Annotated in this window: 58 protein-coding genes and 2 pseudogenes (1 of these 60 running past the window's edge); 44 read left to right on the top strand and 16 right to left on the bottom strand. The window is 38.0% G+C overall.

Annotation, left to right across the window (positions count from 1 at the left end; translation table 11 throughout):
• Positions 1 to 608, top strand: the 3' portion of a protein-coding gene (locus tag GQY27_RS13840) for an SDR family NAD(P)-dependent oxidoreductase (protein ID WP_160035359.1). Its footprint begins 193 nt before the window's first position; only the last 608 of its 801 coding nucleotides appear in the window; its start codon lies beyond the left edge, outside the window; the stop codon is at positions 606 to 608.
• A 264-nt stretch (positions 609 to 872) separates the two neighbouring features.
• Here the strand turns inward: GQY27_RS13840 and GQY27_RS13835 are convergent, their stop codons facing one another.
• Both GQY27_RS13835 and GQY27_RS13830 read right to left on the bottom strand, forming a co-directional pair.
• On the bottom strand, positions 873 to 2,117 hold the full coding sequence (locus GQY27_RS13835; protein ID WP_160035357.1) for an L-lactate MFS transporter: 1,245 nt from the start codon (positions 2,115 to 2,117) through the stop codon (positions 873 to 875).
• Positions 2,118 to 2,255: 138 nt separating this feature from the next.
• A complete protein-coding gene (locus tag GQY27_RS13830) occupies positions 2,256 to 2,993 on the bottom strand; it encodes an SDR family NAD(P)-dependent oxidoreductase (protein WP_160035355.1) in 738 nt (245 codons plus the stop codon).
• 347 nt (positions 2,994 to 3,340) lie between these two features.
• Between GQY27_RS13830 and GQY27_RS13825 the strand changes: the two genes are divergently transcribed.
• Entirely contained in the window at positions 3,341 to 4,237 is an 897-nt protein-coding gene (locus GQY27_RS13825; protein WP_160035353.1) for a LysR family transcriptional regulator, read from the top strand.
• A 44-nt stretch (positions 4,238 to 4,281) separates the two neighbouring features.
• Here GQY27_RS13825 and GQY27_RS13820 read toward each other — a convergent pair whose 3' ends face one another.
• Positions 4,282 to 5,175 carry a LysR family transcriptional regulator gene (locus tag GQY27_RS13820; protein WP_160035351.1) on the bottom strand — a complete coding sequence of 298 codons (894 nt, stop codon included), beginning with the start codon at positions 5,173 to 5,175 and terminating at the stop codon, positions 4,282 to 4,284.
• A 122-nt stretch (positions 5,176 to 5,297) separates the two neighbouring features.
• On the opposite strand from GQY27_RS13820, the gene GQY27_RS13815 reads away from it, so the two are divergent.
• Complete coding sequence (locus tag GQY27_RS13815) at positions 5,298 to 6,374, top strand: branched-chain amino acid aminotransferase (protein WP_160035459.1); 1,077 nt, start codon at positions 5,298 to 5,300, stop codon at positions 6,372 to 6,374.
• Positions 6,375 to 6,456: 82 nt separating this feature from the next.
• Here the strand turns inward: GQY27_RS13815 and GQY27_RS13810 are convergent, their stop codons facing one another.
• Entirely contained in the window at positions 6,457 to 7,443 is a 987-nt protein-coding gene (locus tag GQY27_RS13810; RefSeq protein ID WP_160035349.1) for a diaminopimelate dehydrogenase, read from the bottom strand.
• Between the two features lie 349 nt (positions 7,444 to 7,792).
• Here GQY27_RS13810 and GQY27_RS13805 point away from each other — a divergent pair, with 349 nt between their 5' ends.
• A complete protein-coding gene (locus tag GQY27_RS13805; RefSeq protein ID WP_160035347.1) occupies positions 7,793 to 8,695 on the top strand; it encodes an SDR family oxidoreductase in 903 nt (300 codons plus the stop codon).
• A gap of 151 nt (positions 8,696 to 8,846) precedes the next feature.
• Here GQY27_RS13805 and GQY27_RS13800 read toward each other — a convergent pair whose 3' ends face one another.
• Both GQY27_RS13800 and GQY27_RS13795 read right to left on the bottom strand, forming a co-directional pair.
• The gene (locus GQY27_RS13800) at positions 8,847 to 9,836 is read right to left on the bottom strand and encodes a ketoacyl-ACP synthase III (protein ID WP_160035344.1); all 990 of its coding nucleotides are present in this window, start codon (positions 9,834 to 9,836) and stop codon (positions 8,847 to 8,849) included.
• Between the two features lie 18 nt (positions 9,837 to 9,854).
• Positions 9,855 to 10,229 (bottom strand): hypothetical protein, encoded by a 375-nt coding sequence (locus GQY27_RS13795; protein ID WP_160035342.1) that lies wholly within the window; start codon positions 10,227 to 10,229, stop codon positions 9,855 to 9,857.
• 189 nt (positions 10,230 to 10,418) lie between these two features.
• Between GQY27_RS13795 and GQY27_RS13790 the strand changes: the two genes are divergently transcribed.
• The 5 genes from GQY27_RS13790 to GQY27_RS13770 all read left to right on the top strand — a co-directional run bounded on the left by GQY27_RS13790 (position 10,419) and on the right by GQY27_RS13770 (position 15,430).
• A complete protein-coding gene (locus GQY27_RS13790; RefSeq protein ID WP_160035340.1) occupies positions 10,419 to 11,432 on the top strand; it encodes a phosphotransferase enzyme family protein in 1,014 nt (337 codons plus the stop codon).
• Between the two features lie 5 nt (positions 11,433 to 11,437).
• Positions 11,438 to 11,866: an NUDIX domain-containing protein gene (locus tag GQY27_RS13785; protein ID WP_160035338.1), complete on the top strand. Its 429-nt coding sequence runs from the start codon at positions 11,438 to 11,440 to the stop codon at positions 11,864 to 11,866.
• A 254-nt stretch (positions 11,867 to 12,120) separates the two neighbouring features.
• Positions 12,121 to 14,505, top strand: coding sequence for a polyprenyl synthetase family protein (locus GQY27_RS13780; protein WP_160035336.1), 2,385 nt, complete (start codon positions 12,121 to 12,123; stop codon positions 14,503 to 14,505).
• A 189-nt stretch (positions 14,506 to 14,694) separates the two neighbouring features.
• Positions 14,695 to 15,012 carry a hypothetical protein gene (locus tag GQY27_RS13775; protein WP_160035334.1) on the top strand — a complete coding sequence of 106 codons (318 nt, stop codon included), beginning with the start codon at positions 14,695 to 14,697 and terminating at the stop codon, positions 15,010 to 15,012.
• A 220-nt stretch (positions 15,013 to 15,232) separates the two neighbouring features.
• Positions 15,233 to 15,430 (top strand): hypothetical protein, encoded by a 198-nt coding sequence (locus GQY27_RS13770; RefSeq protein WP_160035332.1) that lies wholly within the window; start codon positions 15,233 to 15,235, stop codon positions 15,428 to 15,430.
• A gap of 397 nt (positions 15,431 to 15,827) precedes the next feature.
• Here the strand turns inward: GQY27_RS13770 and GQY27_RS13765 are convergent, their stop codons facing one another.
• Positions 15,828 to 16,373, bottom strand: coding sequence for an NADPH-dependent FMN reductase (locus GQY27_RS13765; protein WP_160035330.1), 546 nt, complete (start codon positions 16,371 to 16,373; stop codon positions 15,828 to 15,830).
• 396 nt (positions 16,374 to 16,769) lie between these two features.
• Between GQY27_RS13765 and nhaC the strand changes: the two genes are divergently transcribed.
• The 8 genes from nhaC (at position 16,770) to GQY27_RS13725 (ending at position 24,027) form a co-directional block, all read left to right on the top strand.
• Positions 16,770 to 18,137, top strand: a complete 1,368-nt coding sequence (gene nhaC, locus GQY27_RS13760) for a Na+/H+ antiporter NhaC (RefSeq protein WP_160035328.1) — start codon at positions 16,770 to 16,772, stop codon at positions 18,135 to 18,137.
• A 314-nt stretch (positions 18,138 to 18,451) separates the two neighbouring features.
• Positions 18,452 to 19,033, top strand: a complete 582-nt coding sequence (locus tag GQY27_RS13755; RefSeq protein ID WP_160035326.1) for a GNAT family N-acetyltransferase — start codon at positions 18,452 to 18,454, stop codon at positions 19,031 to 19,033.
• 23 nt (positions 19,034 to 19,056) lie between these two features.
• Positions 19,057 to 20,037, top strand: a complete 981-nt coding sequence (locus GQY27_RS13750; protein WP_160035324.1) for a phosphotransferase — start codon at positions 19,057 to 19,059, stop codon at positions 20,035 to 20,037.
• Positions 20,038 to 20,175: 138 nt separating this feature from the next.
• Positions 20,176 to 20,643, top strand: a complete 468-nt coding sequence (locus GQY27_RS13745; RefSeq protein ID WP_160035322.1) for an NUDIX hydrolase — start codon at positions 20,176 to 20,178, stop codon at positions 20,641 to 20,643.
• Between the two features lie 82 nt (positions 20,644 to 20,725).
• On the top strand, positions 20,726 to 21,583 hold the full coding sequence (locus GQY27_RS13740) for a GNAT family N-acetyltransferase (protein ID WP_160035320.1): 858 nt from the start codon (positions 20,726 to 20,728) through the stop codon (positions 21,581 to 21,583).
• 58 nt (positions 21,584 to 21,641) lie between these two features.
• The gene (locus GQY27_RS13735; protein WP_160035318.1) at positions 21,642 to 22,145 is read left to right on the top strand and encodes a DUF6886 family protein; all 504 of its coding nucleotides are present in this window, start codon (positions 21,642 to 21,644) and stop codon (positions 22,143 to 22,145) included.
• Positions 22,146 to 22,207: 62 nt separating this feature from the next.
• Positions 22,208 to 22,747: a GNAT family N-acetyltransferase gene (locus tag GQY27_RS13730; RefSeq protein WP_160035316.1), complete on the top strand. Its 540-nt coding sequence runs from the start codon at positions 22,208 to 22,210 to the stop codon at positions 22,745 to 22,747.
• A gap of 380 nt (positions 22,748 to 23,127) precedes the next feature.
• Positions 23,128 to 24,027 carry an alpha/beta hydrolase gene (locus GQY27_RS13725; protein ID WP_160035314.1) on the top strand — a complete coding sequence of 300 codons (900 nt, stop codon included), beginning with the start codon at positions 23,128 to 23,130 and terminating at the stop codon, positions 24,025 to 24,027.
• 89 nt (positions 24,028 to 24,116) lie between these two features.
• On the opposite strand, the gene GQY27_RS13720 is transcribed toward GQY27_RS13725, so the two are convergent.
• A complete protein-coding gene (locus GQY27_RS13720) occupies positions 24,117 to 26,135 on the bottom strand; it encodes an ATP-dependent DNA helicase (RefSeq protein WP_236570598.1) in 2,019 nt (672 codons plus the stop codon).
• Positions 26,136 to 26,254: 119 nt separating this feature from the next.
• Between GQY27_RS13720 and GQY27_RS13715 the strand changes: the two genes are divergently transcribed.
• From GQY27_RS13715 to GQY27_RS13595, 25 genes and pseudogenes are all read left to right on the top strand, one after another.
• Positions 26,255 to 27,019: a creatininase family protein gene (locus GQY27_RS13715; RefSeq protein WP_160035312.1), complete on the top strand. Its 765-nt coding sequence runs from the start codon at positions 26,255 to 26,257 to the stop codon at positions 27,017 to 27,019.
• A 25-nt stretch (positions 27,020 to 27,044) separates the two neighbouring features.
• The gene (locus GQY27_RS13710) at positions 27,045 to 27,314 is read left to right on the top strand and encodes a cupin domain-containing protein (RefSeq protein WP_160035310.1); all 270 of its coding nucleotides are present in this window, start codon (positions 27,045 to 27,047) and stop codon (positions 27,312 to 27,314) included.
• A gap of 96 nt (positions 27,315 to 27,410) precedes the next feature.
• Positions 27,411 to 28,190 (top strand): annotated as a pseudogene (locus GQY27_RS13705) (alpha/beta fold hydrolase).
• A 48-nt stretch (positions 28,191 to 28,238) separates the two neighbouring features.
• Complete coding sequence (locus GQY27_RS13700) at positions 28,239 to 28,505, top strand: hypothetical protein (RefSeq protein WP_160035308.1); 267 nt, start codon at positions 28,239 to 28,241, stop codon at positions 28,503 to 28,505.
• A gap of 148 nt (positions 28,506 to 28,653) precedes the next feature.
• Positions 28,654 to 29,127: a DUF5662 family protein gene (locus GQY27_RS13695; RefSeq protein ID WP_328803003.1), complete on the top strand. Its 474-nt coding sequence runs from the start codon at positions 28,654 to 28,656 to the stop codon at positions 29,125 to 29,127.
• Positions 29,128 to 29,179: 52 nt separating this feature from the next.
• Positions 29,180 to 29,662 carry a putative periplasmic lipoprotein gene (locus tag GQY27_RS13690; protein WP_160035306.1) on the top strand — a complete coding sequence of 161 codons (483 nt, stop codon included), beginning with the start codon at positions 29,180 to 29,182 and terminating at the stop codon, positions 29,660 to 29,662.
• A 33-nt stretch (positions 29,663 to 29,695) separates the two neighbouring features.
• Positions 29,696 to 30,184, top strand: a complete 489-nt coding sequence (locus tag GQY27_RS13685) for a GNAT family N-acetyltransferase (protein WP_160035304.1) — start codon at positions 29,696 to 29,698, stop codon at positions 30,182 to 30,184.
• A 47-nt stretch (positions 30,185 to 30,231) separates the two neighbouring features.
• Positions 30,232 to 30,681, top strand: a complete 450-nt coding sequence (locus tag GQY27_RS13680; protein WP_160035302.1) for an NUDIX hydrolase — start codon at positions 30,232 to 30,234, stop codon at positions 30,679 to 30,681.
• Between the two features lie 46 nt (positions 30,682 to 30,727).
• Complete coding sequence (locus GQY27_RS13675) at positions 30,728 to 31,183, top strand: NUDIX domain-containing protein (RefSeq protein ID WP_160035300.1); 456 nt, start codon at positions 30,728 to 30,730, stop codon at positions 31,181 to 31,183.
• A gap of 82 nt (positions 31,184 to 31,265) precedes the next feature.
• Entirely contained in the window at positions 31,266 to 31,637 is a 372-nt protein-coding gene (locus GQY27_RS13670; RefSeq protein ID WP_160035298.1) for a hypothetical protein, read from the top strand.
• 109 nt (positions 31,638 to 31,746) lie between these two features.
• The gene (locus GQY27_RS13665) at positions 31,747 to 32,304 is read left to right on the top strand and encodes a netrin-like domain-containing protein (RefSeq protein ID WP_160035296.1); all 558 of its coding nucleotides are present in this window, start codon (positions 31,747 to 31,749) and stop codon (positions 32,302 to 32,304) included.
• Between the two features lie 97 nt (positions 32,305 to 32,401).
• Positions 32,402 to 34,180 carry a sensor histidine kinase gene (locus tag GQY27_RS13660; protein ID WP_160035294.1) on the top strand — a complete coding sequence of 593 codons (1,779 nt, stop codon included), beginning with the start codon at positions 32,402 to 32,404 and terminating at the stop codon, positions 34,178 to 34,180.
• A complete protein-coding gene (locus tag GQY27_RS13655) occupies positions 34,155 to 35,792 on the top strand; it encodes a response regulator transcription factor (protein WP_160035292.1) in 1,638 nt (545 codons plus the stop codon). The genes GQY27_RS13660 and GQY27_RS13655 overlap by 26 nt, the downstream gene beginning before the upstream one ends.
• Positions 35,793 to 35,949: 157 nt before the next feature.
• The gene (locus tag GQY27_RS13650) at positions 35,950 to 36,888 is read left to right on the top strand and encodes an ABC transporter permease (RefSeq protein WP_160035290.1); all 939 of its coding nucleotides are present in this window, start codon (positions 35,950 to 35,952) and stop codon (positions 36,886 to 36,888) included.
• A gap of 21 nt (positions 36,889 to 36,909) precedes the next feature.
• Positions 36,910 to 37,821: a carbohydrate ABC transporter permease gene (locus GQY27_RS13645; protein ID WP_160035453.1), complete on the top strand. Its 912-nt coding sequence runs from the start codon at positions 36,910 to 36,912 to the stop codon at positions 37,819 to 37,821.
• Between the two features lie 251 nt (positions 37,822 to 38,072).
• Entirely contained in the window at positions 38,073 to 39,629 is a 1,557-nt protein-coding gene (locus GQY27_RS13640; protein WP_160035288.1) for an ABC transporter substrate-binding protein, read from the top strand.
• Positions 39,630 to 39,956: 327 nt separating this feature from the next.
• Positions 39,957 to 40,790 (top strand): pentapeptide repeat-containing protein, encoded by an 834-nt coding sequence (locus GQY27_RS13635; protein ID WP_160035451.1) that lies wholly within the window; start codon positions 39,957 to 39,959, stop codon positions 40,788 to 40,790.
• A 261-nt stretch (positions 40,791 to 41,051) separates the two neighbouring features.
• Positions 41,052 to 41,735 (top strand): hypothetical protein, encoded by a 684-nt coding sequence (locus GQY27_RS13630; protein ID WP_160035286.1) that lies wholly within the window; start codon positions 41,052 to 41,054, stop codon positions 41,733 to 41,735.
• A 547-nt stretch (positions 41,736 to 42,282) separates the two neighbouring features.
• Positions 42,283 to 43,137 carry a hypothetical protein gene (locus tag GQY27_RS13625; protein WP_160035284.1) on the top strand — a complete coding sequence of 285 codons (855 nt, stop codon included), beginning with the start codon at positions 42,283 to 42,285 and terminating at the stop codon, positions 43,135 to 43,137.
• A 212-nt stretch (positions 43,138 to 43,349) separates the two neighbouring features.
• Positions 43,350 to 43,913: a YdcF family protein gene (locus tag GQY27_RS13620; RefSeq protein ID WP_160035449.1), complete on the top strand. Its 564-nt coding sequence runs from the start codon at positions 43,350 to 43,352 to the stop codon at positions 43,911 to 43,913.
• A gap of 203 nt (positions 43,914 to 44,116) precedes the next feature.
• Entirely contained in the window at positions 44,117 to 44,767 is a 651-nt protein-coding gene (locus GQY27_RS13615; protein ID WP_160035282.1) for a hypothetical protein, read from the top strand.
• Positions 44,768 to 44,930: 163 nt separating this feature from the next.
• Positions 44,931 to 45,836 (top strand): AbiJ-NTD4 domain-containing protein, encoded by a 906-nt coding sequence (locus GQY27_RS13610; RefSeq protein WP_160035280.1) that lies wholly within the window; start codon positions 44,931 to 44,933, stop codon positions 45,834 to 45,836.
• A gap of 353 nt (positions 45,837 to 46,189) precedes the next feature.
• Positions 46,190 to 46,591, top strand: coding sequence for a 3-hydroxyacyl-ACP dehydratase FabZ family protein (locus GQY27_RS13605; RefSeq protein WP_160035447.1), 402 nt, complete (start codon positions 46,190 to 46,192; stop codon positions 46,589 to 46,591).
• A gap of 310 nt (positions 46,592 to 46,901) precedes the next feature.
• The gene (locus GQY27_RS13600; RefSeq protein ID WP_160035278.1) at positions 46,902 to 47,465 is read left to right on the top strand and encodes a class I SAM-dependent methyltransferase; all 564 of its coding nucleotides are present in this window, start codon (positions 46,902 to 46,904) and stop codon (positions 47,463 to 47,465) included.
• A gap of 278 nt (positions 47,466 to 47,743) precedes the next feature.
• The gene (locus GQY27_RS13595) at positions 47,744 to 48,904 is read left to right on the top strand and encodes an HNH endonuclease (protein WP_160035276.1); all 1,161 of its coding nucleotides are present in this window, start codon (positions 47,744 to 47,746) and stop codon (positions 48,902 to 48,904) included.
• A gap of 584 nt (positions 48,905 to 49,488) precedes the next feature.
• On the opposite strand, the gene GQY27_RS13585 is transcribed toward GQY27_RS13595, so the two are convergent.
• The gene (locus GQY27_RS13585) at positions 49,489 to 49,749 is read right to left on the bottom strand and encodes a hypothetical protein (RefSeq protein ID WP_160035274.1); all 261 of its coding nucleotides are present in this window, start codon (positions 49,747 to 49,749) and stop codon (positions 49,489 to 49,491) included.
• Positions 49,750 to 50,592: 843 nt separating this feature from the next.
• Here GQY27_RS13585 and GQY27_RS13580 point away from each other — a divergent pair.
• Together GQY27_RS13580 and GQY27_RS13575 are read left to right on the top strand one after the other, a co-directional pair.
• Positions 50,593 to 51,084 carry a hypothetical protein gene (locus GQY27_RS13580; protein ID WP_160035272.1) on the top strand — a complete coding sequence of 164 codons (492 nt, stop codon included), beginning with the start codon at positions 50,593 to 50,595 and terminating at the stop codon, positions 51,082 to 51,084.
• Between the two features lie 25 nt (positions 51,085 to 51,109).
• The gene (locus tag GQY27_RS13575) at positions 51,110 to 51,430 is read left to right on the top strand and encodes a hypothetical protein (protein ID WP_160035270.1); all 321 of its coding nucleotides are present in this window, start codon (positions 51,110 to 51,112) and stop codon (positions 51,428 to 51,430) included.
• A gap of 164 nt (positions 51,431 to 51,594) precedes the next feature.
• Here GQY27_RS13575 and GQY27_RS22080 read toward each other — a convergent pair.
• The 7 genes and pseudogenes from GQY27_RS22080 to GQY27_RS13540 all read right to left on the bottom strand — a co-directional run.
• Positions 51,595 to 51,863: pseudogene (locus tag GQY27_RS22080) on the bottom strand (IS3 family transposase); the annotation flags it as partial.
• Between the two features lie 259 nt (positions 51,864 to 52,122).
• Positions 52,123 to 52,683, bottom strand: a complete 561-nt coding sequence (locus GQY27_RS13565; RefSeq protein WP_160035266.1) for a Uma2 family endonuclease — start codon at positions 52,681 to 52,683, stop codon at positions 52,123 to 52,125.
• Positions 52,684 to 52,790: 107 nt separating this feature from the next.
• Positions 52,791 to 53,306, bottom strand: coding sequence for a hypothetical protein (locus tag GQY27_RS13560; RefSeq protein WP_160035264.1), 516 nt, complete (start codon positions 53,304 to 53,306; stop codon positions 52,791 to 52,793).
• 453 nt (positions 53,307 to 53,759) lie between these two features.
• On the bottom strand, positions 53,760 to 54,971 hold the full coding sequence (locus GQY27_RS13555) for an S-layer homology domain-containing protein (RefSeq protein ID WP_160035262.1): 1,212 nt from the start codon (positions 54,969 to 54,971) through the stop codon (positions 53,760 to 53,762).
• Between the two features lie 129 nt (positions 54,972 to 55,100).
• A complete protein-coding gene (locus GQY27_RS13550; RefSeq protein WP_160035260.1) occupies positions 55,101 to 55,541 on the bottom strand; it encodes a hypothetical protein in 441 nt (146 codons plus the stop codon).
• A 25-nt stretch (positions 55,542 to 55,566) separates the two neighbouring features.
• Positions 55,567 to 56,730, bottom strand: a complete 1,164-nt coding sequence (locus GQY27_RS13545; RefSeq protein WP_160035258.1) for a hypothetical protein — start codon at positions 56,728 to 56,730, stop codon at positions 55,567 to 55,569.
• Positions 56,731 to 57,007: 277 nt separating this feature from the next.
• Positions 57,008 to 57,391 (bottom strand): winged helix-turn-helix transcriptional regulator, encoded by a 384-nt coding sequence (locus GQY27_RS13540; RefSeq protein WP_160035256.1) that lies wholly within the window; start codon positions 57,389 to 57,391, stop codon positions 57,008 to 57,010.
• Positions 57,392 to 57,671 lie beyond the last annotated feature (280 nt).

Here is a 57,671-nt window from a genome sequence, read left to right as displayed (position 1 = left end):
CTAAACTTGAATCTATCAAAGAAACAGTAGATAAAACCGTTGAAACATACGGAACAATCAACATTCTGTTTAATAACGTTGGTTTGACGAACTTGAAAAAAGATCTGGATGTAGTGAATTTAGATCTTGAAGAGTGGGATCACCTAGTCAACGTTAACCTGAGAAGTGTACTTGCTGGATGTAAATATGCGATTCCTCATATGGTTAAAGCTGGCGGGGGTGCAATTATTAATACTGCTTCAATGGCTGGATTCGCTTCTGATATTATTCGTACAGCATATGGTACAACGAAAGCAGCTGTCGTACATTTGACTAAATATGTTGCTACACAATACGGTAAACAAAATATTCGTTGTAATGGTGTTGCACCAGGTCTTATTCTTACACCAGCAGCTAAAAATAACTTGTCTCCTGAACTATTAGATACATTTATGAAATATAATGCTCTTCCTTATCACGGAGAGCCAGAAGACATCGCTAATACGGTTCTTTTCCTTGCTTCAGACGAATCTAAGTTCATTACAGGGCAAACGATTCAAGTAGAAGGCGGACATTACCTTGCTAATCCAACCGTTCCGGACTTCGTTGCAATGAGTAAAAATCAATAATATATGTACTTTATTTATATTTGATAAAGAGCACTCTTTCACTTCGATATGGGAGAGTGATTCACTCTATATATCTAACAAGAAAGCAAAAAACCAGCCATTTTTAGTGGGCTGGTTTTTTTTACATCTGTCTTAAAGGAACCAAGTTCCATCAAGTTCTTTCCTGTGCTGAGTACAGGATTTGATTCCTTTGGTTATAAAACTTTTTATAAGTGAGCTTGAAACTGTTAATAGTCAATTAACTCTTTCCGGATTAACTAATGATCAATTGTATGCTGGTCTTCGGTTCTTCCTTTTGTTCATGAAGAGAATAAACCCAACGAGAATAATACCGAATGCAGTCAAAGCTGCTGCAGAGATGTAGGCTGTTGTAAACGATCCTGTTGTTTCTTTAAAATAAGCAGCGATCCGCGGTCCAACAAACGCTCCACCTGAGTAGCCTAAGAAGACGATAGCATAGTTCATTCCAAAATGATTGGACCCAAATGTTTGTTTTGTTAACGGTGGGAAAACTACCAATAAGCCACCAAAAGAGAAGCCTAGGATGATGATACAGAATATGAAAAATGCATAACTCGCTGCAACTGTCATCAGAACTAATGCTGTAATTGTCAGCACTAAATTGAATAAAAGAGCAATATATGAGCCGAATTTATCATAAATCACACCGAAGCTAAGACGACCTGCGAAGTTGGATAATGTACTGATGCTCACTACAACTGCTGCTGCAGTTGCTGTTAATCCAATCTGGTCCTGTGCTATTAATGAAGCTGAGCTTACCAACATAGTGCCTGCGGTACTTGCGAATACAAGAGTAAAGAACAAGAGATAGAACAGAGGCGATTTAAGCATCTGCTGCCAATTTAAATCGATCTCTGCTGTATTCTCTTTTCCCTCTGACTGTACAGGAGGAACCCATCCTTTTGGAATGAAGTGATTCGGAGCTGTATTTAAAAGCCATCCTACCGCAAATATACATACAGTAAATACTACGCCAAGAATTCGATAAGCATTTAGTACACCAAAATTCTCGATAATCCTTGCCGTTACGGGAGACATAATAAATGGACCAATAGCAGCACTTGAGAGAAGTAATCCAGAAATTTTCCCGCCCTTATCTGGGAACCACCTCATGGCAGTAACGAGTGCTGAATTGTACATGAGCCCTGCACCGGAGCCTGCTATCAAACTAAACGTAACGTACAGCATTGGGATTGTTGAAACATACCCCGTTAAGAACCAGCCCAACCCAAATAGAAAACCACCAATATACATTAGTAATTTTGCACCATATTTATCTGTTATTCTCCCAGCAAATATCGCCGTGATGGCAAATATAAGTGTGTATAGAGAATAAGCAAGGCTATAATCCGAAATGGACCACCCATGTAAAGTTGTCATAGGCTCAGAAAACACACTGAAGATAGCAATAGAAGCCACTAAGAATATAATCACATATGCAGACATGAACACAAACCAACGATTTGTAGTTTTTGTTTGATTGGTCAAGGTAGATTACCCCCATGTTGTTTTTGCATTAAAAAAAGTCCCATTACATACTGACCACACGATCTTTACCAAAAATGATACTTGTTAAGATGGCGGGAAAGCATTCTTAATGGGACTGTTCCTTTTATTTAACAATTTTTATACGATAGTGTAACCGCCATCGATAGGAACTATGGCTCCGCTCATAAACTGGGAATCATCAGATGCTAAGAATACTGCTAACTCAGCAACTTCATAATCATTACCAAAACGGTCTAGAGGTATCTTATTGGTAGGACGCGTTTTTAGCATTTCTTCCGTGAGTGGAGTTCTGATGGTACCTGGCGCGATTGCATTAATTTTAATTCCTTTAGAAGAATACACTGCAGCAATATGTTTAGTGTAACCAACTACAGCATGTTTGGAGGCTGTGTATGCAGCACCGCCCATTTGAGCAACAAGACCAGCGATGGAAGCTATATTTACAATGGTACCTTTACCGCGTTCAATCATAGCAGGCAGTACCAGATTGGTAAGCTTAAATATCGCCTTTATATTAATATCAAATATTAAATCCCATTGTTCTTCTGTTGTTTCCAAGCTATTCGTATACTTATCAAAAATACCAGCATTGTTCACAACAATGTCAATCGGTCCGAAAGTATCAACAGCAGTCTTTACCATGTTCTCAAGGTCAGTTTCCAGTGTTACATTTACCTTAACGGCAAGAGCTTGTCCACCATCATTTTTAATCTCTTGAACAACCGCCTCTGCACCTTCCAGATTCAAGTCAGCTACTACAACCTTTGCCCCTTCTTTTGCAAAGCGAATCGCTTCTGCTTTCCCCATACCTGATGCAGCCCCTGTAATAATCGCAACTTTATCTTGTAATCTCATCGTGTTATTCCTCCTGTACGGATGTAATGTATTAAATAATGCATGGTCTCAGGGAAGAAACTGTTATCACATGACTACAATTATTGTGATACGATTAAACATGTTTGATAAACTGGGTACCTCAGTTGAGACATGTTCAATCATTAAATGTAATCGCTTTCGGTGAAGCTTCTTACCTAATACGATTACAAAAGTTATTCTTAATCATTCCACAGACGGTTAACATGTGAGTGTTGGTTCCCTTTAACTATTCTTAGTTTATCTCTAATTAATAATAATGTATAATATATTCTTATCTATTAATTAATAACTTGTAGTTTATTAAAAGGAGAGGAGATGAACATGTAGTGGAATTATTGCAGCTTCGCTACTTTCAGGTAACAGCAAAGTTGGAACACATGACAAAAGCAGCAGAACAGCTACAGGTATCTCAACCTGCTTTAAGTGCAACGATTGGTCGGCTTGAAGAAGATCTTGGTATGCCATTGTTTATCCGAAAAGGGCGAAACATCTATTTGAATGAATTTGGCAATGCATTTCTTAAACGTGTGAATCGGATTTTTCAAGAACTAGAGGATGGAGAGCGTGAGATGAAGGCTCTTGCAGACTTGTTGGACCAGTCCATATCGGTCGCGATTGCTCTTCCTCATATTTTGCCTATTTTAATTGTTGAGTTTTTGAAAGAACATCCGAATACAAAGATTAGTCAATACGTGGCTCCCTTCACCGGGAAGAAGCAACAATTAGAGAATGGGGAGGTAGACTTTTGCATCTCAATGAGTCCAATCTATGGGGAAAATATTGAATGGTTAACATTGCTGGAGGAAGAAATCTATTTATCAGTACCGCCGAATCACCATCTTTCTACGAGAAGCTCCATCGATCTTCGTGAAGCAGCAAATGAAAGCTTTATTAATAGAACATCAGGTTATGAGTTTAGAAGACTTACAGAACAGTTTTGCCGGGAAGCCGGCTTTGAGCCGTATACTCCGATTGAGCTTGAAGAAGCTGGAGTTATTCTTCGTCTTGTTGAGATGGGGCTGGGGGTATCCTTTACACCACAGTTATCATTATTACGACAATCACTTCCCAATACCGTCCAACTTCCCATTACCAATCCCGTTTGCAAGCGAACCATCGGTATCGCATGGAATAAAACTCGCTATCTAAATAAGGCTGCGTTAGATTTCAGAGCCTTTATTATTAATTTCTTCAAATATGAGATAGCGCGATATTTTCAATAATGTAACGAAAAGATCGTGAAAAGAATACATATTAGTTGATTTTGCTAATCCTCATTAAACATCGAGATAAAATGACGAGCGCTTTTAGAAAGATACCGGTCTTTTAACCAGACGATCCCTACATCAGATTCAGAGTTTATGTCTGCGATGGGAAGCATTTTGATAACAGACAACGGAAAAGAGGCCATTACCGATCTTGGGAGAATCGTTCCTCCGATTCCTGATGCTACAAGCGCAATAATGATGGCTACACTCGAACACTCGCATATGACAGCAGGTTCAAAGCCGTGCCGTTTACATTCATTCATGACCCGGTTATGCATGGCCGTCGTTTCATCTGTCTTTAATGTTAGAAAGGGGATATCGGCTAGTTCGTGCATTCTTATAGAATGATGAGTTGCAGCGAGTCCCCAATGACTTGGAAGTACAGCAACAAATGGGTCGGAAGGCAGATGTAAAACAGAATAGGGGCTCATTTCGGAAGTTGCTTCAAATGGCAATCGAGCCACAATGAGTTCAATTGTTCTTTGCTCTAATTGTTTCGCTAACAGAAAATGATCGCCTTCACTGATTTTAAAGGTTACCTCGGGATATTGCTCACGAAAACTCTTGATTTTTGGTGGCAGAAGGGAAATACAGGATACAACTGCGCCGATGGAAAGAATTCCAAGAACGCCTTCGTCGACCTCTTTCACTTCCTGAATCGTTTCATGGAACTGTTGTATGAGGAGTTCTGCCTTTTGCCGCAAAATCTCTCCTGCAGGGGTAAGGTTAAGTTTGTGACCGCTGCGATCGAATAAGGTAACCTCTAACTCGTGCTCTATTTGTCTGAGTTGACGACTTAACGGGGGCTGTTCCATATTTAACACTCTAGCAGCGCGGGTAATTTGCCCTTCGTTTGCTATGGCCAGAAAGTAGCGCAATTGCCGAATGTCCATGATTCTCTCTCCCAACAATCATACCTAAAAGGTATGCATAATCTATAAAAAAGATATTTACAATATACTTTAATAGGTGCTACAATTCAACACAATAATAGTTTGGAGAAAGTATGGTGGTAATCGTGTCATTATCAATGGAAATCGAACTTACAAAAACAAAAAAACAGAAGCCGGCTCCAAATGAGCTTGGTTTTGGTAAGTATTATACAGACCATATGTTCATGATGGACTATGATAATCCGGAAGAAGGCTGGCATAACCCGCGGATCATCCCTTATCAACCGATCTCTCTAGATCCTGCGGCTAAAGTATTTCACTACGGACAAACTGTATTCGAAGGAATGAAGGCATATCGTACTGCTGATGAAAAAATCCTTTTGTTCCGTCCAGATAAAAATTTCAAACGTCTTAACTTGTCAAATGATCGTATTGATATTCCGCAAATTGATGAAGAATTTGCTCTGGAAGCATTGAAGCAATTAATTCAAATTGATCAGGATTGGATTCCTACCGAAAAAGGTACATCTTTGTATATCCGTCCATTCATTATTGCAACGGAAGCTTCCCTTGGAGCATCTACTTCTACATCGTACCATTTCATTATCATTCTATCTCCTGTCGGTTCCTATTATCCTGAAGGAATTAAGCCTGTCAGAATCTATGTTGAATCTGAATATGTTCGTGCTGTAAAAGGCGGAACAGGTATGGCGAAAACGGCGGGGAACTATGCTTCTGGATTAAAGGCTCATTCCGGAGTTGCTGGCAGCGGCTTTGCCCAGGTATTGTGGCTAGATGGTATTGAGCGGAAGTATATTGAGGAAGTAGGAAGCATGAACGTTTTCTTCAAGATTGACGGCAAGGTAGTAACACCTGCTTTAACGGGAAGTATCTTGGACGGGGTTACTCGGAACTCTATTCTTCAGTTACTAAAACACTGGAATATCCCGACAGAAGAGCGCCTGATTTCTATTGATGAGTTGTATGAAGCGTACACTAACGGTACTTTGGAAGAATCCTTCGGTACAGGAACAGCAGCGGTGATCTCACCGATTGGTGAACTTCAATGGCAAGATAAGAAGATGGTCATTAACGAAGGAAATACTGGCGAATTATCTGCGAGATTATATAATGCACTTACGGGTATCCAGAATGGTGAGCAAGAAGATGTACTTAATTGGATGGTTGAAGTCAAGTAACTTCGTAAGCTTTTCATTATAACTTGTAATCTAAATAAAAGAACCTTCATCTGTAGATGAAGGTTCTTTTTTGTTTTGTATACTATAGCAATTCACGACGAAGATCTGCTCCTGATTTAGGAGACAAGTAGGACAGTGGAATATCAAGAACGGTTCTTGCTCCGTTTTGCCCTTCACTGCTGAGACGATATGCAGCTCTTGCATAAGCGACAAGTACGCTCGCAGTAAACTCTGGATTGCTCTCGAGTTTTAGACTGAATTCCATGATTTGTTTTGTGCCTTGGCCTGTTACACCGCTGCGAATAACAAACCCGCCATGAGGCATGCCTTGATGCTCAGCTTTCAACTCTTCTTCTGTGATAAAATGCACATTCGTATTGTAGTCAGCGAAGTAGTTCGGCATTGTTACGATTGCTTCTTTAATCGCTTCAAGATCAGCGCCTTCTTCTGGTACAATAAAACATTCACGAAGATGTTTATCTCTTGTCGTAAGTTCTGGTGTTTCACCGGAACGAATGCTCTCAATGACTTCTTCAACAGGAACTGTATATTGTACACCAGCTTTTACACCGGGAACACGGCGTACAGCATCGGAATGACCTTGGCTTACGCCTTTACCCCAAAAAGTAAAATCTTTACCTTCTGGAAGGATAGATTCCGACAGCAAACGGTTTAGTGAGAATAAACCAGGATCCCATCCTGTGGAGATGACACTTAGGTTATTTCCTTTCACTGCTGCTTCGTTCACTTTGTCATAGAACTCAGGAATTTTCGCATGAGTATCATAGCTGTCCACTGTGTTGAACATACTTGCAATAGCAGGGGTTTGTTCAGGAAGATCCGTTGCGGAACCTCCGCACAAGATCATCACATCGATTTTACCTTTATACTGTTCTACGGTAGAAATATGTTCGAATTTTGCACTGCCATTAGCAGATGTTAATTGATCCGGCTGGCGACGAGTGAAGATAGCTACAAGCTCCATGTCTGGATTTTGCTTGATGGCAAGTTCCACACCACGGCCTAGATTTCCGTATCCTACGATACCTATTTGAATAGTTTTACTCAAGAAAAGTCCTCCTCTAGTTGAAAATAGCAAATACATAGTTATAAGTATAAAGATCAGACATCAAATGTAAACTAAAACTTGGAACCCTAATTATATCTTTACGGAAAAGTTACTCAATATAACGATAAATATAACATTTAGTGTAAACTTATGTGCGATTAGTGCAAACCTATGTTGGATTATACAAAGACTTTGAACTTGATAAGTATATACTCATTTAAAGTTATTCGACTTGTTACCCGTTTGAATTTGGTCGATACCGGTTACTAGAAATAGAAGAGTTTATAGAATTAATAGATATCTAAAACGCTTAATGTAACAAACATACGAGAAAATGGAGGGATTAACAATGTCTGAACAAGATCAATACAAAGTGCAGGACCCAACTACTCAGTATCCGAAAGCAACGAGTGAGTGGAAACAAAAGCAACCTGAGCCAGGATTACAGAAGGAAATGAATCCTGTGCCGGATGCAGGGGAGACAAGTTATTGCGGAACGGGACGCTTAGCGGGGCGCAAAGCAGTCGTAACCGGAGCTGACAGCGGAATTGGACGTGCTGCAGCAATTGCTTTTGCTCTTGAGGGTGCCGATGTTGTATTGTCATACTTACCTGAAGAAGAGGCTGATGCCAAAGAGGTTGTTCAGCGGATCGAAGAAGCAGGAAGAAAGGCGATTGCAATTCCGGGTGATTTGAAAGATGAGAAGTACTGCGAACAGTTAATAGAAGATGCAGTCAAAGAACTTGGCGGTATTGATATACTGGCGAACGTTGCCGGTAAGCAGCAATTTGTAGAAGATATCGCGGATCTTACAACAGAACAGTTTGATGCGACTTTTAAAACAAATGTATATTCCACGTTCTGGTTGTGTAAAGTGGCGATTAAACACATGAAGCCGGGAAGTTCGATTATCAATACATCTTCTATCCAGGCCTATACCCCAGCACCGATCTTACTAGATTATGCGACAACGAAAGCGGCCATTAATACGTTCAGTAAAGCTCTTGCACAGCAAGTCGCTAGCAAAGGGATTCGGGTGAACGTGGTGGCTCCAGGTCCGGTATGGACACCGCTTCAAGTGGTAGGGGGACAGCCTACAGAGAAATTGGCAGAGTTCGGTGCGGATGTACCGATGGGTCGTCCTGGTCAACCTGCAGAAATGGCACCAGCCTATGTATTCTTGGCAAGTCAAGAATCAAGTTATGTGACAGGTGAGACCCTTAATGCCAATGGCGGCGTTCCTTCACCATGATTTGATTTATATAAATAATATATAAAAAGGAGCTAGTTTCCAAAGTGGAAATTAGCTCCTTTTTATTCGTTCTAAGGCCGTTTTCTTGTTCTTTTATGTATTATGATGAATTTCTCAATTCTTATTCAATAGATTCAATAGGGAGATGTAACTAATATCGATATAAAGAAGCGATCAACTGCATTCCCGCTCCTACAGACCAAAGAATAATAAGATCTCCACGTGTTAGGCTACCTTCTCTCACTGCTTCATCCAGTGCTATAATGGGACTGCTTGGTCCGGTATAACCGTACTTTTCACCAATGAATTTAAATTGATCCATACCAATATCAAGCTCATTACTTAATAATTTTAAAGATTTAATCGAAAACTGTGACATATAAAAACCCTTAACGTCCTGAAGGGTATAACCATTTGATTCTACAAGATTTTTAATCCCTTTTGCTGTAGGGGGAATGGAATGGCTGTCTGCATCAAAACCGGTCCAATCGACATATAGATCTTTCCTATCTTGAATTGCTGAAATACCGCCTTTTGGAAATAGAATATATTCAATAGGGTCAGTATTTATGTAATGCCAGGAATCAATGTATCCCGTAGTTTCATTTGATACTTCTAAGATAATAGCAGCTGCAGCTTCCCCAAAATTACCGTGTGGAACTTCGTCTTCAGGCCTTGTATAACGTGAAATATGATCCGCTCCGACAATAAGTGCTCGTTTTGCTCCGTTGGTAAATTTCAGGTAATTTACAGCTTGTTCCATAGCCAGTAACATACCGACACAAGTACCATTTACATCTATTGCGGCTGAGTTATGTCCAATACCGAGTTCTTTATGGAGAAGCAGCCCATTCGTTGGCATAAGAAATTCAGGAGTTTGAGTAGCAAAATAAAGTATGTCAATATCTGCTGGATGAAGGCCCGCTGCTGCTAAAGCTCTTTGTGAGGCATGAAATGCCATCGTAATATTATTCTCTTGATCAAGATCTTTGATAAGGTATCGATCTTTACGGCCCATGATGTTTTCATAAAAATGTCTGACATCTTTACCTTGTTTCTCATACATCTCAATGTAACTTTCGTTATTTACTTTATGTTCTGGATGATACACTGCCGTTGAAGCAATTTTAATATTATTCAATGAAAGTGCCTCCCTCCCTTATTCTACAACCATAATTTCCATAGCCGCTATGCCTGCTTTTCTTGACAACCTTCCAAGCTGGCTTTTTACAAGCCCTGCCGATGTTGTTAATGTCTTACTTTCTTTGTCGGGTTCAACAATCATTTTATAAGTCTTAAACTCACATTTTTTATATTCGCTAAATGCTGATTCAAGCGTAGGAAGAGACTCGGCATCAGCAATATTAAGGCCGACACATTTACATACAAAATCATAATCATTTGATTCAATTTCACTTGTTTTTGAACGGAATTCAGTGACAAAATTCATTCCTTCTTCATAAGTAAATTTACCAGTAACCTCAACATATACTTCTTTTCTAACTGATTCTACCTTAATAAGATAACTTCCCATTTGATATTCCTCCTAGAAAATATAGTATCTTTACCATCTCTATTATCGGTCAGTAGTAATTATTTGTTGAGTATAGAAAACTATTCTAAACTTTTTAAGAATAAGAGGTTTATTTTCCTATTTACTAACATTATTTTTGGTAAAATAAGGGTTTGTATAATGAGCTTCATTTGGAGGACAACGATTAATATGGAAATTGAAATCACAGCGGCTTTTGGTCACGTAGATATAGGCGAGGTTGCAAGCCGATATGGTATAAAAGCAGAAGCCTTACGTTATATTGGCGGTTTTCAAAACTTCATTTACGAATGCCAGGCGGAGAACAAAGAGTACATCATGAGATTTACTCCAAGTGCGCATCGTAACCAAAGTGATGTGCAAGCAGAGCTAGAATGGATTCTTTATTTAGCCGAGAAGGGGATATCTGTATCTTCACCAGTACCCTCCACTTACGGAAGGTGGACTGAAACTTTAAAATTAAAAGAGATGTATTTTACAGCTACACTCTTTGACAAAGCCAAGGGAAAGAAAATAGATTACCCCGATTGCCTTAAAGATCAGGAACTGTACGAGAGATTAGGGAGAGTAACGGGTAGAATGCATGCTTTAACGAAATCGTACAAACCTGTAGATCCTAAGATTAGAAGACATGACTGGACGGATAATTATTACTTGAAAAATATCGATATCTTGCCAGATTCCCATACTGGGGTAAGAGAACGTTATTTAGAATTGGTACGTTCGATTCAGAAGCTGCCAATGAGTGAAGATGCTTACGGATTGATTCATGGGGATATTAATAATGCTAATTATTTAGTCGGTGAACAAGGCGAGATCACATTGTTTGATTTTGATGAAGCCCAGTATAGTTGGTTTGTGGAAGACATCGCTATACAGTTGTATTATCTGATGTATGTATATGGCGGGGAGGAAGGCAAGAAACTTAGAGAAGATCAAGCGTGTAGATTTATGGAACCTTTTTTAAAGGGGTACCGCGAAGAGAATCAGCTTGAAGATCGATGGTTACAACAAATGCCTTTATTCTTAAGACTCAGAGAACTTATTGTATACATAGGAGCCTTTCGAAATTTTGAGGGTGATGAAAGCTTCAGTCATTCGGATAACCAGTGGTTTAAAGATTGGATTAGAGAAAGCAAGATCCGTTTAGAAACAGGAGAACCAATAGTGAATATATGGGGGTAATTGAAATGACAACGAAGTATATGGGTGCAGCGGCTGTTATTTTGAATTCGGAAGGACAGATTTTGTTAGTGAAACATAGCTATGGCAAGAACAATTGGGATCTTCCTGGAGGAAAGTCCGAAGAGAAGGAGTCAGCAGAGGAAACAGCCATCAGAGAAGTACGTGAAGAAGTTGGAATTAACGTACATACGGAGCAGTTAACGGGTGTTTATTATGATCCGAACTTTGACATGCATCATTTTGTATTTATAGCAAATAAGTCTTCTGATCAGAAACCTGTGCCATCTTCGCCCGAGATTCTAGAATGCGGGTTTTACGATATTACGGACTTACCTAGACCCATTAGTGATTTTACCTACAGACGTATCCAAGATGCAATTCAAACAGAACGTCAACAATTATTCCATACCATTGGACCGAGACAGTGGACTTAATAATTCTTCGTCTAACAACAGTATAATAAATATAGAGGGCCGCCTTATTCAGGTGGTTTTCTTATGGGGATTTTTGATAAACGAAGATTTATCACATTTCCGTAACCTAAACGCTCTTATTCCGTATTAATGCTATGAACATGTCTTAATGGCAGGACTGTGTATGATGTAGATCTGTTGATGTTTATGGAGAAATCTCTTACAAAGCATACGTAGACATGATGAACAATAAAGAAGTTGAGGTAATCCATTAGATGAATAAAGAAATGACAGTTCGTGCGGATCATTGGTATCAGGAAGCAAAGCAGAAAGCAGCAGCGTATTATGAAACACTTTATAAGCAGTTTATAGATAAAACGTATGTATCTTTTTTAACAGAAGACATTTTGTTTTGGAAAAAAGAACACGTTCGTGAGCATTCCATTATCCAATTTGTAAAGCGAAGAAAGAAAACACCGAATTCAAATGACTATTATCAGTACATGAAATGGTTGCATTATACGGGAAAATTGGATGATTATTTAGATCGCAGCGTCTCCTACATTTATATGAGAGACCTTGGTAAAGCGCTGGATGATCCAAACACGCAGATTCGTATTCAGCGTTTGATTACAGATATTAAAAAGTATCTACTTACTCCTGGAGCAGCGAGTGATCGTGAAGAGCCTGATTTCATTAATTTTGCTTCCTTTTATAGATGGGCACAGAAGGAAAGAGTAGAGAATGCAACCATTTGGGTGATGAACAAACTGAAGCGTGTCTCTGCTCATATCCCCAAAGAGATGGACGCTGAACAAGCACAGCGTAAACTAATGAAGATCATTATTGGGGTTGTAATTCACGTGATGGAAGAGATGGATGATGAGGTATCGCCTGAAGAACGAGCTGAGAGATTAGATGCAGCCATTCGTTTGGGTTATTCGTATGGACTCACTTATCCATTCATAGACGACCTATTAGATTCGGATGTACTGAGTAAAGAGGAGAAAGAGCAGTATTCTGAGATGATACGAATCTCGCTTCTCAGTGGATCTGTTCCCGATCTAGAAGAATGGACCGGTACAAACTTAGAAATGATTCAGTATGTTCATACTGAGCTTCGAGAAGCTTTTGAATTCATTCGGGATTATCAGCGAGCAGATACGCAGGCTACATTCTTAGAACAATCGTATGTTTTTTTTCAATCTCAAGATCAAGATCGTATCAAGGATCTATCCAATGGGAGTTATACAAACGAAGAAATTTATCTGCCGATCATTATCAAATCATCATCGTCACGTCTTATCGTTAGATCCGTGATTAGTGAACCTATGGATGAAGGATTTGAAAATCGAACCTTTGCTTATGGCATCTACAATCAGCTCGCAGATGACTTTGCAGATATGTTTGATGATCTGCGGGACGGAGCAGTCACGCCTTATACTTATTATTTAACATACCGACACCAGCGGCCGGATTTAATCAACCCTTTTGAGCTGTACTGGGCTGTTATCTCCAATCTAATACGTAACGTATACCGTTCGGATGCGAAGACTCGTGAAGTGATCCTCGATCGCGCTATCAATGGATTAAAACGCTATAAAAAACGTGTAGGTTCGAGCAAATACAATGAGATTATGGGTATTTTTACATCCAGCATACCAGAATTTAACCGGCTAATTCAGCAGATGGTTGAAAAAGCGGAAGATGTGGATTTCTTTGATAAACTGCTTCGAGATCAGCTGCTGACCGTGATGAAGAACGAGCGTCTTGAAAAGGAAAAATTCATAAACACGATAAACATAGCGCAAACCGAGATTAACCGCCTGCTGAAAATATCGAAACCGGCTCAGGCTTCGTCGCTGAAAGAACCGCTTACGGAAGCGGCCAACTATAGTCTTGCAGGCGGAGGCAAACGAATTCGTCCCGTCATGGCTTGGGTTATGGCGGTGAAGGAATATGGCTTGCAATCATCCGCTATTGCACCACTGCTGCGTTCTCTCGAATATATGCATACAGCATCACTGATTTTCGATGATCTGCCCACACAGGATAATGCGGCAACTCGCAGAGGACACGCTACTTTACATGAAGTGTATAATAGTGCAACTGCAGAATTAACAGGGCTTTTTCTAATTCAAAAGGCAACGCAGGAACAATCTTCACTAGATGCATTTGACCCAAAATCTGTCCTGGCTTTGATGCAATATTCTTCACAAAAAGCAGGAGAGATGTGCATGGGTCAGGCGATGGATCTAGAGTCAAAGGGAAAAGAACTCACGTTAGATGAACTGAATACCATTTGTTTTTACAAAACGGGAATTGCATTTGAGGCTTCTCTGATCATGCCGGCCATTCTTGCGAGCGTAGAAGATGAGGAAATCACAACTTTGAAGAAATTTGCTTATCATGCGGGTATTGCCTTTCAGATTAAAGATGATCTTCTTGACCTGCAAGGAGATATGCTGTTGCTTGGGAAACCTACAGGGAAAGATGTTCAGAATAATAACTCGACTTTTGTAACCGTCCTTGGGGCAGATGGTGCAGCGCAGGCGATGTGGGAACACTATTGTCATGCTGTAGATGCCTTAAAAGAGATGCCCCGGAATAGTGTTTTTCTTAAGCATATACTGGACTATATCATTCATCGAGACCAGTAGTATGCTCGTGAAAAATATACTATGAACAAAAAGTGGGGCATTCATGTTTACACTTTTTCTCTTTGCAAAAATCATACAATGATAAGTTGTTATAATAATACTTCCTTGTGGTAATAATGTAGAAACAATTATAAGAGGAAGAATCATCAAAGAAGTTTACGGAAATCAAACAACGAAAGGTATGACACCATGGCGCTTGGAGTACTGTATATTATCTTTGTTCTAATATCAATATTGAGTCTTGTTAGTATTGCACTAATGTTTATGGTAAAAGATAGAAAGGTAAATAATATTGCCTTTTCTATTACAGTAATTCTTGGTTTAGTGATTGGTTTTTTAAATGTTACCGCACTCCCAAGCAATGAAACTACAGAGAAAATCACTGTAGGTGCTGTTGGAATATTGGCTTTAGTTGCGGTTATTTGTAAAGTTTTGAAAAAGAACGTCCTTGCCAGGTTTTTAGCTGCTGCTTCTGTTATATTAGGAATATTAATGCTCTTTTGGTAAGACGATAGCATCCATGCTTTTCTTGTTGAAGTAACAAGAAGCACGGGTGTTTTTTTTGTTGTCACATCAAAACCTATTTAAGCAAATACTAATGCGTGATGCGAATATCCAGCAAGCGAAAGCTAAGCTAGTTAAAATTGAAAACATTTACAATTATGATATCTTCTATATAATCAAAACTAAGAAGCATGTGAAAAAAGAGGGAGAAAGGTGGGATTGTATGGCTATGTATATCATTGTGATTGTCGTAGCATTAATTGGGGGAGTCGGTACCGTACTTGTAGGTTTATCGAAAGAGAATGCAAAGCAAAACCATGAATATGAAAGTAAAGCCAAAGAAAATATAGGTAAGATTGTATTATTTTATCTGGTTGCGATTATTGCTTTTATTATTTTGTGGGTGCTGTTAATGGATTAGCAACCAACATTGGCTGGATTTCATAAAATGACATATAGTTGTCAAGATTATCGTGTCATTTAGTGCTCTTTTTACTTTACAATAAAAGCATTAGCAGATGAAAGGAGCAACCACATGGAATTCATTACGATGATGGCTGTAGTTATACTGTTATGTTGTTGGTGGGCATCAGCTTTGTTCTTCAGACTTGCAAAAGATGACCATTAATAAATCAACACTCATGAACGTAATAACAACAAAATATTGGGTCTAACAAATACATAAGGAGCCGCGGAAACGCGGTTTTTTGTTTGGGAAAAAATACAGCCTTTGTTCGTCATTCGAACAAAGGCTGTATTTTTATTAAATAAATCGTATTATTGATGCGTTCCTCTAATTGTGAATCTAATCTTCTTAATTAATTTTGGCGCAGAGGTTTTAGTGCTCCGCTCCATGCAACTACTTGATCAAGCATACCATTCACATTGACAAGATGCAGGTCTGCCGGTTTGAATACCGCTCCATTCTCAAAATCAGTGAAGAGGGAAAGAGCTGGATGTACACGAACATCAGCCACTGATAACTCTCCCAAAATTCCACGTAAATGCTCAGCAGCGCGAGCACCACCAACCGAACCATAACTTACAATACCAGCAGCTTTATTGTTCCAGGCTTCGCGTGCATAATCAAGCGCATTTTTTAATGATGCGGAGATACTGTGGTTGTATTCTTGAACGATAAAGACAAATCCATCTAAACTTGCAAGTTTCGTATTCCAAGCTGTTGCTTGTTCCGCAGCATCTTCTTCTCCGAGTAGTGGGAGTTTGTAATCAGCAATATCGATAATTTCATAATTAGCATCTCCGCGCTGATCAGCGATACTTTTCACCCATTCTCCAACTTGTGGACTTAACCGACCTTGCCGAGTGCTACCTAAAATAATTCCGATGTTTAGCTTTGACATTGTGATTTCCTCCTAATGGTTAATCATATTTTTATTTGTTATATGTAACTCTTTATATATTCATCATAACCTTTTTAATTACTAATGTCAAGGTGATATATAAAAGTAAGTTAATATATCTATAAACAATAATTGATCGACCGAGCAATTTTTGCGGGGAGCTGCGTGATAAAATGTTCATTATGAAGTGATGATTAATTTTATTTACTATATAAACCTTGTATGTATGTTTCTTGCATTGACGTGACATATAAATTTCGTTTATAGTACGATTGTGCTTCACTACACAAAAGCCGAAAAGCTTAAAAGTAAAAAAGCAATATGATTTATATTTTAAAAATTATAAAAATCAGATCATATGAGATCATATCCAAACGTATATAAGGAGCTTCCATCATGGACAGACAGCTTAGTTTTTCAAAAAGTATAACGCTTATTATTTTTATTCTAGCATTATTATTTGTATCCATATTTCTATTAAAAGCAGAGCCGCACATCCCGCTTCTCTTCACTACAGTAGGTGCAGCTGTGTTGCTGCGTATATTCGGAGTTTCTTGGAAAAAAATCGAGTCTGCAATGATCCAGGGGATTCAAACGGCCATTATGCCCATTCTCATCCTATCACTCATTGGTATTCTGATTGCCGTGTGGATGATGAGCGGCACCGTGCCAACTATTTTATACTATGGTATGGATTATATTAAACCTCATTATTTTGCAGTGAGCGCATTATATATCACAATCATTGTCTCGATGTTTACCGGCAGTTCATTTACTACAGTGAGCACGGTAGGTGTCGCTCTGATGGGAATAGCTTTAACGACAGGTATTACACCGACAATCGCTGCAGGAGCTGTTATTTCCGGGGCGTGTTTTGGAGATAAAATGTCACCGCTCTCGGATACGACGAATTTTGCTCCAGCGGTGGCAGGGATTTCTATTTTCACACATATTCGTAATATGCTGTTTACTACACTGCCTGCACTAATTCTTACAACAATCTTTTTCTTATTTTTGTCTATGCCGGCCGCCATTGATTTATCGTCTATTCAAGCAATCAAGTTCGCATTACAAGATGGATTTCATATTCATTGGTTAACCCTGTTGTCCCCGATTGCCGTTATTGTATGCTCAGTCAAGCGGGTGCCGATTCTTCCAACACTTGTGGTTGGGATTGTCAGCGGATTACTCATCACTGCACTTATTCAACAGCACACGTCTGTTAGTTTCTGGTTCAGCGTGATGCAGAGCGGTTACACCAGCTCGATTACGAATGAGACAGTAGCTTCTATTGTGAATAGGGGTGGACTTCAGTCGATGATGGGATCTGTATCCCTGATCTTAATCGCTTTATCGCTCGGTGGATTGTTACAGTATTGCGGTGTAATTGAAGCTTTTTTCCGTAAGTTGATTCAGCCGCTGAAACGTAAGAGCCATATCGTTCTTATGACGGGTGCCTCATCTATCGCCGTGAACGGGATGACTGGAGAGCAGTATTTATCTATACTTTTGCCAGGTCAGATGTTCAAGGATGAATATACTCGCAGGGGGATTCCTGCCAGAACATTGTCACGAACACTTGAGGATTGCGGGACACTTGTTAACCCACTGATTCCTTGGGGAGTTAGCGGGGCCTTTTTCGCAGCAACTTTAGGGGTGCCAGTTATTGAATATGTTCCTTATGCTACATTTTTATGGCTAAGTCCAATGATTACGTTTGCTTATGTTCTAATTCCCAAATTGCAGAAACAATCGTTAGAATAGGAATAGGAATAGGAATAGGAATAGGAATAGGTGTAAGTATTAGTAAAAGTGAAAGTAAAAGTAAATGTAAATGTAAATGTAAATGTGTGTAACTAAATACTTTCTAAGAAGAGTCGCGTAGATCGCGGCTTTTTTTCGTATAACGGGTGGGAAAGAATGTGTTTAAATCAAATATTATTTTGGTAAATATTACATAAAAATAAAGGGTGTAGTATAATTCGATAAGTTCGTTGATCTGATGAAATGCTTTTACGAAGCGTTGAGATAAGATTTGTTAGAGGAATATTTACATACATAAAATCTTGGAGGTTATCATGAGAGAAATAGATTACACGGATTACTTTTGGCAGGATGAAAAGGTGAGACTGCGAGCAATACAGGAAGAAGACTGGGAAAGCTGTTACATCAGTGATTTCGACACGCCTGCTCGTATTTTACTAGAATGTGCTGTGGAGTTACCGCCTACCATTTTAGGAGCGAAAAAATTCGTAGAAGATAACGCAAACTTTACGTCCACAAATGGACGGATTATGTTCACTATTGAAAAACTGGATGGCGATAGTATTGGCGGTATTAATCTAAACAGCATCAACGAGAGGAATGGGACATTTAGTATAGGGATTGTCATTGATAAAGAGTACCGAGGTAAGGGTTATGGAACAAGTGCCATGAAAATTCTTTTAAAATATGCATTCCTAGAACGAAGACTTAATAAATTTAATGATTATGTTCTTGAAGGAAATGTCGGTTCGGCGCAGATGATGAGGAAACTCGGTTGTATTCAAGAAGGGGTCCGACGCCAGGTGGTATACGTTAATGGTAAATACTTAGACCTTATATTGTTCGGCTTAACGAAAGATGAATTTATTGAAAAACAGAAGGAAGATGGAGCATGAATAACAGGAGGGAGCAACCACAGATGTATTTTCCAGTTTCTTATTCAACGTTATCTGATACGGCACTACGAGAATTTATTATAATGACTTATGGTCTGAATGATATTACGGAGTTTCGTTATTTGCTTCGCGGGATGAATGATACCTATCTTATTAAAACGTCAAAAGATAACTATGTGTTTAGAGTTTACAGTGCGGACCGAAGGTCTGAGTATTCTGAAGTTGCTTTTGAGATTAAATTGTTAACCTATTTAGATGAGAAAGAGATCCCGGTATCTCTACCCATAGCTGATCAGAGCGGGAATTTCATTCAAACGCTGAACGCTCCTGAAGGCAACAGATTCGGTGTGCTCTTTTCATTTGCAGAAGGGACCGAGAGGTCTATTGATGATGAAGAAATAAGTCGCATTTTTGGTAAAGCAGTAGCTGATATTCATATGACAACAGATGATTTTCAGTCGGAACTTACAAGACAGCCATTAGACTTGGAGTATCTTATCCACCAATCACTTGTCTCGATCGAACCCCATCTGACTCATCGAAGTGTGGATTTTGAGTGGCTCAGGACGTTTGCAAAACAATTAGAAGAAAGATTGCTTGAATTCCCGCTAGAAGAGTTGGACTGGGGAATCTGTCATGGTGATCTTCACGGAAATACAAATATTAGCTTCAAAGAAGATATGTCATACACTCATTATGATTTCGATCTATGTGGATTTGGATGGAGAGCATACGATATTGCGGAATTTCGACTAGCCAGGGAAGTACGACTTCGTCATGATTCAGACAAATTAGAGCGACTATGGAATGCATTTATTGAAGGCTATGAATCGGTAAGAAGACTCAGCGAAAAGGATTTGCAGGCAGTACCGATCTTTGTGGGAATAAGGCAGCTCTGGTTAATGGGACTATGTCTAGGAGATTCTCATATTCATGGGAGTATTGATTTTGACGATGATTTTATTAGCGAGAAACTAGACTTCTTTAAGAACTTGCAAGTTTAAAATAAAGTTGAATGCGATTACATTGGAGAACGTATTAAGGCAGAAGCCCACTTGTTTCGGTATTTGGCTGATAATGGTGTTCGAGTGTTCATACCTAACCATACGTTAAATGGTGAATTATACGGAGGAGATAAGTTTATGAAGATTAGGTCAGTATCACTAGGGATTATTAGAAAAGAGGAGAATATTTTAGTTGAAGTTATTAATTATCCTGGGATAAGTACAACATTCTATCGACCTATCGGTGGAACAATCGAGTTTGGAGAAAATAGTAAACGAACTTTAATAAGAGAGATTAGGGAAGAACTAAATCAGGAAATTGAAGAGCCGCAATTAATCTTTGTTATAGAGAACATTTTTGGTGTTTTGGATGATAGAGGACATGAAATAGATTTTATTTATGAAGTGAATTTGAAAGATAAGACCTTTTATGATCTTGATGAAATCAATGGAATCGAAGGGGATATTCGTTATAAAGCTCAATGGAAACCACTACATTTTTTCGAATCTGATTCTGACGTAAAGTTGGTTCCAGATGGGCTGCTAGATTTACTCTCACAACGAGATAACAACAATATAAGTGTAATCAAGCATGTGAAAACGTAGGATTAGGTTAGTAAAGCCTAATGCCCTAATCATCTGATTACAACAGTCTTTTATACGTAAGGGATGGGAGTGACAACACAAGGTGAAACAATATAGCTTAGAACAAGCAGATAAAAATAAGTTTGCAGTTCATCAAGTAATCTATTCTAACTCCGATATTGAGATGTGGTATGACTGGGATACTCGCCTAAATGACACAAAATTCACAGGCCAATGTTTTTGGATCATGTACGGCGAGGATAGAATTGGAGGGGTGATAAAAATGAACGATACGGCAATGTATCCGTTTATGATCCCGCCTTTTTCTGATCGACAACAACTGTGGAACATATTATTAACATGTTGCCATGATCTAAGGCATATCAATGGAGTTCTGCAAGAGGATGTAAATATACTGCACTCATATGGTTTTAAAATAAATGTTATAAAACAGGTTATGTGCTGTCCGGCTGGTACGCTTAAGGAGCCAGTACCTCCAAGTGGATTATCCCTGTACTTATTAGATGATTCTTTTGATAGAACAAGATTTACGAATGTAATGAAAGAAGGATACAGTGGTGGAATAGATTACGAGATCTTTGGTGTTCCAAGTGACGAGGAGATCATAGAGGATATCTCGTATCTAATGCAAGTATACAAACATAGGAATCTTTCCATATATGTCGTAGATGAACAAAACAATGAAATTGTTGGAGTTTGTATCGCAGGTATCAGTGAAAAAATGCCCTTAGGTTTTGCAGAAATCGGGGAGTTATGTGTTGTCCCTCAGTATAGGCACCAAGGGATTGCAGAGTACATGCTTAACTACATAAAACAATCAGCTAGTGCGTATACGGAAGTAATAAAATTATGTGTTACTGTGGGGAATAATGCGGAATTGCTATATAAGAAAACAGGATTCCAGGCAGGACCACGATTTGCAAGGATGACAAAAAGATAATGAATCGATCTAAACAAATTATGCGAAACTACTAATCTTTTTAATAGAGAGGTGTGTAATGAAGCTATTTCATTTTAGTGAAAATCCAGATATAAAAATCTTTAACCCTCGAACAATTTATGATCAAACAGATGCAAAAGTCTGGACGATTGATAAGTATCATGCGCCCCATTACTATTTTCCAAGGGACTGTCCAAGAGTCTGCGTTTGGCATAAAGAAGATACAAAAGAACAAGATATTACTCGGTTTTTTGGAATGTCTCAGGTGAACCGGATGATTGCAATTGAAACAGATTGGTATGATCGAGTCAGAAAAGGATCTATTTATCGCTACGTTTTTGATTCAGCAGACTTTGAGTTAGAAGAAGAAAATGCAGGATATTATGTAGCAAGACGCCCGGTAACTCCAATTGATGTTGAAAGAATTGGTGACTTGGTCACGGCTATTTTGGATGAAGGGATAGAACTTAGGATCACTCCTTCTTTGATACCTATGAAAAAACATGTACTAGAGTCTACAATCAACTTCTCCATGATCCGGATGAGAAATGCATCCATTTGATATCTTATGAGAATGTCATCAAGATGACAAAGCCTAACAAATTATATCTAGGGAGCGAATTTATGAATATCAAAGTGCAATTAACCAGTAAAGAGGAATCACACATTATAAAAAATATATATCCTTTATATCTGTATGATCTATCAGAACACTATGTCAGGTACCCAAATGTTCATGGGATTTATGAAGAAAGTGATGATTTTAAAACACTAAGTGATCAATACGAAGTTCAAAATATTTGGTGGGAAAAACCAGACAGTTTGTATCCCTTTTTAATTTTAGCAGATGATTGTCCAGCGGGATTTATGCTCATTTCTACTTCTCCGTATTGTGCAGAGAATGTTGATTATTTTGTACATGAGTTCTTCTTACTACGTCCTTATAGAGGTCGAGGTATCGCTGAGCAGGCTGCTAACAAAGTGTTTGATCAATTCAAGGGGAGATGGGAATTGTTCACCAATCCTTCTGAAAGAAACCAAACAGGACAAAGATTTTGGCGGAAGACGGTTTCTAATTATAGTAAAGGCGATTATGTTGAGTTAAATGACGATACCTTTGACGGACAAAAACTAATATTTTGGTTTAATAATACAGAAAAGTAGGTTTTCAATTTGGAATCTCCAGAGAGGAACTTAAATCATGATTGTATTTGGGTATATCGCTATTTATATAATGCCAATATTAGGTTTTTTCTTCGTAGTGGCACTATTAAGAGCAATCAAGAAAATAGTCAAAAACAAGCCATATACAGTTGAAGTTTTTTGGAGTGGGCTTCTATTTGGACTTATTGTTTGGTGTATTGCAATAGTTGCTATATTTAATAAATGGTGATGACTACTCGAGATTGGACGCTTATCACATCACGGATGTATTATTATTTTAAACTGGGATAAGATGATGGTTTTAAAAGATGGCTGGGTGATAAAGCAATTTATGTTAAGGCAGTTGATATTTTATTAATACATATAAGGAGTTGTTATAAGTGGATCAGAAAGCAGCGAATATTGCAGCCAACGAAACACCAGAAGGAACACAGATTATATATGGGGATTTTGCAGGGGGAGAATCTTACTATTCATGCAGTTACCGTCCAGACGTAGTTTATGCCAAATATGGCGATGTAGAACGAAGACTGCAGATCATAATACCCTCCCGAAGCGGATACAAGTTTCCTCTAATCGTATATATACAAGGATCCGCATGGAGAAAACAGGATATATATTCTTCCATTCCTAATCTCGTTCAGATGGCGGCTAAGGGATATGTGATTGCCAGTGTAGAAATACGGGACACGGATGTTGCACGTTTTCCAGCTGCTGTGGAAGATGTGAAATGTGCGATTCGGTATATGCGTAAGAATGCAGAGGAGTATGGGATAGATCCGGAAAGCGTAGCGGTATGGGGCGATTCGTCGGGCGGACATCTTTCCTTAATGACGGGTCTTACGGTGGGAGAGTATGATAACGGCCTATACAGTGAGGAGTCAGACGAAGTAAGTGCGGTCATCGATTATTATGGAGTTACGGACCTGCTGACCTTAGGGAAGTACAATGATATTCTTGACCATGATGCAGCTGATTCTCCGGAAGGTTTGTTCATTGGTGGTAAGGTACAGGAACATACAGAATTGGCGAAGAAGGCAAGTCCTCTTCATCAAGATCTAGATAAGTCGCTTCCACCGATTCTTATTGTTCATGGAGACAGTGACCATGTTGTACATATAAACCAGAGTATCGAGATGTATAAAGCGTTAAAAGCGCATGGACAGAGAGCATTCCTCTATAAAGTAGTAGGCGCAGATCATGGACCCGGCTTTTGGAATTCACAAGTGCTTGACGTCACCGCGAAATTCTTATCTACTCACTTACATCGTCCTCGATGAAGAGGAAAGATATGAATTAGAAGAGGTGCTCACTGTACATGCTAAAATAAGACATCATATCATGTCGGTAATTTCTCATTATCGAGTGGTTATTTTATCCCTTTTTCTTTTACAAACTGTTCAAGAATTTTATAATCTTCCGTAACCCTTTTAAAGGGTAAGGTTTCTAGTACCTTCTCCCTGTAATCCTTTCTGGCTGCAATGGATAGACGGGAATCGAGTATGCTGAGTATACCAAGGTCAGTCTCGCTGCGAATCAGTCGTCCGGTTCCTTGTCTTAACCGAAGCAGCATGTCCGGTACGAACACTTCTCTCAAGGGATTCTCTACCAGAGAGGCCTTGTATTCATAGACAGGATCCGAAGGAACAGGGAAAGGCAGACGGAAGATAATTAACTGCGACAAATCGGAACCTTCAATATTTACGCCTTCCCAGAACACACCGGTACTTAGAAGGACGCCTTTACTGCTTCGAAATTCAGCAATCACCCCGTCCTGAGACGAGCCTTCTCTTTGTACATGTAACGTCCATGCAAGCTTCTCAGTAAGTAATTTCTTATGAACGTACTTCATATCCTCCTTAGCTGAAAAAAGGACAAGTGTTCGTCCGTTCGTTACATTACAAAGCCTTATGAGTTCCTTGTATGCCGCTTCAAGATAATGTTCTCGGTTCTTATGGTTATAGTAGGGCACATCTTTGGCAATGTACATCATGGAATGGTAGTCATAATTAAACGGTGAAGCTTGGCGCTCCATATAATCTCCCCTGTATCCAAGGGACTGTGTAAGATATGAGTATTGTTCCGCAAGCGTTTCACCACTCTGGCAAAGCGTTGCTGATGTTAAGATAACCGAAGTCTTACCGTTAAATAAGGAGTATTTTAAAAACTCGCTAATGCCTTTTGGACAGATACTTACGGTGGCATCACGCTGAGTTTTACTTGCCCAGATGAGATAGTTGTCCTCCACACCAGCAAGCACCTCAAAGAGATCGATAAGTCCATTCATGGCTTCATAAATATGATCGATTTCCCGTTCATGCCGGGAAGTTAAGACAGAAAGGCTGAGATTAAGCTCTTTCAAGATCTGCACTCCACGTTTTAAGGGAATGCCTGTGATCTCTGACACTTTAATCCGGTCATTGTCCTGCTTGGCTGTCTGAAGCAGGTCTGTCTCTACTTGTTTGAAAATATGACTAACATACTTTTTTAACCACTTAAATTGCGTAAAAAGATTCTTATCTGCAGATTGCTTGTAGAGAAGCTGTAGAGCGTCATCTAAAATACGACACGTTCGCCGGTATGTGAACTCGAGCGTTCTCGCATCTCTAACCTTTGCTTCTAGATTATGAGCTTCATCAATAACGATGAGAGCCGGCCGTTCAGTGATTAATCCCTTGGAACCTTCTTTTTTCTTCATTAAATCACGAATGAGCAGGTCCTGATTTACGATAATAAAATCCATGGCATTCGTGCTGGCATTAATTTTAGCTCGCATCTCGTAAAATGAACATGTGCTTTTATACTGGCAACGTTCAAATGTACAATCATTCACACAGACGTCGGACCATAGTGCGTCACTAACTCCGCCCTTAATATCGGCTCTTTCATCAATATCATAATTCACTATACGCTGAGCTAGCGTAGACAATGGGGAGTTTGAATTACCTGACTTACCTGACATCATCAGGTCTGCTGCTCTAAATCGGCATGCATACTGTCCCATGCCTTTTCCAACCACAGAGCGAACGGATGTGAATCCGAGCCGGCTTCCGATGAATCTTAGATCTTTATGGATCTGTTCTGAGAGCTGTATGGAGGAAGTTGCAATAATGATCGGCTGCTGTGAGATCAGGTTAATGAGCAGACTAGGAATGAGATATGCAAAGGACTTACCAATGCCAACTCCAGCTTCAATCATCGCATTACGGCTATGTATATAAGCATCAGCGATATCCAGAGACATATCTTGCTGACCCATCCGCTCATTAAGGCCTAGTCTTGGGAATTTATCATACATTCGGAAGATGGCATTAATTAAAGGAGTTTCGATATCCTTTTTTGTTCCCTGCTTCTGTAATTTATAGAGATCACTTAACCCGCTAATCACGATCGCCTCTTTTCAAAATCAATCATCTAAATACTACAATTTTTGGTGTGGTTGTAATTATCTTCGATGCTATCTCAGCCGTCAAGTGTTGGTACCAATCTCTGAAAGGTTGTGAATTCATGTTGAATTATACGAATACCACGAAAGAACTCTTTGAAAGCGGTATTGATACAGCAATTATCTCAATTGGCGCTACCGAACAGTTTGGTCCTTATTTGCCTATGCATTTAGATAATTTAATAGCTGAAAGATATGCTGAAGTATATGGCAGAGCGTTAGATGCATATGTACTCCCTACCATACCTTTTAATACTTCTGAGGAACATGCGAACTATAAAGGAACGGTAACCATTAGCCCGAGCTTAATAATGACGATGCTAGAAGAGATTATTAATGCGTTGACGAGACAAGGATTCAAGAAGTTCGTGATATGCTCAGGGCATGGCGGTTCTTACTGGGAAGGGGCATTCATTAAGCACATTAATTATAAATATCCTGAAATAATAGTCATTTATCCGCATCATAATCATGATGCATGGTCAGTTGCCATACAGGCAGCAGAACTGGAAGGATTAGATGAAATGCATGGCGGTTTATTGTCGGTATGTACTGCCATGTGGTTATTCCCGGGTGAGGTCAAATTAGAATCTATGGGATCGAAAATCCCCAGTGAAAACAGAAAGTATGCTGACTTTATGGGGTGGGATAAGTTAACCGCAGACGGGTGTTGGGGTGAATTTGATCCAGCATTATATACTCCGGAAGAGTTAGCCGTTAAGGGAAAGATATTTTGGAATACCTTTATGGAGAGAAAAGCAGAAGGGCTCAAGGAACTTTTAGAGGATGCATATAACAGAAAGATTCATGTCTCGAAAAATCTATAGAAGTCAAAACTTAGGAGCAGAAAATATGAACCAATTAGTTAATGAAGCTGTAATAAAACTAGCAGAAACCATTCAGTTACCTGAAAGGGTATTTCATATTGATGATTTACCTTGGGTTCCTTTTGATGACGGTGATGAAGAGGTCATTACACTATTTATTTTAGGCGGTTCACTTCAATATTTCGATGAAAATAATAGAGTTATTGGTCAGGATGATGTGTATACCGTATTAAAGAAGTATAAGGACTATTGCAATGAAAAGGGAATAGAAATAGTGGATGATCTTATTTATTAAATTGTACTGCATAGGCTATGACATCGTATAACAATGTATTTTCACATTGGATTTGACTGGTTTTGTACTTTTCGAGCATTAAAGGTGGTGTTTCCTCTGAGGTTGTTTTATAAAGAGTCAGGTGCTCCTGAGAATCCTCTCCTTGTTTTCTTACATGGGGGAGGAGTCAGCGGTTGGATGTGGGAGAAGCAATTGGAATACTTTCATGATTCTCATTGTTTAGTTCCGGACTTACCTGGGCATGGTTTCAGTTCAAGAATGAACTTTTCTATTCATAGCAGTGCAGAAGAAATCGGGAGTTTAATTCAAGCAAAAGCGCAAGGTAAACAAGTGATTCTGGTTGGATTCTCTCTAGGTGCCCAGATTGCTATTAAAATACTAAGTTTGTAACCTGATCTCGTAGATTACGCAATAATTAACAGTGCGCTTGTTAGGCCGATTCCATTTGCTAATAAAATTATTAAACCTACGATCCGATTGACTTATAGGTTAACAAAAAATCGTACCTTCTCGAAAATCCAAGCAAAACAGTTATATATCAAATCAGAAATGTTTGAGACGTATTATAAAGAAACAACGGATATGGAGCCTAACACGCTTATTAAGATTCTTGAAGAAAACATGTCTTTTCGTATACCGAAAGATTTCAGCAGGTCTAAAGCGAAGATTCTAATTACGGTTGGGGATCAAGAAAAACAAATAATGAAAAAATCTGTAACAGACTTATTGGATAAAAATATAAATTGTAAAGGGTTGATCATACCGAGTGTTGGTCATGGAGTATCCCTAGCTTTTCCTGATCTATTTAATAAGATGGTTGATGCTTGGATTCATGACAGAGAATTACCGAGTGGTTTGATCCCTGTTATAAAGTAATGGAGTAAAAGATTATTGAGATCCTTTTTGTATGGGGGAATAGCGAAAATGTATTTTGTTCTAGGAATGATCCTGAGTGCGGTTGTTTTTTTGCTTCTTACGTTAACTGGTGGAGAAATGGGAGGGTTTATTTTTCTGCTTATATTAGCTGGTTTAATAGGATCACTATATGGTGAGAATCAAAAATTAAAAGAGAGAATAAATAATTTAGAAAAGTTCCATGGAATAGATGAAACAAGTGAATTTAATATGGATGATGAAGACATTGAAAAAGAATTAGAACAGTATATAGAACCGAGAGACAATAATAAATAATGGAGATGAACATACACCTCCATTCTCATGCTTCCTTCAAGTGGACTTTGGCAATTGGATGCCTGCCTTGGAGGGGAATGTTTTGAAACCATTACTATAAATGTTAAGGATCAGTCATAACGGAAGGAGTCACAAGTGAAAATAACTCATTCCCAAGGAGCGGATTGCTATACTGCTAGTTTACTGGCGATATTTTCTCTATGTCATCGATCATAAGTTAAATGTATTGATTGAATGCTGGAAAGAAGGATTATATATCGAGGGTATCATACATGATATGTCTAAATTTTCACCTAAAGAGTTTGCTCCTTATGCTTGTAAATTCTATTCGAATCAGAAGGATGAGAACACAGAATTAGCGTGGAGATATGCATGGCTCAATCATCAAAACTCTAATAAACACCACTGGGAGTACTGGGTCGTAAATAAACAAACAAAAGAAGCTTTACCCATGCCAAAGAAATATATGATTGAAATGGTTTGTGATTGGAGGTCGTTCTCTAGAAAATGGGGACGTAAGGTTAAAGACTCTAATTTGGTAGAAAGAATGGTGAACTCGAACAACATTCTATTACATCCAGAGACTAGGGAAGAACTCGAAAGATTTATAAGGGGAAAATAACATCAAACAAAGTGCTGCATGTAATCGTTTAAAATATAAAAAGGAGAATTTTATGAAACGAATATGTATCATTTTATTCAGTGTGATTTTACTAGCGGGATGTTCAAAATCGAAAACAGATGTATTAATTGATGAAGTTAAGCACTTGGATAATGACAACTCCGTTGTAGATCTAATGGTAAGTAAGCTGGACCCGTTAGGTAACAATGCTGAGTTTCAATTCTCAGTTAGAAATAAAAATGATGATCTCGTGGGGAATTTAATATTTAAGATAATTGATGATATTTTTGATCTTGAAGAAGTTATTACTACAAAACCAGAAATACCGGAGTATAACACCGGTTTAACTTTCTCGGCACAAAGAAAAGAAGACTTGAAGTTTTATGAAATCCGAATGATGGTCGATTCCGAATTAAAATATGTAAAGTTGTTTAGTGTTCAGTCTGAGAATACAAAAGTAGATTACAACAAATTTTATTATTTAACTGATACGCTCAAAGCGGATATTCAAGAGATTATAAATTTTGAAAAATAACTTATAGATCCTGTTCAAAAGGAAGGTCAACAGATGCAACAGATGAACGTCGCCATTATGAAAGCTGCTCTAAGCGATAGAACATTGATAGAGAATTTATTGCAGTTATATGTCTATGATTTTACGGAATATACCGCTGCTTCGATTGGTGAAAATGGCGTATATCAAATTATGCCGGATTTTGAATCTTACTGGTCGGATGAAAGTAGTCAACAATCGTATGTTATTAAAGCAAATGTTGAAATCGCAGGGTTTATAATGACAAAGGAAAAAGATGAGACTGCGAAAGATCATGTTCTGTCTCATTTTTTTATACTTCGTAAGTTTCGAAGAATGGGAGTAGGCAGAAAAGCAACTATATCCTTATTCAAAGGAACGAAAGGAGTATGGGAATTATGTCAGCTGGAAGATAATATTCCCGCTCAAAAGTTCTGGGATCAGATTATAAAAGAAGTATCCTACGGAGAAGTAAAGAACAAAATCGAAAACGGAAGAAGATATCAAAACTTTATTTGTAAGTAGAGCGTGTTGATGATTAAAAGATCAAACCGGCTTAGGAGGCTAATACATTGCAGGGTTACAATGTTCTCATGGTTTATAGTGAAGATTTACATAAAGTTCTTATGTGCAGACGTTTAAAAGAACCTTATAAAGGGCTTAGTAATTTTGTTGGCGGCAAGATTGAATCAGGAGAAAGTGGTATGGAAGCGGCATATAGAGAGTTATTCGAAGAGACAGGGATTCCTTGGGAAGCTATTGTATTCCATCATTTGATGGATTATAAGTACTATTTACAGGATTGTTATGTGGAAGTTTATGTTGGTCGATTAAAGTACGATGTAGAAATCCTTGGTGACGAGAATGATCTATATTGGTCTGGTTTAGATGAAGATTTTTTCAATATGTCGTTATTCGCAGGTGAAGGAAATATAGCACATATGATTGAACAGGTGAAAATGTATGAAGAGAAAATATTTAATGTACATACTGATCAATTGCATATGTTAGAGAAGGGCTAATAAAGAATAACAAGAAAAAATCAAACACAAAGGGAGTTATAAAAAGATGCCAATTTGTATAAATCAAAAAGGTGATATTTTTGAAGAGATTATTGATCTGCCCGAAGATAGAATTGAACAATTGATATTAAATCACCCGATAACTCATGCATTAGTCGTTGCAAGAAATAAAGATGGTTTTTTACTACTATTTAATAAGTGGAAACAAAACTGGGAACTCCCAGGCGGGATTCGCGAAGCAGGAGAAAGTCTTAGAGCTTGTGCATTACGAGAAATGCTGGAGGAAACGAATCAAATACCAGGGAGAGTCGATTTCAGGGGGTTAATGAAATTCAAATTAAAGAATGGAAAAACCGAATACGGCGGTCTTTTTAGTGCAGATATTGATAACCAAAGACCATTTCTAGATAACGAAGAAGCGGAGAAGATGATCTATTGGGATTTACATACGGACATAGGCTATATAGATGAAATTGACAAAGAACTGTTGAAATATTACTAGGCCGAATGGAACCTTATAACCTCTTATTGAGTTTGATACTTAATAACGCTTTGTAGAGTGAAGTGAGGAAGAGGTGAATGATATGAAAAATAACAAAATTATACTTTGTTGTTTGTTTTTATTGATCCTGATTTCGGGTTGCAGTTCTAAGGAGTCTCCAAACTCACAAGAGAGTTCAGCTGACTGGGCATATCCTTTTGTTGTTTGGAATGAAGACGTATATGAGATTCAAAATGAAGAAGTGAATAGGAGTGAGATTGAGGATGAGATAGGTGAAGTGAAACATTACTCCGATTATGAGGGCATTTACTCAAATGGGTTCTCAAATGAATATCCCGTAGGAACGAAACTATATAAAATAAAAGGAATAGATACAGAAGTGAATATTGCAATTGAATCAGAGCAAGGACGGTACATAAATGCTAAAAATAAGGGCAAATACAAGGGGAAATAAACCAGTTCATGAATCGGAGAGGGTGAAATTTGTTATAGAGACACCGGTGTGTTTAATGCGTGTGAAAAATTATTTTCCATTCTCCATCTTCATGAAAAGGAGGAAGTCTATGATAAAGCGAATATTATCAATCCTACTAATCATATCATTGGTACTAATTCCGCTAACGACTTTTCATTCTTCAAAAGCTTATGCTTGTAGTTGTGCCTATGCCAATGCAAAGGAGAAATTAGAACTGTTTACTGCCGTATTTGAAGGAACAGTCATTGATATAGGGAAAACAAAAAGTTCTTCCCAGTCTAGTCAGTTGCGAGAATATACATTTGCTGTGGAGAGAGCATGGAAGGGTGTAAAAGACAAACAAATTACTATTTTCAGTCTTGATGGCGGTTCTGAATCTTGTGGTTATCAGTTCAGTAAAGACCAAACCTATCTTGTGTACGCGAGTCTGGATAAAGATGATACACTTGTCACGAGTCTTTGTAGTAACAATCTCCTAAGTTCGAAAGCAGGAGAAGATCTAAAGCAATTAGGAACCGGACAGCTTATAAATAGTAACAAGGAAGAAGGCATTCCATCCTCAGTTATCCTATATATTATTTTGTCTCTCATCTTAATAGTAATCATCGTAGCAGTATGGAGGATTAGAACAAGAACAAGGAAATGAGGTTATCTGTTACCGCTAGAAGGAACCGTCCCATCTCCAGCGAATTACAGATTGTTGACAACGTTTTCAAATTGAGTAAATATGGTGAGGATGGTTTATGAAAAATCGTTTTCGGTTTTCTTTGCGATTCAAATTTATTACCGGATTTTCGTTAATTATGGTGCCGCTAGTTTTATTCCTCTACTTTAATAACGTCTATGCTATGGGTGTCGTACGGGATCAGGTCTCTCTGACGAATCGAAATTATGTTGTTAAGAATGTGGAGGAAAATGAACGAATCCTAAAGGAAACCAATCGATATTTATACAGTCTCGGAGAACAGGACCCGGATATCATTTCGCTATTTTTCTTATCCTATGGAAGTGGCGATTACACGATTGCCAAGCAGCGGATTGTGAACAAGTTTAGAACGGATCTGGGATTTTATGATCTGCTGGATGGTTTATTTCTATATGATATCGTCCATCAGGACACCGTACTCGCTACGCAAAATGGATATGATGAAAAAATTACAGCGATTCAGGAATTGATGCCGGAAGCTTCCCGTAAAAGAGCAGACGTTCCTACGTATAAATGGGAGATTGTTCAGATCAAAGACCGTTATCATCTCGTGAAAACGGTGCGAATTAATGAACAGTTTATTGCCGGAGCCTGGGTACCGATCGACAGCCTCAATCAGCGGATCCACAGCACAGAATGGGGGGAAGGCGGCGGCTCGGTTATTTTATCAAATCGGGGAACTCCGTTATCCAGCACGGAAATACCAGGGGAAACCGTACAACTGGCTTCACAAAATAGATCAGCCTTCACCTCGTTATATCAGGTTGTGGAACAAGGGGAAGAACATGATCGTTATCTAATGATCGGCGTACCTGCTCATGAGGCAGTCATTAACTATGTGGTTATGTTGCCAGAGTCAAGCATTATGCGAAACTTGCCTGCATTCCAGCAAATTATCCGCCTGCTTCCCTTTGCCGCATCCATTGTACTTCTTCTCACGCTCTTCTTTCTAAGACAAGTTCTATTTAAACCAATGAATACACTGATTCGAGGGATGAAAAAGGTCAGCCGAGGGGAACTGAATGTGAAACTCGGTCCATCGTCTTCTCCTGAATTCACCTTTGTAACGGAAACCTTCAATCAGATGACGGCAGAAGTACAGGATTTAAAAATCGGTATGTACGAAGAGCAGCTCCGTGTTCAAGAGGCAGAACTCAAGCAGCTGCAAATGCAAATCAATCCTCATTTTTATTTAAATTCACTTCATATTATTCACAGCTTAGCAGCCTTGCATAAAAATGATCTAGTTCAGAAAATGGCAGAACACCTAGCTGGTTATTTTCGTTTCAGTATGCAAGCCGACCGCAGCTTCATTCCGATCAAGGATGAACTAAAACATGTAGAGAACTATCTTGAAATTCAGAAACTGCGATTTCCGCATCGACTACAGTACGAGTGGGAACTAGACCCAAGATGTGAGGATGTACTTCTTCCTCCTTTAACACTTCAACCCTTTGTAGAGAACAGTGTGCTCTACGGTTTCAAGAAGGGAAGAGATATACTTTGCATTACGATCAGGGTTATTTATTTACCAGAAGAGGAACAGCTCCTAATTCGGATTCAGGATAGTGGTCCGGGTTTCCCAGAAGATGTGCTTGCTAGGCTGCAGGAGGGTGAATATACGCCCGAGGAAAAAACGGGAAAAAGTATTGGCATCTGGAATGTACAGCATCGGCTTCGGAAAATGAAAGAGGCGAATGCAGAGCTTTATTTTGATAATGAAATCGGCGGCGGAGCAGATGTACAGATAAAAATGCACTGTCATAGTCAACCGAGGGAGGAGATTACGGATGTACAGCTTGCTCATCGTGGATGATGAATATTATGCAGTTGAAGCTATGCTGCATGCTGTAGATTGGAAAGGAATCGGTATTAATCATCTCTATACAGCGATGTCAGCAGATGAAGCTCGAAGCGTACTCATCAACAACCAGGTTGATATTATGATCTGTGATATTGAAATGCCGGAGGAAGACGGATTATCTCTTCAGATCTGGGTTCAGCAGCATGCAGCTCAGGTGGAGACCATTTTTCTAACGGGCCACGCCGAGTTTTCGTATGCACAAAAAGCGATTCAGCTGCACAGCTTCGATTATCTCTTAAAGCCTATTGCTTCAGCCAGCTTAATGGAAACCGTCAAACGAGCATTAGAAAAACGAATGCAGAACCTTGAACTCACTAAATTAACAAAAACTTATGAGGCTTATGCAAAAGAAGATCAATCTTGGAAACCAAAGCGAATGACCCGATTCTGGAAAGATCTCTGCTCTTCTCGTTATCCCATGAATGAAGCGAAAATCAAGGAGTTAAAGTTAATCTATCATGTGGATATCGATCCAGGAACCTTCATTCTGCCCATATTGTTCCGCGTGGAGGAATGGCTAAGAAAATTCCCTGATCAAGATCTTGATATTATGGAGTTTGGACTGTGTAATGCCGCGGAAGAATTCGTTCTAAATGGAAGTATGGGTGATGCGATCACGGATCAGCGCGGTTATGTTCTGGTCTTGTACTATGCTTCTGAACCGCTTCAACAAGTTCCAGATACACTCGAACTCACCTGTAAAGATTATATGGCTAGGTGTACTACTTATTTGTCATGCCGTCTGTCCTGCTACATTGGGGAATGGACACTGCTAACGAATATGCCAGAGTCTTACCGAAAGTTGAAGCAAGTCCACAGGCATAACGTGGCAGGCCGTGACGGAGTTCATTACATGCGACCGAGTTTGGAGAAACAAGCATCTACATCTGAACTTATCCCTCTGCCGTGGGCATCTGACATATCACTACTTATGGAGACAGGAAAAATAAAGGAAGTACTATATAAAGCAGACGAACTTATTGATTGGATCGAAGAACAAAAGAATGGTTCAGCAGAGCTTTTGCAATCTTACTATCACGCAATGCTCCATTCCATTTACCCACTACTTCATAAGAATGGTATATCGCTATATCGTATTTATCCTGCAGAAGAACCTTTGGAAACGGAGGTAACAAGATCTTTGGCGGCACTTCGGGAGTGGGCGCATGATCTCATTTCTCGTGCGGGTCTGCTGCTTCATCCGGATGGAGAGGACACGCACTCGGTAGTGGAACAGGTATGTCTATATATTGATGCGAGGCTGGAATATGATCTAGGGAGAGAAGAAATTGCAGAATTCGCCCGGTTTCACCCAGCTTATTTATCGAGACTGTTTAAGAAGGAAACAGGGATCTCTCTTAGTGACTACATTCTTCAAGCAAGGATAAAAAAAGCACAAGAGCTACTGCTAAACACGAATGCCACAGTTACTGAAATAGCAAGTAAGGCCGGTTATGTAAATTACACTCATTTTACAAAGATGTTTAAGAAATATACGGGTCTTACTCCCCAGCAATACCGTAGACAGAATGGGAATAAGACAGATCAAAAGCGGACGCTGTGAGCGTTTCGCTTTTTTTATGCCAGATGTCATCAAATGACACAATAAGAGGTTACGATACGGAGTATTTGAGCTGCGGCCTGAATCTTATAATGAAGTTAACCACTGAAGTGAGAGGGTGAACAGTGAACTTATAACAAAGAGGGAAAGGTGTAGAGCAATGCCAAAGCCGATAAAGAAAAAGAAAACCATGCTGTACAATCTGGGCAAATACAAAGTGCTGTATCTGATGTTTTTGCCAGGGGTTGTGTTTCTGCTGATTAATAACTATTTGCCGATGTTTGGAGTCATTATTGCTTTCAAAAATGTGAACTACACGGATGGGATTCTCGGAAGTCCTTGGGCTGGACTGGAAAATTTCAAGTATCTGTTCGGCACATCAGATGCGTGGGAAATTACACGAAACACACTGGCTTACAATGTGGTGTTTATTCTGCTGAATCTGGTGCTCGGCGCAGGTCTTGCTATTTTGCTGAGTGAAGTAAAAGGAAGATTTACATCCAAGTTTTATCAGTCGGTCATGTTGCTTCCCTATTTTTTATCCATGATCGTAATTAGTTATCTGGTACTCGCTTTTCTAGGGAAAGACTCGGGATTTATGAACACAAGCCTTCTGCCGTTCTTTGGCAAGGAACCGATAGACTGGTATTCTGAGCCGGAATACTGGCCGTATATTTTACCCTTTGTGAACACTTGGAAAAACATTGGTTACTATGTGGTCATCTATCTGGCAGCCGTCATCGGAATCAGTGAAGAGTATTATGAAGCAGCCGTACTTGATGGTGCGAGTAAGTGGAATCAGGTCCGCTTTATTACGGTTCCGTTCCTATATCCGCTGATGATCGTCATGACCTTACTGCAGATCGGACGTATTTTTTATGCGGATTTTGGATTGTTCTATCAGGTTCCGCTCGAATCCGGTGCTCTGTTCCCCGTAACAAATGTACTTGATACCTATGTCTATCGTACCTTCCTCGTCGGTGGAGATATTGGTATGTCTTCAGCAGCGGGGCTTTACCAAGCAGTTGTCGGTTTTGCACTTGTGCTGCTGTCCAATTCCATTGTTCGTCGTATCAATAAGGATAACGCACTATTTTAGAAGGAGGAGAGTTCTTTGCATATGGGTCCCACCGATAGCCCGCTTCATGTCACCAAACGATCAGGAGCTGTTATTCATGCTTTTTTCATCTTCTATGCAGCTCTGTGTATCTTGCCGCTCATACTTGTGCTCTCGATCTCGTTATCCGATGAAACGACGGTCATTGCGAATGGATACCGGTTTATTCCAGAGACATTTAGTGTAAGCGCTTATGAATTTTTGTTCAAAGATATGGATCAGATCATTCGATCGTATGGAGTATCTATTTTCGTTACAGTCGTAGGTACTGTGATCAGCGTTGCCCTTACGGCTTGTTATGCTTACCCGCTTTCCAGAAGTGATCTGCCGTATCGTGGATTCTTCGCATTCTTTATTTTCTTCACAATGTTGTTTAATGGCGGTTTGGTACCTTGGTACCTGGTCTATGTGAACTTGCTGGATCTTAAAAATACCATATGGGTATTGATTATGCCGATGCTGATGTCACCGTTTTTTGTGCTCGTCATGCGTACCTTCTTTTCAAGTTCCATTCCAATGTCGATTCTGGAATCGGCCCGTGTGGATGGCGCAGGGGAATTTCGTACCTTTGTAAGAATTGTTCTTCCGCTGTCTCTGCCGGTACTCGCAACGGTTGCCTTATTCAGCACACTGAATTATTGGAACGATTGGTATCTCAGCATGATCTTTATTTCTGACAATAAAACGATCAGTCTTCAGTATCTCATGTACCGAACATTGCTTGATATCCAGTACCTTACTTCGAACTCCAATGTGGCTTCGCAGATTTCTTCACAAGGAGGTATGCTCGACCTGCCGAATAAGACTTTGCAGATGGCTATGGCTGTTGTTGGGATCGGACCGATTGTCCTCGCCTATCCTTTCTTCCAGCGTTATTTCATCAAAGGGCTAACCGTTGGTGCGGTAAAAGGCTAGATCATGAAACAGAAGTCCGCACGTACGGAAAATGATAAAAAAGAATGTCTGGTCAAAATTAGTAACGAGAAAGTTGTGTAAAAAAGAACTCATTATTAAATGAATCAATTTCATAATACCTTTAGTTGCTTTAATCAGGGGTATATATAGATCAAAATGGTTTTGTTTGTCTATATATAGTTACAAATTCATCATTTTAATGAGTTATGAAATTGATTTAAATGCGTAAATTATATAAGGGAGGTCATGTCATGACCGGGTTTCAGGTTGGACGTTTAGTCAAACGGAAAAGATCCATCATATTGGCAACATTCACTGCATTTGCACTAGTTCTCAGCGCTTGTTCGGGGGGCGGAAGTGGAAGTACTGCACCAACGGATGAGCCTAAAACGGGTGGAAATGCCGAAGTGAAAGCGGAAAAGTCCTACGAAGTATCTTTGTTCTACCCAGGGACACCGCAGAAAGATGTAGAGAAGGTACAGGCCGAGATTAATAAATATATAGAACCTAAAATCGGAGCCACACTGAAAATTAACGCAATTGACTGGGGACAATGGGACAACAAGCTGAATCTCATGATCTCCTCTGGTGAAAAATCAGATATTATATTTACGGCAGCATGGCAGAATTACACCGTGAACGTTGCTAAAGGCGCCTTTTTACCATTAAACGATCTGCTGGATAAAGCTGGCCCGGACATCATTAAGAATCTTGACCCTGCATTCCTGGAAGGATCGAAGGTAGACGGGAAGAATTACGGTGTTCCTACCAATAAGGAACTAGCAGCAACCCGAGGTGTACTCGTTAGAAAAGATTTGCTCGAAAAATATAACCTTGATATTACGAATGTGAAAAATTGGGCCGATCTTGAGCCGCTGCTCAAAACAATTAAGGAAAACGAACCTAGCGTAACTCCGTTTTATATGTCCAATTCAACAGGCAACGGACTATTAGATAACCTCGATTGGGATTATCTTGGCGATGCATCAGTTCCTGGCGTCATTCGGAAAATCGGTTCTGACACGACGGTCATGAATGAAGTAGAGACCCCTGAATTTAAAGAAGCCGCTGCCCTTGCTCGCAAATGGTATGAAGCGGGATATATTAATAGTGATTCTGCAACTTCTACCGTATTCCCGAAAGATCAGGCGAAAGCCGGCAAAGTCTTCATGTGGACAGATGGAATGAAACCCGGAAAAGATAAGGAAGAGGAGAGTTATGTTGGTTTCCCGCTGACTCAGATCGAACTTACACAGCCTACTATCACTACAGGAGACGCGTCTGGAGCGATGCTCGCGATCTCTCGTACTTCGGAAAATCCTGAAAAAGCAATGGCAGTCATTAACCTGCTCCACTCGGATCCGTATGTGAATAATTTGCTCAACTTTGGTATTGAGGGCGAACACTATGTGAAAAAAGAAGGCAGCGAAAATATCATCAGTCTGCCTGAAGGCACAGATCCAAACAACCGGACCTACAACCCAGGAGCTCAGTGGCAGCTTGGTAATCAGTTCCTGAATTATCTATGGGACAATGAAGATCCTGAAAAATGGGCGAAATTCAAAGATTTTAATGCAAGAGGTGTCAAATCACCAGCACTTGGATTTACGTTTAACAGCCAGTCTGTTAAGAATGAAATTGCCGCAGTAAATAACGTCAACAAGCAGTTTAAACCAGCACTTACTTCCGGAGCAGTAAATCCGGATGAAATGATTCCAAAATATGCAGAGAAATTAAAAGCTGCCGGTATAGATAAAATTATTGCTGAGAAACAAAAACAGCTGGATGCTTTTTTGGCAAGTAACTAGTTTTACATTGTAATTATTTAGAAGAACTGTACCCGAGAATGAGGGTATGGTTCTTTTTTTATCCAAATTACCGTGGGGGGAGGGCCACATTCTGAACAAATTAGTACGAATGATTTTCGCGAATATCGTGTTACTGCTTCCATATTTACAGCGTAGGTTGTAAACTATTACATGTTTACCAATGAATCACATTTAGGATTGTAAAAACTCTGTTATGGGCATGGTGCCGAGCTGCCTTGGATTTGTATGACGAGTTCGTGAGCTAAATGCTGGAGTTATAACATAAAACATGATTTAAATGTATAAGGGGAGTGCCGTGTGTCACATATGAATGCTATGAATAATAATGATTCTTTAGATCCTTTGAGAGCCGACTGTTTGGAGTGTTTTGGATTATGCTGTACGGCGTTGCCTTTTGCAAAATCTGCCGATTTTTCCTTTGATAAAGAGGGAGGCACGCCATGCACAAACTTACGCGCGGACTATCGATGCGGGATTCATCAGGATCTAAGAGAGAATGGTTTAAAGGGTTGTACCGTATATGAGTGTTTTGGTGCAGGTCAGAAAGTCTCACAAGACATATATAAAGGCAAGGACTGGAGGAGTTATCCGGCAACTGCCGAAGAAATGTTTGCTGTATTCCCCATCGTGCAGCAAATACAAGAAATGTTATGGTATTTACACGAAGCTCTTGCTCTTGAAGTGACCACTTCTTTTCATAAGGAACTTCGGGTTCAAATCGAAGAATGTGAACGACTGACTCGGGAAAGTCCGGAGAACATACTTCGAATAAATCTACCCGAGCTAAGAGCAGACGTGAATAAGCTGCTGATCCTAACAAGTGAACGTGTTCGTTCCCAGATACAGAAGAAAAAGAGTCCGAAAAAAATGCGGAGAAGTGATTTTATCGGCGCGAATCTAAAAGGTGCTAACCTTGTAGGTTCTGACCTCAGAGGCGCACTGCTCATTGCGGCCGATCTAAGAGGAGCAGATATGAGAGTTACCGATCTGATCGGTGCTGATCTTAGAGATGCTGACATAAGTGGTGCAGATCTGACAGGCTGTATCTTTCTTACACAGGTTCAAGTGAATGCTGCTAAAGGAAATTCATCCACTAAGCTGCCGTCTTATCTAAAGATCCCAGCGCATTGGGTGGAGTAGGATGGAATAGTTGTTTTTGAAAGAGAATACCAGATTAAGAACCCTGGAGGTATAGCTTCGGGGTTCTTTTTTTTGTTATGTAAGGCATAAATAGATCGTTTTTGTAGTGGATGGAGTGGATAGAAGAAAACATATTACATATATTTCAAAATAAGTTATAATTTATTGATGCGTATATGTTCGTGAGTAGTCGATATGTGCGAAGTTCGCAGATATTTGTTATGTGAGGATATTTGCGAACTTCGTAGATAAAGAAGTTATATGAAAGTACCAAAAAAAGAAGGAGAAAACACTGTGCCATCACAAATTATTGAATGGGTTCAAACTCATTTTGGTTCATTAGTTTACTGGTTTCTTATTGTGTTGGCAATTTCAGCAGCTGTAACAGTCATCACTAATTTTAAAAAGATATTCGATTATGTGACAAAGAAATTGATAAACCGAAGTGAAATAGACAGTTTAATGATCTCCATTGAACATGAAAGCAATCCTCGCTTTGGATTTTCATTTTTGTATCCTGCTCGTTGGGATCGGTTTGATCCAGCGAATGGTGATGGAAATACATTTGTCCATCCTGAAGATGAGAAGACTAAAATTCTCGCATGGGGAAGTAATTCGTTTGAAGCTAGTCTAAACGATGAGTTAGATAGAGTAATAGAACATGCATCAAAAAATAAGGAGTACAATCTGATAAAGAAAACTGAATCAGGACGGTACATTCGTGGAGAGAAAACTCGGAGTCAAATTGATGGAATGAGAATTGAATACAGCTATAAAGATGAGGATAATGTCTATTTATTTGTTATGCAGTCGATAACTTACTACGAAGACAGAACGTTCTCGGTGATGTGTCAGACAAGGCTTAAATACAAAGGTCAATTCAGCGAAGATTTTTTAAATATTACTGGTAGTTTAGTAGTTAATGAAGAGATGTTGATAGAGTAATCAAAGAAGTGGCACCTTCATATAACATAATATTCACGCTGCGGGCATCTGCCCTAGGCCCGGCATGCGCCGGACACCCAGCATACGCTGGGTCGTGAATACAGGTACGTTAAATGCAATTCTTAGCGGGAAAAATCGAACAAATAATAGGATAAAGCAGAGTAAAGATGGAAGTGGAAGAATCCTTAACGGATTCGAGAATAGATTTGGGCGGCATGGCTAGAAGAAGGAACGCTTCCTCCGGAAACTGACTGTATATAACTGTGGAAAGCATACTCGAAGATACAATGGAACGTTCCCGTAATGGGAACTGACTACATATGAGCTGCAAGAAATGTCGGAGAGGTCCGCTAAGAACAACACCTAACATAGCATTCAAGCAGCGGGCCATTCGGCCCTTGGATCGCCTAACGAAGAATGTACGAGAAGTGGGCTCAGGCGATCAACCCTGCGAGGCTAAGTCTACGACCCGGCGCGATGCGCCTTAAGCCTCTCGGGTTCATGAATGCGGAAACGTTAGACGAAAGATCAGAAGATGAGAATGATTATGGATTATTCCGCAAAGAAATGCTTCATAGTTACACCAATTGGAAATGATAGCAGTGAAATAAGAAGAGCGGCAGAGGGTGTTATTGATGCAGTAGTTATACCAGTTTTACAGTCTCTTGGCTTTCTAGAGACTAATATTTCTGTTGCACATCGAATTTCTAATCCTGGTTCAATAAACAAACAAGTAATAAAAAGAATACTTGAAGATGATTTAGTAATTGCAAATCTAACTTTTTTAAATCCTAATGTAATGTACGAATTAGCTGTACGACATGCGGTTAGAAAGCCAGTAGTCCAAATATGTGAAGAGGGTACAAAACTTCCATTTGATATTATTGAAGAAAGAACATTATTTTATTCTAATGACATGCTTGGAGTTATTCAACTGCAAGAAAAATTAAAAAGTACTGTTGAAGAAGCATTAAATGATGATAGACCGGATAATCCAATCTATAGGGTTATCGAAAGTAATATAATTCAAGCTTCACCGAATATTACTGATACAGAAAAGTTTATTTTAAGTAAACTTGATAAGCTTGAAACAATGATCTCCAATACAGTGTCTAATTCTAAACAGCCTTTCTTCTTCAATAAACATACCTATTCAATAACTATTGAAAGTGATGATGATATTAGCGTACAGAAGTTTATTTCCGATCTTACAAAAGAGTTACATAAGGCTGGTAATGGAATTAATACCGGAGCAGTAGTGGTATCACAAGGAAATAGGGGATTTACTTTCCATTTAATTGTTGATGGGTTATCAAAACCATCAATTGGATTCATAGAAGATACAATTGAAAAAGTACTTAAAGATAAGTCAATAATTATTAGTACTAAAGAAATGTTTTGAAAGTTTATTCATTGATCCTTCGTCTAACAATGCATCTATGCTGCGGGGCATTCGCCCCTTGGATGTCAGAGGTATACGCATCGAAGAATATTCAGACAACACACGACCCGGCCTAAGATAAGAGTTATCTAAGGCCGGGTCGCGTCATAGATACGAGAACGTTATAAGAAATTGGTGCAATAAATATGAAAATAATAGAGAGGATGAGCAACTTGCCATATCCTTTTGATTGTATTACCGAGTTTATGTTTTTTGAAACATCTATTGAACCATCTGATGTAATTTTAATACCTGGTGGTAGTCATCCTCAACTAATGGAGAGAGCTGCAGAGTTATACCATCAGGGTTTGGCACCGTATATCCTTCCATCGGGTGGTCCAACTCCAAATGTCTCCTCTACTGAATGGGAGTTTCTTCGAGATGTAGGATTAAGTTTGGGTGTACCAGAAAGTTCAATTTTACGTGAAGATAAAGCGACAAATACATTTGAGAATGCAAGATATTCTTGGAAGTCTCTTCAACAACAGAGAATTAACCCAAGGAAAGCAATATTAGTTTGTAAATCTTATTTTGCTAGACGAGCTTTACTTACATATCATGTTGAATTTCCTAGTGAGGTTGAATTTTATGTAAGTCCGGTAACAGACAAGACTGGTACTACAAGAGATAACTGGTATTTGGATGAGCAAAAAATAAATTACGTTATGAATGAACTGACGAAAGTAGGACAATATTTCAAACACCATATTCCAAATTGGGTAAACAGTAAACTATAGTGAAAGCAATTCAAGAAGGCACCAAGATCTTATAACATTGCATCTACGCTGCGGGGCATTCACCCCTTGGTTGTCAGAGGTTGTACATAGAAGAACATTCAGACAACACACGACCCGGCCTAAGATAAGAGCTATCTAAGGCCGAGTCACGTCGTAGATACAGCAACGTTATAAGAAATTGGCATAGAGAGAGGGATGATAGTATGCAAACTTATGCACACTTTGTATCAAAGAAAATAGATAACGATATAAGAATATTCAGGCATCATACAGAGTTTCATTCTGCTAATGGCCCTGGGGAAGTAATAGGATTAGTAGTTATGATGAATCCTGGTGAAGCAAGACCAATAGATGAAATGATCTTTCAGCAACTCGAAAATTCTGAATATGAAACTAGCGAGCCTGTTCTAACAATACCTGATAACACAATGAAAAAGGTAATGCGGATGATTCAGGAGGCTTACTATCAAGAGGAAATTACACTGCCAGATCAATACTCAATCCATATTGAAAATATATTTAATATACGTGAAAAAAATAGTGATAAGGCTAAAAGACATGCAAGAAATATAAGGGGCATAAATGATTTAATGTTTAAATCGAGGGAATTATTGGACAATTATGATTTTGTATTCTTAGCTTGGGGCAAGTTAGATGTAGGTATAGAACGTCAAAGAGATATCCCTAACAAATACCCGCAAGCAATAGTGGTAAATAAATTAAACCACAAAGGTATAATCATGGATGTAAGTTATCCAGTACATCCTCTCTACATGAAAACAGAATATTTTTTAGAAGCATCCAAAGGTAAAATTAATATTAGACTGCTCGAGGAAGATGCCAACATCTTATAACATAATATTCACGCTGCGGGCATACGCCCTGGGTCCGGCATTCGCCGCACACCCGACATACGTCGGGTCGTGAATAACAGGGACGTTAAGTGAATTTCCAAGAGGGACAAATACTTATTAAATAGTACATTACAATCAATAGAAGAAATAGGAGGATTTATAAATGAATTTATACACAAACCGTCATGGATTAAGAAGGCCAATTACACATACTGAAAAAATTTCAAAAGAAGTTTACACTTTGCTATTAAGTACATGCCAAAAATACTATAAGAATATAACGCACATCTTTAAACTTCAGCAGCATTGTGCTTTTGTGGATCAGTATTATATTGAATTTGACCGTAATCAATTTGAAAATAGAATGGCAATAAAAATACCTGATATTCACAGAAATGAGTATGGTCATATGGTTGCTCCACAATATAATGATGATTATGATCAATATTCATTAATTGACCTCATAGAATACATTGCTGAAAATATAAAGGATATTTCTGAAGGATGGAATAATGATCGTTACAAAAATTATTGGTACATTCACTGTTTAGATACATCAAATGTTTTTGATGATTACAGAAAAGAACTAAACGAAATATTTGTAGAGTCTGGGGTATTGTTTACTTTAACCACAGAAAAAATTATTGAACGCATTGTAGAAAATAGTCCTTTATCAGAAGAAGTAGAAACGCAATTTCAACAAATTGCTGAGGTTGGGACAAGAGAATTAATGATTGACGCAATTGCATTATATAAAACACCAAACCCAGCGGCTCGACAGGATTCAGTCGAAAAAATATGGGATGCTTTAGAACGGCTGAAAACTTATCATACTGATCTTAATAAAAAGGATTCTACAACTAAAGTGGTAAATGATATGAGCAACGGACAAGATGAATTTATTGCAATTTTTGATACTGAGTTTAGGGCGCTAACGAACATTGGTAATAGTTTTAGAATTCGTCATCATGAGACAAATAAAATTGATATTACAGATAATCGTCACTACGATTACTTTTTTAACCGTTGCTTATCATTAATTTCTTTAGCAATTCAATATTTACAATAGAAGAAAAAAGGAATGAGATGGAATAATATCTTTTTAATAGACCCCCTAATTAATTTGTAATTTTTGTAGCACTTTGCTCTATAGAAACAGAGAATTAAAAACTCGTATATGATGTCAGTAAGTTCAGACTTGTTAGGGATTAAGTGTTAAAACGGGAATTAATAGAGTGTAGATCAATATGAATGAGGTAGGTTATTCAAAGAAGAATGGAACTTCACTTAACATAATATTCACGCTGTGGATATTCTCCTTGGTCCGGCAGTCGCCAGACACCTCAGCATACGCTGAGGTCGTGAATACAGGAACGTTATCGGAAATTGTTGCAATATAAAATACAAAGGAGTCAAATGATGATGGATATTTCAAGTACTATTCCTCATAGGTATCCTTTTTTATTTATTGATAAGGTATTGGAGGTTGAAAAAAACAAATGGGCAAAGGGATATAAACTTATTTCAAGAAATGAATGGTTTTTTTATGAAGAGGATGCTTCCGTTCCAAATACCTTGATAGTTGAAGCGCTTGCTCAATTGGGAGCATTCGCTACAAGCTCTACAGATAATGGACTTGGATTTCTATCTATGCTTAAAGGAGTAGAAGTAGTAGGACAAGCGTATCCAGGGGATCAGATAGAATTATATTATGAAATTATCAAGAACAAGCGAGGGTTTGTAATTGGAAAAGGAATTGCATCAGTAAACGAACGAGTCATTTTAAAAGCAGACGAAATCATGATTTACATACAACCCAATTGAAAGTAACTCGGAGACGACAACAACATCCGATAACACTGAATCCACGCATTCGGCATTCACCCTCGGTCCGCAAGATGGATTTTCCGAGAAGAGGAATCAGCGGACAACCCTGCACTGACTAAGCGCATCGCGCCCAGGCATAAGGCCTTTAAGTCGGTGAGGGTTCGTGAATACAGGAACGTTATAAGAAATCATATGCAAACATTGATTTAAGTTAAGAGGAAAGTTAAATGGGAGTATTGTTACAGTAATGAAATGATTTAAACCTCAAGAAGTGATTATTCAATACTAGATTGGTTGGTGGAAATATATGAAAGTAGTTATTGGATCAGGGCAGACCAAATATGATGGTTGGATCAATTCACAGGAAGATGAGTTGAATATAACTTCTATAGAAAGTTGGAATAGATTATCTGAACCTGAGAGCATAGATGCGCTCTTGGCTGAACACGTATGGGAACACTTAACGTATGAAGAAGGTATTAGGGCTGCAAATTACTGCTATCAATTTTTAAAACCAGGCGGTTATATTCGTTGTGCAGTTCCCGATAAAAATTTTCGTAATGATTGGTATCAACAAATGGTTAAAGTCGGTGGTCCTGGACCAGCGGATCATCCTGCAGCATCTCATAAAATAGTTTATGATGCAAAAACATTAGTGTCAGTTTTTGAAAGGGAGGGATTTCAGGTAACGTTATTGGAATATTGTGATGAGAACGGGGACTTTCATTATAATTACTGGAATGAAAAGGATGGTAGAATAGGTAGATCGTTTCGATTTGATACTAGGAATTCTATTGAAGGACTAGGGATGGTATCTATTATTATCGATGCAAAAAAACCTTTAATAATAAGAAATAGAAGCCAGAATTAAAATATAATGGTTGCTTGATTCGAAGAAGGCATATGACATCTTATAACATAGTATCTACGCTGCGGGCTGTTCAGCCCTTGGTACGCAAGGAGCGGTATACGGAGAAGTTGAATCAGCTCACAACCCTGCGAGGCTAAGTCCGTTGGACCCGGCGCGATGCGCCTTAAGCTTCTCGGGTTCGTAGATACAAGAACGTTATACGAAAATTCAAAAAATCAAGGAAGATAGCTAAGAGTTTCATCTGAATACATTGCAAATTTATTCCGAAGGAGAATCTAATGTATAAATGCATATATTGTAATGCCGATATAATTGAAAAATCTAATGAACATATCATTCATTCTGCTCTAGGATCTAGTTTGCAGTCAAACAGAATTATCTGCAAAGAGTGTAATAACTATTTTTCAACAAAAGAGTCTGGATACATTGACAATAAGTTTGTTGAGCAGTTTGTAGTAATAAGAAATCTATTAAATATAAAAAGTAATCGAGGAAAAATGCCTCCTGTCATAAAAAAATTAGAACATGAGGGGAGTGCGATACTACTAGAGCCAGGTGGAAGGTTTGCCTATCAAAAATCTAAAAGAGAAGAGGTAAAAGATGAAGAAGGTAATATTCAGTTCAATATATCAGCTCCAAATCTAGAAAAGGCTAAAGAGCAATTAGAGCATGTAAAAAAGCAATATGGAAAAGGTTTTTCTTCTTTAGATGCAGTCTTAAGAAAAACATATATTAATCAGCCCATTAACCTCAAATTGATCATAGGAGGAGAAGAGAATACTAAGGCTGTTGCCAAGATATTGTATAATTTCATTCATTATTTAGATAGAGAATCAATAATTACTCTACCTAGCATTGATTGGAGCAATGTTCAAAATTATTTAAGATACAGCCAAGATCCAGACAATAAAGATACTGGAATTGATTATGTAAATCCTATCCCGTATTCGATTCCTGAAGAAGATTTAGCAAACTATGTGTTTATCTCAGGATCAGAGCAACAAAAACTTATTTATGGACATGTCATAGTGTTCGGGCACATAACGTTTTCAGCTATAATTCATAGCGAATATGAAGGAGCTGATTTTAGTTATGGCGTTAGGCAGCCTGTTGATAATAAACAGGAACAGATATTTCTCGAACTCAAAAATCAAAAATTTAATCCAGACGTGATTAGAGATAAAGAACGTTATTTAGAGGTGAATATTGAGGGTATGAGAAATAGCCTGAATAAAATTCTGAAGATTTATACAGAAAGAGCAAGGAAGGAAGAACAAGATAGAATCATAAGCAAAGCAATGAGTGAAGTTTTTGAAGGATATGATGGTGCCTACATCACTAAAGAACATATTCAAAAATTGTCTTCAAAAATAGCAGAAGATTTTGTGAATTGGAGATATAGAATTGACACGGATTCATCTATTGATTTAGAAAAATGAGTTTCTAAAAACAACTGAAAGCAATAGGAAGGCGAATAAAAATTAACGAACCCCAAGCAGCTTATTCAAAGAAGAATGAATCTTCGTATAACATAATATTCACGCTGCGGGCATATGGCCTTGATCAGGCATTCGCCGGATACCCGATATACGTCGGGTCGTGAATACAGGAACGTTATACGCAAGTTCGTTAAACCTTTATGAGATAACTAAATTTTCAAAATCGATTTTCAACCCATATTTATAAAGAAAAATCGACACCTAATATGGCATCGAAACCATAAGGTTCTTTTGTAAGTCCTAGTTGAATAGTAAATTCTTTAAGCAGGATGCTATCAATAGAGAGGTATGAGACAATCTGTTGGTAACACAACTCACTTGAGCCACCTACTCCATACATCCGAACCCACTTTCCGTTGATAAAGTCTATATCCAGGCCAATAGGTTCAACAAGATCAGTATCAAAGATAGTTGTGGAGCATCCAGTATCCAGTATCCAGTAAGACATTATTGAGAAGCGTTGATTTATTCTTGTAAGATAGAGGAAGAGAAACAATAGGCAGTCCATTTACAAGATGTATTTTTCATTGAAGACCTCTAATTCCTGTAAAGGGTTGCTCAATGACTTCAATGAATTCATTTCCAGTGTGGAATATATAGAGTTCCCTAACAGGCTCTGACAAATGAAGTTCTTGATAAGAGGCCCATGCATGTTTAGGGTCGTCATATTCAGAAACAACTGACATTTCTTCAATAATTCTTTTGTTATTATTAGAATGAGTGGTAAGTGCTTCAACTAATACCCAACGATTAGGATGGATCTTACGGATATGACTCCATTTCATACGTAAACACCTCCGAAAAGACTTATAAATTAATTGTACAACCCTATGTAAGAACAAGCAATGATAGTGAGTTCGAAGAAGAACGAACCAGCGTATAACACTGTTTTCCTGCTGAGTCGCATTCGCTCCTTGGTCTGCCCGAAGGTATCCCAAAGGAGATCATCAGGCACACAACCCTGCGAGGCTAAGTGGCGGAGCCACCCAGTCGCTACGCTCCTTTAAGCCTCTTGGGTTTGGGAACACAAGAACGTTAAGTGAAATACCTGCAATCCTATTAAATTGGGAGTGATCCAATGAAGATAGCATTCATTCTATTCAATGGAATTACATTTTTAGATTTAATAGGATTCTATGATGTCATAGAACATTTTGAAGCTACTAAGGATTCCTGTTGGAATATGTGTGGGCTTAAAGAAGAGATAACGGTTTCGTGATGGCAATGTAATAACCGGCGGAGGTGTTTCTACGTCTATAGATCTGGGGTTATATGTCTTTCAAATTTTTAGGGAGCGAACAAATAGAGAATATTAAGATACAAATGGATTATCCGTATTATGTTCATGTAGGCATTATTGTATCTCGAAGAATGCAGACGCTTCCTATAACATCTTATTCACGTATCTGGCATTCGCCCTGGATCCGAAACGGAGTTTGAATAGGAAACAATGAGGCATCTCAATAACAGTGAAGCAGAATCATACGTGAGCTCTTAAATAATCCATTATCAAATAATTTCTTATTCTTATTAATACCTCCATCCAAGTAAAGTGTTATTATGTGGACAAAAATATATTGGAAGACATACAATCGATGTATTACTTTAATGAGCCAGGAGGAATTAAAATGATTAATTCTTGGCATGTGTCTGTAGCCGCTGAATCAGTTACCGCTTACTTGTTTGCTAGAATAGGATATGACGTATCCGTTCAATATGGAGCTAACCAACCAGAATACGATTTAATGGTTTCCAAAGGAGACAATATAATGAAGGTTTCCGTTAAGGGGAGTCGAGATGGAGGATGGGGTTTAACTCAAGGATTCAAGAACCAGAATGTTAGCTATCATGGAGCGATTGATCTTTGGTTACAAAAGCATTCAAAAAAGACCATATTCAGCTTAGTACAACTTAAAGGAACACAAATAAATGAAATGCCAAGAGTATACATAGCAACACCCATTGAAGTAGCTGAACTTATGAAGAAGGCTCGTAATGGTATTGGTGATACAGTTTTAAGAGAAAATAAAACGTGGGTTAAAGCACATTACAACGATGATCAGATTCCATCTGACTGGTTGTTTTCTGAGCAGCGGATTGATGAGGTTTTAAAGAAATAATACTTTGATAAGGAGTTGATATTTATTGGAATCGGCGTGGATAGGTTTTCTGGGGGTAATATTGGGCGCAGTCGTGACTTCCGGGGCTACTATTTTTATGAAGTATTTAGAAGATAAGCGAAAGAGGAAAGAGAAGGAACTCGACGAATATGACGCCATGAGGAAAGATGAGATGAGTATTTATAATGATGTCATTAAAGCTTATGGAGAACATTCTTTAATTATAGAAGCGCATCCACCATTCAATTTTAATTTTGATGTTGCAAATTATCAAAAACATATAAGGTCAAAATTCTTTAAAAACATTTACTTGAATCAATTTCATAATTCTAACCCCTTGCTGTAACAAGGTTTTTTAGGCATAGAAAAAGGAGTACCTCCCCAAATCTCGAATAGGTTAGCGACTAAACAAACCAAATGAGACGGAGGTGAACTCCCTATGCCCTATATTCGACATGAGAGTCTTGGACTGTCAACATTAAATCAGACAACTTTTTTAAGGGATGCAGCTTTGTACTGAATTGGGGTCATGTATCCTAAAGTGCCGTGAATGCGATGTTTGTTGAACCAATTTACATAATCATATAGTTCCAACTCTAAATGTTGAAGACTTTGAAAATTCATTTGGTTTACAAATTCCGTTTTCATCACTTTGTAGGTGGCTTCAGCTACGGCATTGTCGTAGGGACAACCTTTCAACCTTAAAGAGTGCCCGATTTGGAATGTCGTAAGAGTCTCATCGATTAATCTATTCTTAAATTCACTTCCACATTCGTATGAAGCCACCCAATGTCGCTCAAGTTGCCTTCTACCGAGGCGAAACCACATTGAACCATTTTTCTTTTGAAATCTGCTGCAAACGTGCATCTTTGCTTTGGCATAGTAGATCCGATCCTAATCGTATTCTCTTTATTCTACTAGCCCTTATTTTTTCTGTTCAACTAATTGTAGACAATCCATACTAACAAGACTCCTAGCCGTCAAGAATTATTGCTCTTGAGAGCAGGAGTCTTAAGTTGATCTTATCTTTTAAATTACTTAAAAATCAAAAGTTTTTTCAACGTCTAATTCAAATCCTGGGACTACCAAGGAACGAATCGTTCCACTTTTCTCATTTGCCAAAATTTCATATTGACCATCTTCATTTAAAGTAAACACCTGTACATACTTTTGAAGAGGATTAACAATCCAATATTCTTGAACTTTATATTTTTGATAAAGATTCAGCTTAAATACTAAATCGTGAGCTTGATTAGATGGGCTAATGATCTCAATGATCAGTTTAGGAACGCCAACATATCGCTGTTCGTCAAACCCAGAAGGATCACAAATAACAGATAAATCAGGAATTACGACTTTCTGATTGTTTTCTTCGTCAGACAGAACAACATCAAATGGGGCTGCTAGTACTTCACATTCTTTGCCCATTAATAAACTACCTAACTGAACACTTAATTTCATGGAAATGCGCTGGTGACTCGTACTAGGAGATGGCGACATGTAAACAACGCCATCGATATATTCTAACAATTTATTTGATGTACTTTTCAATTCTAAATATTCTTTATATGTGATGGGTGATTCATTTGGAATCTTCATTTTATTCACCATCCTTGTAAATATCTCGCTACTTACAGTATATCATTTAACATTCACATGTTGACGTCTATATTCATAGACTTACTAGTCAATAAATGAAAGAACCTTTAAATTGCAGTTCTTTTCGTTTCTTTTCGTAATAATTCTGTAGTTTTTAGCACAATCTTTTTAAGAGCTTCTAAGTTCTCTAGATCTATATTATTACTAGGTAGAAGTATTTTAGCTTCCTTTATCTCTTTTATTTCATTGTCAATGCTATCTATTTTATCTCTCAGATCCTTTATCGACCAAAGCATCTGCTCATATTCATCGTTCAAGGAGATTACAGAATAAATAATCTGATTTAATTGCAATTGATCTGTATTAATTTCTTTAGTCTCATTAAGAATGTTTCTTTGAACTGATAATATTTTTTTGTTATTTTTCGCCTCTCTTATTTGATTATCAAACTTAGCACGTAGTTTTCCATTCCACCTGAAGCCAACTGCAGCAGCCGATCGATTTAACTTTTCACCTACATATTCAAACGCATCTAATTGTGTTTTGCCCTTAGATATATATGATATTACTGTTTGTAAAAGTAATATGTCCTCTTCGGTTTTCCAGGCATCTCTTCTCTTCATCCGGCATCCTCCAAATATACGTTCTTAATCTCATATATATCCTATTGCATATCATTTTATTCTGCTGCCCACTAGTTTGATTAAAATACTTCAAATAGTGAGTTTTGTTTTGGTTTATTTCATTTACTTTCTTTCGTTCCGTACTAAATGATATAGAATATATCTTCCATACCAAATAGAATTATCATCAGAATAGCTGCAAATAATCGGATTTTGACCAGTAAAATTATTAATTTTGATAGTGTCAGGGTATTTACATTTACGGCAAAATGACTAGTACAGTTTCCCAAAATAGTGTAACAGTCGTTTCGTCCATTGTAACAGGTAACCGCAAACCATAGTCTTAATCGTAATTATTATTATTAGTGTATATTATATTCTTATTCGTAATTGTTACCATTTAATCGTAATGGTTACTATTAGCTATCAAGGTTATATACTTTACGATGTAATTTAATCGTTTATTCTATATCCAATAGTAAATTTGTTGTTACCAATAAATACAACTTTACTATCTTTTGCAATAGAAAAGAATGACCAATAAGGTGTCTCCTTATCCTTTTTAAGATAATTTCCCATTGGGTTTTCTTGTGGAATAACAGGCAATCCATACTTTTCTACCGACTCTGATTTATAACGTATAGCCCAACCATTACTAGCGAATCCGTTTAACCAATGTGCATAATCATTTAGGAAAACGTCGGGTTTACCTTTCACTAAGACGAACGCAACCAATTTTCTATCTTCAATTTGATATCTTGTTCCTTCTCCTATAAACATCTTATGATATTGTGAGTTTTTATCTTTAGGATCTACAAATATCAAATTATGAATAGAAGCAGTCCCTTTACCATTATAGAGAGTGAACTCAACACCTCTAAATCTCTCTAAAGTTTCTGGTCTTCCTGACTGTAATGTTGGTGTCATATTCATACTCTCTGCATTACTACCTGTCAATCCAACTTCCCTCAACTCTTCTAACTGTTGATATTCCTTGGCCTTCTTATCCTGTACCTGTTCATATCTCAATAGTATAGCTGCTACTTCAGCTCTCGTTGTCGTCTTACTCGCATTAAACTTGCCATCACTATATCCGTTCATTAATCCAGTTCCGAGCGCTACACTTACTACTCCATAATCCTTATCACTTAATCCGCCTTTATAATACTCAGCTACTGGAACAATTGTACTCATTGTATCTGATACAGCTTGCTTATAATCCTCATCCTTAACCTCTAATCCTGCTACCATCCATCTAACCATTTCCACTCTTGTTATTGCTTGTTGTGGTTTAAATCCATTCTTCACATATGTATTGCTATCTACAAATCCTTTTGCTATTGCTTCACTTACTCCTGACTCACTCCATCTACCTGTTACATCCTTTAACTCTACACTATCATTCACATGATCATTGTTAGATACACGAGCCATTAATACTGCAAATTCTTCTCTTGTTACTGGTGCATTTGGTTTAAATGATCCATCACTATAACCTTTAAAGTAACCTTTAGATACTGCTGATTGAATAGCATTGTTTGCCCAGTGTAATGTTGATACATCTTTAAACTTTGCATCTGCACTTACTAAACTCGCATCATGTACACCAGCTAACAAACTCAATGATAAAACTACTGCTACGATTATCTTACTTTTGTTTTTCATAAATTCTCCTTCTTACTGCGACTATTGATATACATATCGACCAATATTATACATTTGATAAGACTATTTTACTATTATCCAAATAAAAAAGAGAGCAATATTGTATCTTTGCTCTCTTTTTTATTTATATCATTTAATAGACGGATAAATCACGAAGGTTTCAAAATATAATTTATCTGCTCGCTCTTCTTTTTCATCTTCTGGTAAGTTTTCTATATCCTTCGAGTACAATTCAATACTTCTCCACAATCTTAGGCCTAGCTCAGGAAAATCATATTGACACCCTTCGCTATAAAAATTATTAATAGCGTATGGAGAAATTTCATTTAATTTTGGAATTAAGTCTTCCACTTTTGTCTGAAATAAATCGATATTGTACCCTTCTAAGACTGCTGCAATCGTTCTATCGTTTGATATTTCAAGTTCAGTTAAGCTTGAATTCGTATAACTGGTTGTAAGAACCGAAAAAGAATATTCTAAATCGTTTAAAATATGATTAATTTCCGCTTCAGACATACCTAATTTCAGTGGTCCAACAAATTCTCCAGGCTTAATTGTAACTTTATGCATTTTCTAAAAACTCCTTTACTTTGTTCTAATCCCAGGCAACTATACCAAGGTAATCTTCTAACCCTAAAATTGTGAGAAGTAGCTCGTTAAAATATTTGTTGTACAAGTTACCATTCTCTACATCTGGATCTGTAAGTTTTTTGAAATCCAGCACATTTTTCGAAATTAATTCTTCATATTTTCCAGCCTTTAAATAACTAACTTCTTCTGCTCTATAGGCAACTGCTGCAGTAGAGGAACCATGATTAAGGGTTAATCTGTGATCTCTATAAATCATTCTTATTGCAGGGGATTTATTTGGATCTTTGCCTATTTGCTTCAAAGCATCAGCTGAAATTAAGTGATGTCTTTCTCCTCCTAAAGCTTTGAATGTAGAGTCGCCATAAATGCCTACTTCAAAATTATATCTTTGATGAGAACGTTTCGTTCCTGCCTCGAAAGTTTCGCTTGAATTACTAGCTTTCCAAACAGTACCGTTTTCTGTAACTGTGATTTGATAAATAAAATAATCAGTTGTTTTATCCATCGATTGAGCCCATACGTTAAATACTCCCGAACCCACCTGCGTTTTTGTTACTAATGGGCCAGCTGCAGCCATTGGCCAATTATTATATGAAGAGTTATGATATCTCTTTTGAGATAGACTAACTGTATCTAATTTGCTTGTTCCTACCTTAGTAAAATTTACCACAAATCCTGATCTTTGTGCTTGATAAGTGATGAACCATGCGGTGACACTTTTAGGTTCTCCAGTTATCTCGTCCATTTCAGAAAGTGTAACAACATCAATGTTTTCTGTATTAATTGTAGGCTGCTCATAAACCATACCATATTTCTCTATGGTTTTATTCACTCTCTCTTCTCCGTATTTTGCAAGTATTTCATCAAATCCATCAGGATAAGTTCTTGTATTAAAAATTGAAAGTTTTAGAGCTTGAGCTTGTTGAGAGTAATTCATATCATCTAATTTCAATAGATCAGCTCTATTGTTTTCTTCAAGAAATTGAATTAATTCAGGATTATCTTTAATATCATCATAATGCATCATCTCTATAACTGAATCGCTCTCTGGATTCTCACTAATCAACTCAATTTCCGAAGCTGCCTCTGTATTGGATACAAGTAAAAACATTGATAGTACGAAAATACCGAAAAACGTACTCAAATTACGTAACACGACTTTTTTCATTTAATTATCCCCTAGTATGTCTCTGATGTGTATTTGTCGTTAAATTGTCTTGTGTGATATGTACCTAATTTCTCTCCTTTAATCTAAAATTTAAGCCAATTTAAGCCAACTTTAAGATAATACCATAATATTCTTATTTTATTAAGAAATATTTTCTTTAATTGGTTTATAAAAATTAAACTTAATAATAATATGTAAATAGTGATATAATATTATTACCATATTATTATTGGTATTTTTCTTAAACGAGCGAGCTAACATAAAAAACTCCACCTTATTAGGTAGAGTCATTGTTCATTATTTTCTTTCTATCCCATCTTGCTATATTAATATCAGTAGCTTCCTTATACTTATCCATAAATTGTTCTGTATTCCTCACACTCTTCAATAAACGATGTTTAAACTTATAGTTGCTATATTTAGATCCTCTAACATACTCAGAATACAACACATACTTTCTATTCATCTGCCTAATATGTTTAAACACTGCATCACCATCTAATCCAGTCTTACCTGCTATATCTTCAATAGTAAGTTTATTATCCTTCAGCAGCAATTTGTGTATCATAAAATGTTTAATATTCAATCCTATATCTAGATAATATTGAAATAGCTCACTATTAAATGTGCCAATCTTATTGTCATCAGATATAGATAACAACTGTATCTCTAACACCTGTTTATCAGGTATCTGCTTCTCTGAAAGAAATCTATCCCATCGACTAACATTATGTACTTTGATTAGCTTGTACTTAATTAAAAGATTCATAGCGTTATATATATCATACTTTGTATATCCAGTCTCATTTGAAATCATGAATGTCGAAGAAGGGAGTAAAAAATCTGCTTGCTCTTTTCATTGTAGTAAAGATCAGTATTGAGATTCTCGTTAGAATTCCTGTAAAACGAAAAATTTGGAGTTTGAATAAAAAAGAGCGCCT

The organism is Paenibacillus sp. An7, from assembly GCF_009870785.1.
Lineage (GTDB): Bacteria > Bacillota > Bacilli > Paenibacillales > Paenibacillaceae > Paenibacillus.
Note: the sequence above shows the minus strand (reverse complement) of the source record. Positions and strands in the feature narration are given on the sequence as shown.

Coding starts and splice junctions, on each gene's coding strand:
- GQY27_RS13830 (WP_160035355.1), bottom strand. CDS start 2,993: ATGAGATTACAAGATAAAGTTGCGATTATTACAGGGGCTGCATCAGGT.
- GQY27_RS13820 (WP_160035351.1), bottom strand. CDS start 5,175: ATGGACATTCGGCAATTGCGCTACTTTCTGGCCATAGCAAACGAAGGG.
- GQY27_RS13805 (WP_160035347.1), top strand. CDS start 7,793: ATGTCTGAACAAGATCAATACAAAGTGCAGGACCCAACTACTCAGTAT.
- GQY27_RS13795 (WP_160035342.1), bottom strand. CDS start 10,229: ATGGGAAGTTATCTTATTAAGGTAGAATCAGTTAGAAAAGAAGTATAT.
- GQY27_RS13790 (WP_160035340.1), top strand. CDS start 10,419: ATGGAAATTGAAATCACAGCGGCTTTTGGTCACGTAGATATAGGCGAG.
- GQY27_RS13785 (WP_160035338.1), top strand. CDS start 11,438: ATGACAACGAAGTATATGGGTGCAGCGGCTGTTATTTTGAATTCGGAA.
- GQY27_RS13780 (WP_160035336.1), top strand. CDS start 12,121: ATGAATAAAGAAATGACAGTTCGTGCGGATCATTGGTATCAGGAAGCA.
- GQY27_RS13775 (WP_160035334.1), top strand. CDS start 14,695: ATGGCGCTTGGAGTACTGTATATTATCTTTGTTCTAATATCAATATTG.
- GQY27_RS13770 (WP_160035332.1), top strand. CDS start 15,233: ATGGCTATGTATATCATTGTGATTGTCGTAGCATTAATTGGGGGAGTC.
- GQY27_RS13765 (WP_160035330.1), bottom strand. CDS start 16,373: ATGTCAAAGCTAAACATCGGAATTATTTTAGGTAGCACTCGGCAAGGT.
- nhaC (WP_160035328.1), top strand. CDS start 16,770: ATGGACAGACAGCTTAGTTTTTCAAAAAGTATAACGCTTATTATTTTT.
- GQY27_RS13755 (WP_160035326.1), top strand. CDS start 18,452: ATGAGAGAAATAGATTACACGGATTACTTTTGGCAGGATGAAAAGGTG.
- GQY27_RS13750 (WP_160035324.1), top strand. CDS start 19,057: ATGTATTTTCCAGTTTCTTATTCAACGTTATCTGATACGGCACTACGA.
- GQY27_RS13745 (WP_160035322.1), top strand. CDS start 20,176: ATGAAGATTAGGTCAGTATCACTAGGGATTATTAGAAAAGAGGAGAAT.
- GQY27_RS13735 (WP_160035318.1), top strand. CDS start 21,642: ATGAAGCTATTTCATTTTAGTGAAAATCCAGATATAAAAATCTTTAAC.
- GQY27_RS13730 (WP_160035316.1), top strand. CDS start 22,208: ATGAATATCAAAGTGCAATTAACCAGTAAAGAGGAATCACACATTATA.
- GQY27_RS13715 (WP_160035312.1), top strand. CDS start 26,255: ATGTTGAATTATACGAATACCACGAAAGAACTCTTTGAAAGCGGTATT.
- GQY27_RS13710 (WP_160035310.1), top strand. CDS start 27,045: ATGAACCAATTAGTTAATGAAGCTGTAATAAAACTAGCAGAAACCATT.
- GQY27_RS13700 (WP_160035308.1), top strand. CDS start 28,239: ATGTATTTTGTTCTAGGAATGATCCTGAGTGCGGTTGTTTTTTTGCTT.
- GQY27_RS13690 (WP_160035306.1), top strand. CDS start 29,180: ATGAAACGAATATGTATCATTTTATTCAGTGTGATTTTACTAGCGGGA.
- GQY27_RS13685 (WP_160035304.1), top strand. CDS start 29,696: ATGCAACAGATGAACGTCGCCATTATGAAAGCTGCTCTAAGCGATAGA.
- GQY27_RS13675 (WP_160035300.1), top strand. CDS start 30,728: ATGCCAATTTGTATAAATCAAAAAGGTGATATTTTTGAAGAGATTATT.
- GQY27_RS13670 (WP_160035298.1), top strand. CDS start 31,266: ATGAAAAATAACAAAATTATACTTTGTTGTTTGTTTTTATTGATCCTG.
- GQY27_RS13665 (WP_160035296.1), top strand. CDS start 31,747: ATGATAAAGCGAATATTATCAATCCTACTAATCATATCATTGGTACTA.
- GQY27_RS13660 (WP_160035294.1), top strand. CDS start 32,402: ATGAAAAATCGTTTTCGGTTTTCTTTGCGATTCAAATTTATTACCGGA.
- GQY27_RS13655 (WP_160035292.1), top strand. CDS start 34,155: ATGTACAGCTTGCTCATCGTGGATGATGAATATTATGCAGTTGAAGCT.
- GQY27_RS13650 (WP_160035290.1), top strand. CDS start 35,950: ATGCCAAAGCCGATAAAGAAAAAGAAAACCATGCTGTACAATCTGGGC.
- GQY27_RS13645 (WP_160035453.1), top strand. CDS start 36,910: ATGGGTCCCACCGATAGCCCGCTTCATGTCACCAAACGATCAGGAGCT.
- GQY27_RS13640 (WP_160035288.1), top strand. CDS start 38,073: ATGACCGGGTTTCAGGTTGGACGTTTAGTCAAACGGAAAAGATCCATC.
- GQY27_RS13635 (WP_160035451.1), top strand. CDS start 39,957: ATGAATGCTATGAATAATAATGATTCTTTAGATCCTTTGAGAGCCGAC.
- GQY27_RS13630 (WP_160035286.1), top strand. CDS start 41,052: ATGAAAGTACCAAAAAAAGAAGGAGAAAACACTGTGCCATCACAAATT.
- GQY27_RS13625 (WP_160035284.1), top strand. CDS start 42,283: ATGGATTATTCCGCAAAGAAATGCTTCATAGTTACACCAATTGGAAAT.
- GQY27_RS13615 (WP_160035282.1), top strand. CDS start 44,117: ATGCAAACTTATGCACACTTTGTATCAAAGAAAATAGATAACGATATA.
- GQY27_RS13610 (WP_160035280.1), top strand. CDS start 44,931: ATGAATTTATACACAAACCGTCATGGATTAAGAAGGCCAATTACACAT.
- GQY27_RS13605 (WP_160035447.1), top strand. CDS start 46,190: ATGGATATTTCAAGTACTATTCCTCATAGGTATCCTTTTTTATTTATT.
- GQY27_RS13600 (WP_160035278.1), top strand. CDS start 46,902: ATGAAAGTAGTTATTGGATCAGGGCAGACCAAATATGATGGTTGGATC.
- GQY27_RS13595 (WP_160035276.1), top strand. CDS start 47,744: ATGTATAAATGCATATATTGTAATGCCGATATAATTGAAAAATCTAAT.
- GQY27_RS13585 (WP_160035274.1), bottom strand. CDS start 49,749: ATGAAATGGAGTCATATCCGTAAGATCCATCCTAATCGTTGGGTATTA.
- GQY27_RS13580 (WP_160035272.1), top strand. CDS start 50,593: ATGATTAATTCTTGGCATGTGTCTGTAGCCGCTGAATCAGTTACCGCT.
- GQY27_RS13565 (WP_160035266.1), bottom strand. CDS start 52,683: ATGAAGATTCCAAATGAATCACCCATCACATATAAAGAATATTTAGAA.
- GQY27_RS13560 (WP_160035264.1), bottom strand. CDS start 53,306: ATGAAGAGAAGAGATGCCTGGAAAACCGAAGAGGACATATTACTTTTA.
- GQY27_RS13555 (WP_160035262.1), bottom strand. CDS start 54,971: ATGAAAAACAAAAGTAAGATAATCGTAGCAGTAGTTTTATCATTGAGT.
- GQY27_RS13550 (WP_160035260.1), bottom strand. CDS start 55,541: ATGCATAAAGTTACAATTAAGCCTGGAGAATTTGTTGGACCACTGAAA.
- GQY27_RS13545 (WP_160035258.1), bottom strand. CDS start 56,730: ATGAAAAAAGTCGTGTTACGTAATTTGAGTACGTTTTTCGGTATTTTC.